The 57,465-nt window shown below is 63.3% G+C and carries 50 protein-coding genes and 1 pseudogene (2 of these 51 cut by a window edge); 35 read left to right on the top strand and 16 right to left on the bottom strand.

All coding sequences use genetic code 11. The annotated features are described in order from the left end of the window. The 7 genes from EOD29_RS07810 to EOD29_RS07780 all read left to right on the top strand — a co-directional run. Positions 1 to 1,661, top strand: the 3' portion of a protein-coding gene (locus EOD29_RS07810; protein WP_127246362.1) for a glycogen/starch/alpha-glucan phosphorylase. 802 nt of this gene lie to the left of the window's left edge; 1,661 of the gene's 2,463 nt are visible here — the last part of the coding sequence; the start codon falls outside the window, past its left edge; its stop codon occupies positions 1,659 to 1,661. Positions 1,662 to 1,776: 115 nt separating this feature from the next. Continuing rightward, positions 1,777 to 4,011: a 1,4-alpha-glucan branching protein GlgB gene (glgB, locus tag EOD29_RS07805; protein WP_127246361.1), complete on the top strand. Its 2,235-nt coding sequence runs from the start codon at positions 1,777 to 1,779 to the stop codon at positions 4,009 to 4,011. 14 nt (positions 4,012 to 4,025) lie between these two features. Next, entirely contained in the window at positions 4,026 to 5,291 is a 1,266-nt protein-coding gene (glgC, locus tag EOD29_RS07800; RefSeq protein ID WP_127246360.1) for a glucose-1-phosphate adenylyltransferase, read from the top strand. Between the two features lie 67 nt (positions 5,292 to 5,358). Next, a complete protein-coding gene (glgA, locus tag EOD29_RS07795; protein WP_127246359.1) occupies positions 5,359 to 6,804 on the top strand; it encodes a glycogen synthase GlgA in 1,446 nt (481 codons plus the stop codon). Between the two features lie 3 nt (positions 6,805 to 6,807). Continuing rightward, positions 6,808 to 8,436, top strand: coding sequence for an alpha-D-glucose phosphate-specific phosphoglucomutase (locus EOD29_RS07790; RefSeq protein WP_127246358.1), 1,629 nt, complete (start codon positions 6,808 to 6,810; stop codon positions 8,434 to 8,436). A gap of 196 nt (positions 8,437 to 8,632) precedes the next feature. Then, on the top strand, positions 8,633 to 10,633 hold the full coding sequence (gene glgX / locus EOD29_RS07785; protein WP_127246357.1) for a glycogen debranching protein GlgX: 2,001 nt from the start codon (positions 8,633 to 8,635) through the stop codon (positions 10,631 to 10,633). Further along, positions 10,633 to 12,276, top strand: coding sequence for an alpha-glucosidase family protein (locus EOD29_RS07780; protein WP_127246356.1), 1,644 nt, complete (start codon positions 10,633 to 10,635; stop codon positions 12,274 to 12,276). The genes glgX and EOD29_RS07780 overlap by 1 nt, the downstream gene beginning before the upstream one ends. Before the next feature lie 6 nt (positions 12,277 to 12,282). Here the strand turns inward: EOD29_RS07780 and EOD29_RS07775 are convergent, their stop codons facing one another. Next, a complete protein-coding gene (locus tag EOD29_RS07775) occupies positions 12,283 to 14,103 on the bottom strand; it encodes a pilus assembly protein TadG-related protein (protein ID WP_127246355.1) in 1,821 nt (606 codons plus the stop codon). Then, positions 14,100 to 14,546: a TadE/TadG family type IV pilus assembly protein gene (locus tag EOD29_RS07770; protein WP_127246354.1), complete on the bottom strand. Its 447-nt coding sequence runs from the start codon at positions 14,544 to 14,546 to the stop codon at positions 14,100 to 14,102. The genes EOD29_RS07775 and EOD29_RS07770 overlap by 4 nt, the downstream gene beginning before the upstream one ends. Before the next feature lie 290 nt (positions 14,547 to 14,836). On the opposite strand from EOD29_RS07770, the gene EOD29_RS07765 reads away from it, so the two are divergent. The 4 genes from EOD29_RS07765 (at position 14,837) to EOD29_RS07750 (ending at position 20,278) form a co-directional block, all read left to right on the top strand. Beyond that, positions 14,837 to 16,429 (top strand): peptide ABC transporter substrate-binding protein, encoded by a 1,593-nt coding sequence (locus tag EOD29_RS07765; protein WP_127240834.1) that lies wholly within the window; start codon positions 14,837 to 14,839, stop codon positions 16,427 to 16,429. 174 nt (positions 16,430 to 16,603) lie between these two features. After that, positions 16,604 to 17,527 (top strand): ABC transporter permease subunit, encoded by a 924-nt coding sequence (locus EOD29_RS07760; RefSeq protein WP_066997760.1) that lies wholly within the window; start codon positions 16,604 to 16,606, stop codon positions 17,525 to 17,527. Next, positions 17,520 to 18,644, top strand: coding sequence for an ABC transporter permease subunit (locus tag EOD29_RS07755; RefSeq protein WP_067327929.1), 1,125 nt, complete (start codon positions 17,520 to 17,522; stop codon positions 18,642 to 18,644). The genes EOD29_RS07760 and EOD29_RS07755 overlap by 8 nt, the downstream gene beginning before the upstream one ends. Before the next feature lie 17 nt (positions 18,645 to 18,661). After that, complete coding sequence (locus EOD29_RS07750; RefSeq protein ID WP_095800339.1) at positions 18,662 to 20,278, top strand: ABC transporter ATP-binding protein; 1,617 nt, start codon at positions 18,662 to 18,664, stop codon at positions 20,276 to 20,278. Positions 20,279 to 20,305: 27 nt separating this feature from the next. Here the strand turns inward: EOD29_RS07750 and EOD29_RS07745 are convergent, their stop codons facing one another. After that, a complete protein-coding gene (locus EOD29_RS07745; RefSeq protein WP_066997754.1) occupies positions 20,306 to 20,629 on the bottom strand; it encodes a hypothetical protein in 324 nt (107 codons plus the stop codon). 350 nt (positions 20,630 to 20,979) lie between these two features. On the opposite strand from EOD29_RS07745, the gene EOD29_RS07740 reads away from it, so the two are divergent. The 6 genes from EOD29_RS07740 (at position 20,980) to EOD29_RS07715 (ending at position 28,720) form a co-directional block, all read left to right on the top strand. Further along, the gene (locus tag EOD29_RS07740) at positions 20,980 to 21,225 is read left to right on the top strand and encodes an acyl carrier protein (RefSeq protein ID WP_066997751.1); all 246 of its coding nucleotides are present in this window, start codon (positions 20,980 to 20,982) and stop codon (positions 21,223 to 21,225) included. A 68-nt stretch (positions 21,226 to 21,293) separates the two neighbouring features. Beyond that, positions 21,294 to 22,433 (top strand): acyl-CoA dehydrogenase family protein, encoded by a 1,140-nt coding sequence (locus EOD29_RS07735; RefSeq protein ID WP_095800338.1) that lies wholly within the window; start codon positions 21,294 to 21,296, stop codon positions 22,431 to 22,433. 1 nt (position 22,434) lies between these two features. Then, the gene (locus EOD29_RS07730) at positions 22,435 to 23,358 is read left to right on the top strand and encodes an amino acid--[acyl-carrier-protein] ligase (RefSeq protein WP_127246353.1); all 924 of its coding nucleotides are present in this window, start codon (positions 22,435 to 22,437) and stop codon (positions 23,356 to 23,358) included. 1 nt (position 23,359) lies between these two features. Continuing rightward, the gene (locus EOD29_RS07725; RefSeq protein WP_127246352.1) at positions 23,360 to 24,358 is read left to right on the top strand and encodes a DUF1839 family protein; all 999 of its coding nucleotides are present in this window, start codon (positions 23,360 to 23,362) and stop codon (positions 24,356 to 24,358) included. 22 nt (positions 24,359 to 24,380) lie between these two features. Next, a complete protein-coding gene (locus EOD29_RS07720) occupies positions 24,381 to 26,933 on the top strand; it encodes a glycoside hydrolase family 2 protein (RefSeq protein WP_245475279.1) in 2,553 nt (850 codons plus the stop codon). Continuing rightward, positions 26,930 to 28,720 (top strand): alpha/beta fold hydrolase, encoded by a 1,791-nt coding sequence (locus EOD29_RS07715; RefSeq protein ID WP_127246351.1) that lies wholly within the window; start codon positions 26,930 to 26,932, stop codon positions 28,718 to 28,720. The genes EOD29_RS07720 and EOD29_RS07715 overlap by 4 nt, the downstream gene beginning before the upstream one ends. Before the next feature lie 280 nt (positions 28,721 to 29,000). Here EOD29_RS07715 and EOD29_RS07710 read toward each other — a convergent pair whose 3' ends face one another. From EOD29_RS07710 to EOD29_RS07700, 3 genes are all read right to left on the bottom strand, one after another. Further along, positions 29,001 to 30,230, bottom strand: coding sequence for a tyrosine-type recombinase/integrase (locus tag EOD29_RS07710; RefSeq protein ID WP_245475278.1), 1,230 nt, complete (start codon positions 30,228 to 30,230; stop codon positions 29,001 to 29,003). Between the two features lie 299 nt (positions 30,231 to 30,529). Continuing rightward, complete coding sequence (locus tag EOD29_RS07705) at positions 30,530 to 31,177, bottom strand: hypothetical protein (RefSeq protein WP_127246349.1); 648 nt, start codon at positions 31,175 to 31,177, stop codon at positions 30,530 to 30,532. Positions 31,178 to 31,212: 35 nt separating this feature from the next. Then, positions 31,213 to 31,632 carry a hypothetical protein gene (locus tag EOD29_RS07700; RefSeq protein WP_127246348.1) on the bottom strand — a complete coding sequence of 140 codons (420 nt, stop codon included), beginning with the start codon at positions 31,630 to 31,632 and terminating at the stop codon, positions 31,213 to 31,215. Positions 31,633 to 31,882: 250 nt separating this feature from the next. On the opposite strand from EOD29_RS07700, the gene EOD29_RS07695 reads away from it, so the two are divergent. Beyond that, the gene (locus EOD29_RS07695; protein WP_127246347.1) at positions 31,883 to 32,263 is read left to right on the top strand and encodes a hypothetical protein; all 381 of its coding nucleotides are present in this window, start codon (positions 31,883 to 31,885) and stop codon (positions 32,261 to 32,263) included. A 138-nt stretch (positions 32,264 to 32,401) separates the two neighbouring features. Next, positions 32,402 to 32,653 (top strand): hypothetical protein, encoded by a 252-nt coding sequence (locus EOD29_RS07690; protein ID WP_245459665.1) that lies wholly within the window; start codon positions 32,402 to 32,404, stop codon positions 32,651 to 32,653. Positions 32,654 to 32,664: 11 nt separating this feature from the next. Here EOD29_RS07690 and EOD29_RS07685 read toward each other — a convergent pair whose 3' ends face one another. The 7 genes and pseudogenes from EOD29_RS07685 to EOD29_RS07655 all read right to left on the bottom strand — a co-directional run. After that, positions 32,665 to 33,033: a response regulator gene (locus EOD29_RS07685; RefSeq protein WP_127246346.1), complete on the bottom strand. Its 369-nt coding sequence runs from the start codon at positions 33,031 to 33,033 to the stop codon at positions 32,665 to 32,667. Beyond that, a complete protein-coding gene (locus EOD29_RS07680) occupies positions 33,030 to 34,484 on the bottom strand; it encodes a PAS domain S-box protein (RefSeq protein ID WP_164757255.1) in 1,455 nt (484 codons plus the stop codon). Before EOD29_RS07680 ends, EOD29_RS07685 begins: the two co-directional genes overlap by 4 nt. A 1-nt stretch (position 34,485) precedes the next feature. Continuing rightward, positions 34,486 to 36,024, bottom strand: a complete 1,539-nt coding sequence (locus EOD29_RS07675; protein ID WP_127246618.1) for an ATPase domain-containing protein — start codon at positions 36,022 to 36,024, stop codon at positions 34,486 to 34,488. 581 nt (positions 36,025 to 36,605) lie between these two features. Continuing rightward, entirely contained in the window at positions 36,606 to 37,850 is a 1,245-nt protein-coding gene (locus EOD29_RS07670; RefSeq protein WP_127246617.1) for a diguanylate cyclase, read from the bottom strand. A 155-nt stretch (positions 37,851 to 38,005) separates the two neighbouring features. Next, on the bottom strand, positions 38,006 to 38,620 hold the full coding sequence (locus EOD29_RS07665; RefSeq protein ID WP_127246344.1) for a methyltransferase domain-containing protein: 615 nt from the start codon (positions 38,618 to 38,620) through the stop codon (positions 38,006 to 38,008). Between the two features lie 120 nt (positions 38,621 to 38,740). After that, positions 38,741 to 39,058: a YMGG-like glycine zipper-containing protein gene (locus tag EOD29_RS07660; protein ID WP_127246343.1), complete on the bottom strand. Its 318-nt coding sequence runs from the start codon at positions 39,056 to 39,058 to the stop codon at positions 38,741 to 38,743. A 182-nt stretch (positions 39,059 to 39,240) separates the two neighbouring features. Then, positions 39,241 to 39,495, bottom strand: a pseudogene (locus tag EOD29_RS07655) (type II toxin-antitoxin system HicB family antitoxin); the annotation flags it as partial. 61 nt (positions 39,496 to 39,556) lie between these two features. Here EOD29_RS07655 and EOD29_RS07650 point away from each other — a divergent pair. The 3 genes from EOD29_RS07650 to EOD29_RS07640 all read left to right on the top strand — a co-directional run bounded on the left by EOD29_RS07650 (position 39,557) and on the right by EOD29_RS07640 (position 42,904). Continuing rightward, positions 39,557 to 41,122: a recombinase family protein gene (locus EOD29_RS07650; RefSeq protein ID WP_245475277.1), complete on the top strand. Its 1,566-nt coding sequence runs from the start codon at positions 39,557 to 39,559 to the stop codon at positions 41,120 to 41,122. After that, the gene (locus EOD29_RS07645) at positions 41,119 to 41,973 is read left to right on the top strand and encodes a plasmid partitioning protein RepB C-terminal domain-containing protein (RefSeq protein ID WP_127246342.1); all 855 of its coding nucleotides are present in this window, start codon (positions 41,119 to 41,121) and stop codon (positions 41,971 to 41,973) included. Before EOD29_RS07650 ends, EOD29_RS07645 begins: the two co-directional genes overlap by 4 nt. 169 nt (positions 41,974 to 42,142) lie before the next feature. After that, entirely contained in the window at positions 42,143 to 42,904 is a 762-nt protein-coding gene (locus tag EOD29_RS07640) for a thermonuclease family protein (RefSeq protein WP_127246341.1), read from the top strand. On the opposite strand, the gene EOD29_RS07635 is transcribed toward EOD29_RS07640, so the two are convergent. The 3 genes from EOD29_RS07635 to EOD29_RS07625 form a co-directional block, all read right to left on the bottom strand. Next, on the bottom strand, positions 42,894 to 43,748 hold the full coding sequence (locus EOD29_RS07635; protein ID WP_127246340.1) for a HEPN domain-containing protein: 855 nt from the start codon (positions 43,746 to 43,748) through the stop codon (positions 42,894 to 42,896). The two genes, EOD29_RS07640 and EOD29_RS07635, sit on opposite strands and share 11 nt — an antisense overlap. A gap of 3 nt (positions 43,749 to 43,751) precedes the next feature. Continuing rightward, positions 43,752 to 44,939, bottom strand: a complete 1,188-nt coding sequence (locus tag EOD29_RS07630) for a DUF262 domain-containing protein (RefSeq protein ID WP_127246339.1) — start codon at positions 44,937 to 44,939, stop codon at positions 43,752 to 43,754. 122 nt (positions 44,940 to 45,061) lie between these two features. Further along, positions 45,062 to 45,766, bottom strand: a complete 705-nt coding sequence (locus tag EOD29_RS07625; RefSeq protein ID WP_127246338.1) for a helix-turn-helix domain-containing protein — start codon at positions 45,764 to 45,766, stop codon at positions 45,062 to 45,064. Between the two features lie 81 nt (positions 45,767 to 45,847). Here EOD29_RS07625 and EOD29_RS07620 point away from each other — a divergent pair, with 81 nt between their 5' ends. From EOD29_RS07620 to EOD29_RS07560, 13 genes are all read left to right on the top strand, one after another. Next, entirely contained in the window at positions 45,848 to 46,096 is a 249-nt protein-coding gene (locus tag EOD29_RS07620; RefSeq protein WP_127246337.1) for a Cro/CI family transcriptional regulator, read from the top strand. Further along, positions 46,093 to 46,383, top strand: a complete 291-nt coding sequence (locus EOD29_RS07615; RefSeq protein ID WP_127246336.1) for a hypothetical protein — start codon at positions 46,093 to 46,095, stop codon at positions 46,381 to 46,383. The genes EOD29_RS07620 and EOD29_RS07615 overlap by 4 nt, the downstream gene beginning before the upstream one ends. Beyond that, complete coding sequence (locus EOD29_RS07610; RefSeq protein WP_127246335.1) at positions 46,361 to 46,648, top strand: hypothetical protein; 288 nt, start codon at positions 46,361 to 46,363, stop codon at positions 46,646 to 46,648. Before EOD29_RS07615 ends, EOD29_RS07610 begins: the two co-directional genes overlap by 23 nt. Then, entirely contained in the window at positions 46,638 to 46,871 is a 234-nt protein-coding gene (locus tag EOD29_RS07605; protein WP_127246334.1) for a hypothetical protein, read from the top strand. Before EOD29_RS07610 ends, EOD29_RS07605 begins: the two co-directional genes overlap by 11 nt. 20 nt (positions 46,872 to 46,891) lie before the next feature. Beyond that, entirely contained in the window at positions 46,892 to 48,145 is a 1,254-nt protein-coding gene (locus EOD29_RS07600) for a P4 alpha zinc-binding domain-containing protein (protein ID WP_127246615.1), read from the top strand. After that, on the top strand, positions 48,142 to 49,953 hold the full coding sequence (locus tag EOD29_RS07595) for a phage/plasmid primase, P4 family (RefSeq protein WP_245475275.1): 1,812 nt from the start codon (positions 48,142 to 48,144) through the stop codon (positions 49,951 to 49,953). Before EOD29_RS07600 ends, EOD29_RS07595 begins: the two co-directional genes overlap by 4 nt. 342 nt (positions 49,954 to 50,295) lie before the next feature. Continuing rightward, entirely contained in the window at positions 50,296 to 51,132 is an 837-nt protein-coding gene (locus EOD29_RS07590) for a hypothetical protein (protein ID WP_127246333.1), read from the top strand. Between the two features lie 96 nt (positions 51,133 to 51,228). Beyond that, positions 51,229 to 51,825 (top strand): phage tail protein, encoded by a 597-nt coding sequence (locus tag EOD29_RS07585; RefSeq protein WP_127246332.1) that lies wholly within the window; start codon positions 51,229 to 51,231, stop codon positions 51,823 to 51,825. A 154-nt stretch (positions 51,826 to 51,979) separates the two neighbouring features. Further along, a complete protein-coding gene (locus EOD29_RS07580; RefSeq protein WP_127246331.1) occupies positions 51,980 to 52,567 on the top strand; it encodes a hypothetical protein in 588 nt (195 codons plus the stop codon). Further along, positions 52,564 to 54,564 carry a terminase gpA endonuclease subunit gene (locus EOD29_RS07575; RefSeq protein ID WP_245475274.1) on the top strand — a complete coding sequence of 667 codons (2,001 nt, stop codon included), beginning with the start codon at positions 52,564 to 52,566 and terminating at the stop codon, positions 54,562 to 54,564. The genes EOD29_RS07580 and EOD29_RS07575 overlap by 4 nt, the downstream gene beginning before the upstream one ends. Next, positions 54,561 to 56,165 (top strand): phage portal protein, encoded by a 1,605-nt coding sequence (locus tag EOD29_RS07570; protein ID WP_206520456.1) that lies wholly within the window; start codon positions 54,561 to 54,563, stop codon positions 56,163 to 56,165. The genes EOD29_RS07575 and EOD29_RS07570 overlap by 4 nt, the downstream gene beginning before the upstream one ends. Further along, positions 56,165 to 56,437, top strand: coding sequence for a hypothetical protein (locus tag EOD29_RS07565; RefSeq protein WP_127246329.1), 273 nt, complete (start codon positions 56,165 to 56,167; stop codon positions 56,435 to 56,437). The genes EOD29_RS07570 and EOD29_RS07565 overlap by 1 nt, the downstream gene beginning before the upstream one ends. Before the next feature lie 8 nt (positions 56,438 to 56,445). Further along, positions 56,446 to 57,465, top strand: the 5' portion of a protein-coding gene (locus EOD29_RS07560; protein WP_127246328.1) for a S49 family peptidase. 315 nt of this gene lie beyond the right edge of the window; 1,020 of the gene's 1,335 nt are visible here — the first part of the coding sequence; it begins with the start codon at positions 56,446 to 56,448; its stop codon lies beyond the right edge, outside the window.

The raw sequence follows: 57,465 nt of genomic DNA, 5'->3' as shown, positions 1-57,465 counted from the left end.
GCAACAAGGCCGACGCGCTGTCGCGCGTTCTCTATCCGGCCGACTCGCACATGGCCGGGCAGGAGCTCCGGCTGCGCCAGGAATATTTCTTCTCGACTGCTTCGCTGCAGGACATCGTCCAGCGGCATCTCAGCCAGTACGGCGACCTGAGATCGTTGCCCGACAAGGCCGCGATCCACCTGAACGACACCCATCCGGCCGTCGCCGTGCCGGAGCTGATGCGGCTTCTGATGGACGTTCACGGCATGGATTTCGACCTTGCCTGGGACATCACCAAGCGCACCTTCGCCTACACCAACCACACGCTGCTACCGGAGGCGTTGGAAAGCTGGCCGGTGCCGCTGTTCGAGCGTCTGTTGCCGCGCCACATGCAGATCGTCTACGCCATCAATGCCCAGGTTCTCCTGGAGGCGCGGGCCACCGGAAAATTCTCGGGCGAGCAGATCGCCCGCATCTCGCTGATCCAGGAAAATGGCGACCGCCGCGTGCGCATGGGCAATCTCGCTTTCGTCGGCTCGCATTCGATCAACGGCGTCTCGGCGCTGCACACCGATCTGATGAAGGAGACGGTATTTGCCGATCTCCACAAGCTCTATCCCGACCGCATCAACAACAAGACCAACGGCATCACGCCCAGGCGCTGGCTGATCCAGTGCAATCCGGGCCTGACCGCGCTTGCCCGCGAAGCGATCGGGAACCGCTTCATGGACGACATCGAAGCGATCAAGAACCTCGATCCTCTTGCCGGCGACTCCGCTTTCCGCGAGAAGTTTGCCGCCGTGAAGCGCCAGAACAAGGTGAGGCTTGCAAACCTAGTCGCCGACCGGCTCGGCATCAGGCTCGATCCTTCAGCGCTGTTCGACATCCAGGTCAAGCGCATCCACGAATACAAGCGCCAATTGCTCAACATTCTGGAGGCGATCGCGCTCTACGACCAGATCCGCTCGCATCCCGAGCGGGACTGGATGCCGCGGGTTAAATTCTTCGGCGGCAAGGCGGCGCCGAGCTACCACAACGCCAAGCTCATCATCAAACTGGCCAACGACGTCGCCCGGGTGATCAACGGCGATCCCTCGACGCGCGGCCTGCTCAAGGTTGTGTTTGTGCCGAACTACAATGTCAGCCTCGCCGAGGTGATGATGCCGGCGGCCGATCTTTCCGAGCAGATCTCGACCGCCGGTATGGAGGCTTCCGGCACCGGCAACATGAAGTTTGCCCTCAACGGCGCCTTGACCATCGGCACGCTCGATGGCGCCAATGTCGAGATCAAGGAGCGCGTCGGCGACGACAACATCTTCATCTTCGGCCTCACCACCGCCGAGGTCGCCGAACGCCGCGACAACGGCTACAATCCGCGCGGCGTGATCGCGTCCTCGCCGGAGTTGTCGCAGGCGGTGTCGGCGATCTCCTCCGGCGTCTTCTCGCCTGACGATCCCAACCGCTACCGCGACCTCATGAACGGCCTTTATCAGAGCGACTGGTTCATGGTGGCGGCCGATTTCGACTCCTACGCCGCCTGCCAGCGCGAGGTCGACGATGTCTGGCGCAACAGTCCCGACTGGTACGCGCGCGCCATCCGCAATGTCGCCCGCGTCGGCTGGTTCTCGTCCGATCGCACCATTCGCCAATACGCGAAAGAAATCTGGAACGTACCTGTCTGATGTGATTGCATGAGGCCGCCGACAACGTGGACGTGCATGTCGCCCAAAAGTGCCTAGCCGTTTGGGCCCAACATATGCACAAACCAGAATAGTTCCCAGGGAGGGACGCCGCCTGATGAGGAAGCCGCGCGCGACCGCTGCAACAAGCGGGCCGGACGGACTGGCGCCAGCCGGCGATGTCGCGGCCATTGTCGCCGGAACGCATGGCGATCCCTTTGCAATTCTGGGTGTGCACGCGGCCGGCAAGGGCTTTGTCGCCCGCTGCTTCGTACCCAATGCCGAATGCGTCACCGCCTATACGCTCACCGGCAAGGAAGCCGGGGAACTCGTGCGCAGCAACGATGCCGGCTTCTTCGAGGGCAAGCTTTCGATCCGCAAGCGTCAGCCGTTGCGCTATCACGCGAGGAATGCCGGCGGCGACTGGTGGCTGACCGACCCTTATTCCTTCGGCCCGGTGCTAGGCCCGATGGACGACTACTACATGGCGGAGGGCTCGCACCTGAGGCTCTTCGACAAGCTCGGCGCCCATATCATCGAGCATGAAAGCGCCACCGGCGTGCATTTCGCGGTATGGGCGCCCAATGCCCGGCGCGTCTCGGTGGTTGGCGCCTTCAACGACTGGGACGGCCGCCGGCACACCATGCGCGACCGCAAGGACACCGGCATCTGGGAGCTGTTCATTCCGGACCTCGGCGCCGGCCAACCTTACAAGTTCGAGATCATCGGTCCCGACGGCGTGCGCCTGCCCCTCAAGGCCGATCCGTTCGCCTTCGAGTCCGAGCTGCGCCCGGCGACCGCTTCGGTGACGGCGCCGCCGATGGCGCATCAATGGGGCGACGAGGCGCATCGCAGCTTCTGGCAAAAGGCCGATCCGCGGCGCGAGGCGATCTCGATCTACGAAGTCCATGCCGGCTCGTGGCAGCGGCGCGATGACGGCACCTTCCTCACCTGGGACGAGCTCGCCGCGCAGCTGATTCCCTACGTGGTCGAAACCGGCTTCACCCATATCGAGTTCCTTCCGATCTCGGAGCACCCCTACGATCCGTCCTGGGGCTACCAGACGACCGGCCTTTATGCGCCGACCGCGCGCTTCGGCGATCCCGACGGCTTCGCCCGCTTCGTCGACGGTGCGCATCGTGCCGGCGTCGGCGTCATCCTCGACTGGGTGCCGGCGCATTTCCCCGTCGACGAGCATGGGCTGGTGAAGTTCGACGGCACCGCGCTCTACGAGCATGCCGACCCGCGCCAGGGTTTTCACCCCGACTGGAATACCGCCATCTACAATTTCGGCCGCCGCGAGGTGGTGTCGTTCCTCGTCAACAACGCGCTGTTCTGGGCCGAAAAATACCATGTCGACGGTTTGCGCGTCGACGCTGTCGCCTCGATGCTCTACCTCGATTATTCGCGCAGGTCAGGCGAGTGGATCCCCAACGAGAAAGGCGGGCGCGAGAATTTGCAGGCGGTCAGCTTCCTGCAGAAGATGAACAAGGAGCTTTACGGCCATCATCCCGGGGTGATGACGATCGCCGAAGAATCGACCTCATGGCCGAAGGTATCGCAGCCGGTGCATGAAGGCGGGCTCGGCTTCGGCTTCAAATGGAACATGGGCTTCATGCACGACACGCTGGAGTATTTCTCCAAGGAGCCGATCTACCGCAAGCACCATCACAACGACATCACCTTCGGCCTTGTCTACGCTTTCTCCGAGAATTTCGTCCTGCCGCTCTCTCATGACGAGGTCGTGCACGGCAAGGGCACGCTGCTCCACAAGATGGCAGGCGACGACTGGCAGAAATTCGCCACGCTGCGCGCTTACTACGCCTTCATGTGGGGTTATCCCGGCAAGAAGCTCCTGTTCATGGGCCAGGAATTCGCCCAGCGCCGCGAGTGGAGCGAGGAACGCGCGCTCGACTGGAATCTGCTGGAGCACGCCCCGCACCGCGGCGTCCGGCAGGCGGTGCGGGACTTGAACTACCTCTATCGTTCGCGCCCGGCGCTGCATGCGCGCGACTGCGAGCCGGAAGGCTTCTCCTGGCTGATCGTCGACGATCGCGACAATTCGGTCTTTGCCTGGCTGCGCAGCGCGCCGGACGGCAACCCGATAGCCGTCATTTCCAACTTCACGCCGGTGCCGCGCGAGAACTATCGCGTGCCGCTGCCGAAGGCGGGCGAGTGGCGCGAGATCATCAACACTGACGCCGCCGAGTATGGCGGCTCCGGCATGGGCAATGGCGGCATGATCGTGGCGAGCGGGGAAGGGGGCGGCACGTCGGCGACGATGCTCTTGCCGCCGCTGTCGACGATCATGCTGGAATTCGTCGCGAACGAAGCAAAGGTCCGGACAGCTTAGGAGGGAGGCAAACGATGGCAGAGATCAAGAGAACCCAGCCGCTGGCGCGCGATGCCATGGCCTATGTGCTGGCCGGCGGCCGCGGCAGCCGCCTCAAGGAGCTGACCGACCGGCGCGCCAAGCCCGCCGTCTATTTCGGCGGCAAGACGCGCATCATCGATTTTGCGCTGTCCAATGCGCTCAACTCCGGCATTCGCCGTCTCGGCGTCGCCACCCAATACAAGGCGCACTCGCTGATCCGCCACCTGCAGCGTGGCTGGAACTTCCTGCGCCCCGAACGAAACGAGAGCTTCGACATCCTGCCCGCCTCGCAGCGCGTCTCGGAAACGCAGTGGTACGAGGGCACGGCGGATGCGGTCTACCAGAACATCGATATCATCGAGGCCTATGGCCCCGAATACATGGTCATCTTAGCCGGCGACCACATCTACAAGATGGATTACGAGCTGATGCTGCGCCAGCACGTCGATGCCGGCGCCGATGTCACCGTCGGCTGCCTCGAAGTGCCGCGCATGGAGGCGACCGGCTTCGGCGTCATGCATGTCGACAAGAAGGACACCATCATCTCCTTCATCGAGAAACCCGCCGACCCGCCCGGCATACCGGACAAGCCGGACCATGCGCTGGCCTCGATGGGCATCTATGTCTTCAAGACCAAGTTCCTGATGGAGCAGTTGCGCCGCGACGCGGCCGAGCCAGGATCCAGCCGCGACTTCGGCAAGGACATCATCCCCTACATCGTCCAGCACGGTAAGGCGATCGCCCACCGCTTCGCCAAATCCTGCGTCCGCTCCTCGCACGAGTCGGAGCCTTACTGGCGCGACGTCGGGACGGTGGACGCCTATTGGGAAGCCAATATCGACCTGACCGATGTCACGCCCGAACTCGATCTCTACGACCGGGATTGGCCGATCTGGACCTATGCCGAATTGAAGCCGCCGGCCAAATTCGTGCATGACGAGGACGGCCGTCGCGGCGAGGCGATCTCCTCGCTGGTGTCCGGCGACTGCATCGTTTCCGGCGCATCGCTGCGCCGCAGCCTGATCTTCACCGGCGCGCGCATCAATTCCTATTCGAAGCTCGAGGAAGTGGTGATGCTGCCCGACGTTCAGATTGGGCGCAACGCGCGCCTCAAGCGCGTCGTCATCGACCATGGCGTCCACATCCCGGAGGGGCTGGTGGTCGGCGAGGATGCGGCACTCGACGCCAAGCGCTTCCGCGTTTCGGAAAAGGGCATCTGCCTGATCACTCAGGATATGATCAACAAGCTGTCAACCTGATAGGGTTGATCGGCAAGTTGTCAGTCTGATCAACAAAGCTGTCACTTTAGCCGTGGATCTTAGGCGCATGCAGGTTCTGTCCGTCACGCCCGAAATCTTCCCGCTGATCAAGACCGGCGGGCTTGCCGACGTGACCGGTGCCCTGCCGATCGCGCTCGCCAGCAAGGGCGTGGCGATGCGCACGCTCATCCCCGGCTATCCGGTGGTGATGGACGCTTTCAAGAAAAAGAAGGCCGTCTATCAGTACCCGCTGCTGCAGGGCGGCAAGGCTTCGGTTCACGCCGTCAAGATCGGCGAGCTTGAGCTCTTCGTGCTCGACGCGCCGCATCTTTTCGACCGCCAGGGCGGGCCCTATGGTACCGCCTCTGGCTCCGACTGGCCCGACAACTGGCGGCGCTTCGCGGCGCTGAGCCAGGTCGGCGGCGACATCGCCGGCGGCGCGATCTCCGGCTACCAGCCAGACCTCGTGCATGCCCATGACTGGCAGTCGGCAATGACGCTCGCCTACATGCGCTACGGCAATGCGATCGGCGTGCCGTCGCTGATCACCGTGCATAATCTTGCTTTTCAGGGACAGTTCGGCTCCGGCATTTTCGGCGAGCTCGGCCTGCCGGGCGTGGCGATGCAGCTCGATGGCGTCGAATATTATGGCGGCGTCGGCTTCCTCAAGGCCGGCCTGCAGGCCGCCTGGGCGATCACCACGGTGAGCCCGACCTACGCGCAGGAAATCCGCTCGCCGGAATTCGGCATGGGCCTCGACGGCCTGATCAACATGCGCGCCGTCGACCTCTACGGCATCGTCAATGGCATCGATGTCGACATCTGGAACCCGGCGACCGATAAGCACCTGGTCGCCAACTATTCGGCCGAGACGCTGGAAGCGCGCGACCTGAACCGCAAGGCCGTGGAGGACCGCTTCAGCCTCGAGCCTGACGACAGCCCGATTGTCTGCGTGGTCAGCCGTCTGACCTGGCAGAAGGGCATGGACATTTTGGCTGCCGTGGTCGACGGCGTCGTTCAGCGTGGGGCACGACTGGCGGTTCTGGGCTCGGGCGATGCCGGCCTCGAAGGCTCGCTGCTCGCCGCGGCCGCGCGGCATCGCGGCCGCGTCGGCGTCGTCATCGGCTATGACGAGGCGCTCTCCCACATCATGCAGGGCGGTTGCGACGCCATCGTCATCCCTTCACGCTTCGAGCCCTGCGGCCTGACCCAGCTCTATGGATTGCGCTATGGCTGCGTGCCGGTCGTCGCCCGCACCGGCGGCCTCGCCGATACGATCATCGACGCCAACGAGGCGGCACTTTCGGTCGGCGTCGCCACCGGTTTTCAATTCGCGCCGAACAATGGCGGCGCCCTCCTGCACGCCATCCGTCGCCTGGTTGAGGCGCATGCCAGACCCGCCGCCTGGGCCTCGATCCAGCGCCAGGGCATGAAGGCCGACGTTTCCTGGGACAAGAGCGCCGAGAAATATGTCGAACTCTATCGCTTGCTGCTTTCAAAAAGGGCTGCCTGAGGCATGATCAAAACCGTCCCTACCAAACCCTATACCGACCAGAAGCCCGGCACCTCCGGCCTGCGCAAGAAGGTGCCTGTCTTCCAGCAGGAGCACTATGCCGAGAACTTCATCCAGTCGATCTTCGACGCGCTGGAAGGTTTTCAGGGCAAGACGCTGGTGATCGGCGGCGACGGCCGTTTCTACAACCGCGAGGTCATCCAGACGGCCATCGCCATGGCCGCTGCGAACGGCTTCGGCAAGGTGATGGTCGGGCAGGGCGGCATCCTGTCGACGCCGGCCGCGTCCAACATCATCCGCAAATACAAGACCTTTGGCGGCATCATCCTGTCGGCCAGCCACAATCCGGGAGGCCCGCACGAGGACTTCGGCATCAAATACAATGCCGGCAACGGCGGCCCTGCGCCGGAGAAGATCACCGACGCGATCTTCGAAAAGTCCAAGACGATCTCGAGCTTCAAGATCGCCGACATCGGCACCGTCGACATCGACACGATCGGCACCTTCCAAGCCGGCGGCATGGCGGTCGAGGTGTTCGACCCGGTCAAGGACTATGCCGAGCTGATGGAGAGCCTGTTCGACTTCGACGCCATCCGCGCGAATTTCAAATATGGCTTCCGCATGCGCTTCGACGCCATGCACGCGGTGACCGGCCCCTATGCCAAGGAGATCCTCGAGCGTAGGCTCGGCGCCCCGGCCGGGACCTGCCGCAATTTCAAGCCGCTGCCCGATTTCGGCGGCCATCACCCCGATCCGAACCTGGTCCATGCCAAACATCTCTATGACGAGATGATGGGGCCGGACGCGCCGGATTTCGGCGCCGCTTCCGACGGTGACGGCGACCGCAACCTGATCATCGGCAAGGGCATCTTCGTAACGCCCTCGGATTCTCTGGCGATGCTGGCCGCCAATGCGCATCTGGCGCCCGGCTACAAGGAAGGCCTGAAGGGCATCGCCCGCTCGATGCCGACCAGCGGAGCGGCCGATCGCGTCGCCGAGAAGCTCGGCGTCGGCATCTACGAGACGCCGACCGGCTGGAAGTTTTTCGGCAATCTGCTCGACGCCGGCATGGCGACGATCTGCGGCGAGGAAAGCGCCGGCACCGGTTCCAACCATGTGCGCGAGAAGGACGGGCTGTGGGCCGTGCTTCTGTGGCTCAACATCCTCGCCGTGCGCGGCGAGAGCTGCAAGGACATCGTCACCAAGCACTGGGAAACGTACGGCCGCAACTATTATTCGCGCCACGACTATGAGGAGGTCGAGACAGACCGCGCCAACGCACTGGTCGACGAATTGCGCGCCAAGCTCGGCTCGCTGCCCGGCACCAGCGTGCGCGGCATGAAGATCGCCAGTGCCGACGACTTCGCCTATCATGACCCGGTCGATAGCTCGGTCAGCAAGAACCAGGGCATCAGGATCCTGTTCGAGGGTGGCTCGCGCGTCGTCTTCCGCCTCTCCGGCACCGGCACTTCCGGCGCCACGCTGCGCGTCTATATCGAGCGTTACGAGCCCGACAAGGCGAGGCATGACCTCGACACGCAGGAAGCGCTCGCCGACCTCATCGCCGCCGCCGACGACATCGCCGGCATCAAGAGCCACACCGGTCGCAACAAGCCGAGCGTGATTACTTGAAAGTGGTGAGGATTTCCCCTTCTCCCCTTGTGGGAGAAGGTGGCCGAGCGAAGTTCGGACGGTTGAGGGGTGCTCCAGCTTGGCGCAAACCCGTGTCCAGAACATCGACGCCTCATTCCTTCCAACGCCCCTCATCCGTCTCGGCGCTGCGCGCCGATCCACCTTCTCCCACAAGGGGAGAAGGGGAGAGGCCCGCATGACCCTCGGCGCCAGCATCACTCCCGAAGGCATCCGCTTTGCCGTTTGCTCCTCATCGGCCAGACGTCTTTGGGTCTCGCTCTTCGACGACAGCGGCGCGCGCGAGATCGACCGGCTGGAACTCAACCCGGAAGGCGAGGGCGTGCATGCACTCCTTGTCCCCGGCCTTGGGAACGGCACGCGTTACGGTTTTCGCGCCGACGGTGACTACGTGCCGGAGCGCGGCTTATGGTTCGATCCGAACAAGCTTCTCGCCGACCCCTACGCCGTCGAGGTCGATCGTCCATACCAATATCACTGGAGGCTGGCCGCCAAACGCAATGAAGGCGCCGACACGTCCTCGCTCATGCCAAAGGCAATTGCGCATTCCCTGCCCAAACCGCAGCCGCCCCAGCCGCCGCTGTTCCGGCCCGGCGGCCTGATTTACGAACTCAACGTCCGCTCCTTCAGCAGGCTGCATCCGGACGTCCCCGAGGCCCAGCGCGGCACCATCGCCGCGCTTGCCCATCCGGCTGTCGTCGAGCATCTGAAGCGTCTCGGCGTCTCCGCCGTCGAGTTGATGCCGATCCCGGCCTCGATCGACGAGCGCCATCTGCCGCCGTTGGGGCTGAACAATGCCTGGGGCTACAACCCCGTCACCTTCATGGCGCTCGATCCGCGCCTGGCACCGGGCGGCCTGAGCGAATTGCGCGATACCGTCGCGGCGCTGCGTGAAGCGGGTATCGGCACGATCCTCGACCTCGTCTTCAACCACACCGGCGAAAGCGACCGGCTCGGGCCGACACTGTCGCTGCGCGGCCTCGACGCCCGGACCTATTACCGGCACATGCCGGACGGCCGACTGGCCAATGACACCGGCACCGGCAACACCGTCGCCTGCGACCACCCGGTCGTGCAGAGGATGGTGCTCGACACGCTGCGCCATTTCGTCCGCCATGCCGGCGTCGACGGCTTCCGCTTCGATCTGGCGCCGGTGCTCGGCCGCGTTGACGGCACGTTCGATCCGGAGGCGCCGCTTCTCGAAGCCATCGCCGGCGACCCCGTGCTCGCCGACCGCGTGCTGATCGCCGAGCCATGGGATATTGGCGCGACCGGCTACCAGCTCGGCAATTTCCGGCCGCCATACCTTGAATGGAACGACCGCTATCGCGATGACGTCCGGCGCTTTTGGCGCGGCGACGCGGGCGCGATCGGCGCTTTAGCCACGCGGCTTGCCGGTTCCTCCGATGTCTTCGGCAGGGCGGGCCAGCCGGTGAGCCGCAGCGTCAATTTCATCGCCGCGCATGACGGCATGACGCTGGCCGACATCGTTGCCTATGAGAAGAAGCACAATGCGGCCAACGGCGAGCACAATCGCGACGGCCACAATGACAATCTGTCGTGGAACAACGGTGTCGAGGGCGAGACCGATGACGCCGAAATCGCCAAGGCCCGCTTCGGTGACCAGCGCGCGCTGCTTGCGACGCTCTTTGCCTCGCGCGGCACCATCATGCTGACCGCCGGCGACGAGTTCGGCCGCACACAGAAGGGCAACAACAACGCCTATGCGCAGGACAACGCCATCACCTGGCTCGACTGGGCCGGCCGCGACCGGGCGCTGGAGCGGTACACAGCAGCGCTTGCGCAACTGCGCCGTGCCTTTCCGCCGTTATCCGACACGAATTTCCTGACCGGCAAAGCTGCAGACGGAATGGAAATCCCGGACGTCGAGTGGTTGACCGAAACCGGCGTGCCGCTCGGCGAGGCCGACTGGAACGACCCCGGCCGACACCGCCTCGTCATGATCCTCGGCGATAGCCAGCGCGGTCGCCTTGCCGTCATGGTCAATGGCGACCGCCGCCAATGCGTCTTCACCTTGCCGCTGCGAGATGGCTACGAGTGGCGTTCGGCGATCGACACGCAGGCGATCGACCTGGCGCGGCCGCTGCCCGGCCGCACCGTCAATTTCATGATCGAGCGCAGGGCGGCCGGAAACGCCCACGCCGGGAAGGGTCCGTAATGGCTGGTGGGAATGCCGAATGGTGGCGCGGCTGCGTGGTCTACCAGATCTATCCGCGCTCCTTCCAGGATACGACCGGCGACGGCAGCGGCGATCTCAAGGGGGTAACGTCGCGTCTTGCCCATGTCGCTTCGCTCGGCGTCGACGCCGTCTGGCTCTCGCCCTTCTTCAAGTCGCCGATGGCCGACATGGGCTATGACGTGTCGGACTATCGCGATGTCGATCCGATGTTCGGCACACTGGAGGATTTCGACGCGCTGGTCGCCGAGGCGCACCGGCTCGGCCTCAAGCTCATCATCGACCAGGTGATCTCGCATTCGTCCGACAAGCACGAATGGTTTGTCGAGAGCCGCGCCAGCCGTGACAACGCCAAGGCGGACTGGTATGTCTGGGCCGACGCCAAGCCGGATGGCAGTGCGCCCAACAACTGGCAATCGCTGTTCGGCGGGCCGGCCTGGGAGTGGGACGCCACCCGCCGGCAATACTACATGCACAATTTTCTCACCGCGCAGCCGGATCTGAATTTCCACAATCCGGAGGTGCAGGATGCGGTGCTTGACACCGTGCGCTTCTGGCTGGAGCGCGGCGTTGACGGGTTCCGGCTGGATACCGTGAACTACTATGTCCACGACCGCTGGCTGCGCGACAACCCGCCGCTGGCTTCAAGCGTCGCCGGCACCAACGCCGCCACCACCACCTACGCCTTCCAGGAGCATCTCTTCGACAAGACGCGCCCCGAGAATCTCGATTTCCTGAAGCGCTTGCGCGCGTTGCTCGACGAATATCCGGACCGTGCCGCCGTCGGCGAAGTGGGCGACGAGGAGCGCTCGCTGCAGACGCTCGCCGCCTACACCTCCGGCCGCGACAAATTGCAGATGTGCTACACTTTCGACCTGCTCGGCCCGCAATTTTCGGCCGCTCATGTGCGCGGCTGCGTCGAGGCGTTCGAGAACGCGGTTGCCGACGGCTGGGTCTGCTGGGCCTTCTCCAACCACGACGTCATGCGCCATGTCAGCCGCTGGACGCAGCCGGGCGAAAATCCTGATGCGGTAGCGAAATTCGCGATCGCGCTGCTGTCCTGCCTGCGCGGCTCGATCTGCCTCTACCAGGGCGAGGAGCTTGGGCTGGAGGAAGCCGAGCTTGCCTATGAGGACCTGCGCGATCCGCTGGGCGTCCGTTTTTGGCCGGGCGTGAAGGGCAGGGACGGCTGCCGCACCCCGATGGTGTGGGAGGCCGGGACCGAAATTGGTGGCTTCTCCGCGGGCAAGCCCTGGCTGCCGGTACCGCCGTCGCATCGCGCCCGCGCGGTCGATGTGCAGGAGGGCGAGGACGGTTCTGTCCTTGCCGCCTATCGCTCGATGCTGGCCTTGCGCAAGCGCCATCCGGCGCTGATCGCCGGCTCGATCCGGTTCCTAGGGGCGGAGGGCGATGTGCTTGCTTTCATCCGTCAGCGCGAAAACGAGAACTTGCTATGCGTCTTCAACTTCGCCGGTGAGCCGGCGAACTGGACGCTGCCGGCCGAGATCAGCGATGTCGAGATAACGGTTCTTGCCGTAGACGTCGCCGGCGTTCTTGGCGGTGTTCTCGGAGAAACTGCGCTGGCGCTGCCGCCTGTAGGGTACTTCGTCGGGAGAATTGGCTGACGGTCGCTACTGCACCAGCACCGAGCGTCCGCAAGTCGCGCCGGTGACCCGCACATAGGCCTCGCCGACATGCACGCCAAGCACCGCAAGCACATTGTAGACGAGGTTGTCGACCGGCGCGGTGACGCCGTTGAGCAGCGTCGTCACCGCCGGCTTCACCGTGCCGAGCAGGGTGGTCGCGTCGAGACCGAGGCCGAGCGCGTTGACCGTCAGCGACAGGTTGTTCACCAGCGAGGTGGTGAGCGACTGCGTCAGGTTCTTGGTCGACACTGTCTTGATCGCCTTGTTGGCGATCTCGGTGGCGCTGAAGGTCAGGTTCGTCGGCGCCATGCTGGTGACCGAGAAGGCCGACGATCCCTTGATCTGCAGGAGATTGAGGTTGGCCAGCAGCATCTTGAGGCTGACGTCGGCGATGTCGGCGTCGCTGAAGGATTGCGGCTTGCCGAAGTCTGCGAAGCCGCTGGCGTTGCTGTCGGCGAGATGGGCCGCGACGACGCCCGGCTGCGCGGCGATGGAGACCTTGATGCTGGAGGGCCCGGTCGGGCAGCTGATGTCGGTCAGCTTGGCTTCGGCATAGGCGACCTCGATATTGAGCGGCAAGTTGACGGCAAGCAGCTTGACGCCGCCCCCCAAATTCATTCCGGCTGTGCCATTTCCGGTGCCGTTGCCAAAGCCATTGCCGTTGTTCCCGTTTCCAATCCCGACGCTGGGATTGAGCTTGATGCGCGTCTGCGCCGTGCGCACCACTGTGCCCAATTCTCCCACCGCCAGCCATGGCGAGGACTGCATGGGTTCGCCGATGGCGACCTGGAGCGTAGTCGATGTCAGTCCCGGTATCGTCGCCCCGAGGTCGACCGTAACCTGGTTCGTGCCGTTGGCGAGCGCCGCGGCTGCGCTCACCATGCTCATGGCGCTGGCGCTGACCGAAAGCCCGGCGGGCTTCTGTCCGAGCCCCAGACTGCCCACCGAACCGAGGTCGACGAGATGGCCAAGCGGGATCTTGACCGAGTTGGTGGCGCTCGAGGCCATGGTCTGCAGCGCGAGCTTGGCGGTGCGGTCGAGCCCGGGCACGTTGGCCATCGCGGTGGTGATCTGGCCGACCGTTGCCTTCGAGCCGAGCACATCCGAATAGGTACCGCCGGTCAGACGCAGCTGCGTCGCCAGCGCATCGGTGAAGGAGAGCACGTCGACATCGGCCGAGATCAGCGAATTGTAGTCCATCACGCTGAGTGAGAGGTTGCCGCCCAGAAGCGCGCCGAGCAGCGCATTGAGGATGCCGCCATTGACGCTGGCGAGCCGCGATCCGACCGAGAATGCTGCTGCGGGCTGGGCGCTTGCGGTGGCTGTCGTGCCGATCACCGGCGGGGCCATCACCGAAGCGGCGAAATAGAGCGTGCCGAGCTTCTTCATCGACACCTGGACGGCATTATAGGGCAGCTTGCCCGCTTCGAAGCGGCTGCCGGCCGCGATGGAACTGACCCCCGAATAGCGTCCGGGCACGACCTCGACGACCGCCTTGCTGCCGGTCGGCTCGATTTTGGTGCCCTGCTGCTGCACGGCGACGGACGTGATTCCGTTGTCCCTCAGCGTCGTCAGCACGGCTTGCTGGGCTTTGTTGATGTTGGCGGCGGCGGTGATCGCGGCGAGGTCGACGATCGACTGCGCGGCGCGGCGTTCGTTATAAAGCGAGCCCTCATCGATCGCGAACGCGGTCAGCGTCAGCGCCACTGGCGTGCAGAGCGCGGTCATAACCGCGAAATTGGCGCGCCGGTCGGCGATCAGCCGTCGCGCAGCGTCCATCACTCTCCCCGCGGAGTAGCGCATCATATGCCTCCGACCCGGATCGTCGACTGGCGCTGGATCGTGGTGCCCGGCAACGGCAGCGTCCGGAACAGGCTCCAGATCGGCAGGTCGCGCGCGTCATAGCTGACTGAGACGATGAACTGGCTGCCGTCGACGGTACTGTCCTTGGCGTCGACCGTCAGCTTTTTCGGGTCGACAAAAGCATAGCCGGCGACGTCATGGCTGATGAAATCGGTGACCAGCGCCTGGCGCTCCGTCTGGTTGAGGCCGGCGATCGCCGTTCGCGCCGCGTCGGCGGCGATCTGCTGGACCGAATGGCTGGCGCCGAAATAGATTCCGTATGCAATCATTCCGAGCAATAGCAGGATGAAGATCGGCGCCAGCATGGCGAATTCGACCGCAGACGTGCCCGCGGCGTCAGCCCGGAAACGGAACCAAGGAGCAAGGAAATTTCGGTTCTTCAGCATGGGCCGGAGAATGCCAAAACCTGCTTGCAAAAACAGAAAACGGCTGGGACAACCGAAAGGTGCACACAGTTGAACGGGACGCCTAAGCTTTAGATATCGCTGTTTTAGCGAAACGCTGCTCACTCAACGTCAAGCAGCGGGCAGTTGAAATAAGATATTCCTCTGTCTAGTCTCCCGCCACCAGCCGCCGGAAGGGAACCGGGGCGCGCTCAAAAGGGACCCGTTGACGGTTCCGGGGCGTCAACACTCAAGGCGTGGTTGAGGGGCCGCGCCAACAAGGGAGAGACTTCATGCTCAAAAACCTGCTGAAGGCGACCGTGTTCGCCACCACGATGGCCTTGGCGACCGGTGCTTTCTACACGCCCGCCTTTGCCGAGACCGTCTACAATCGCGGATCCGCTGCCGAGGCGGAGACGGTCGATCCGCACAAGACGTCGACGGTCTACGAGGCCGATATTATACGCGACCTGTTCCAGGGCCTCGTCATGCATGACCCGAAGACGAACCTCATTCCGGGCGCCGCCGAAAGCTGGACGGTGTCCGACGACGGCACTGTCTACACCTTCAAGCTGCGCAAGGACGGCCTGTGGTCGGATGGCAGCCCGGTGACGGCGGACGACTTCGTCTACTCGTTCCATCGGCTGGAAGACCCGGCCACCGCTGCAGAATACGCCTCAATGCTGTATCCGGTGAAAGGCGCCGAGGACTTCAATACCAAGAAAGGCAAGGCTGAGGATATGGGCGTGAAGGCGATCGACGCCAACACTCTGCAAGTCACGCTGAAGGCTCCGACGCCCTACTTCCTGGAGATGCTGACCCACCAGGCGACCTATCCGGTCAACAAGGCTTCGATCGACAAGCTCGGCGCGGACTGGATCAAACCGGGCAAGCTGGTCTCCAACGGCGCCTATACGCTGGCGGAGTGGATTCCCAACGACCACATGAAACTGGTCAAGAACCCGAAGTTCTGGGACGCCGCGAGCGTCAAGCTCGACGTGGTCAACTACATCCCGACCGAGGATCGCTCGTCCGCGATGAAGCGCTTCGAGGCCGGCGAACTCGATAGCTATGGCGACCTGCCGACCGAACAGCTCGCCGATCTCAAAACCAAATTCGGTGACCAGATCCGTGTGGGGCCATATCTCGGCACCTATTATTATGCGGTCAAGACCGACAAGGCGCCTTGGGACAACGTCGAGCTGCGCAACGCCATCTCGATGGCGATCGATCGCGACTTCCTCGCCGAGAAGGTCTGGCAGAACTCTATGCTGCCCGGCTATTCGATGGTGCCTCCGGGCATCGACGGCTACACGCCGGCACTGGCCAAATACGCCGACATGTCTCAGATCGACCGCGAGGATGCGGCCAAGAAAGTGCTGGAAAAGCTTGGCTATACACCCGAGCATCCGTTGAAGATGGAGATCCGCTACAACACCTCGGAGAACCACAAGAACACCGCGGTCGCCATCCAGGAACAGCTGAAGCCGCTCGGCATCGAGGTGACGCTGCTCAACACCGACACCAAGACCCACTATGGCTTCCTCGAGCAGAAGGGCAACTACGACGTCGCCCGCGCCGCCTGGATCGCCGACTACAAGGATCCGGAGACCTTCCTCGGCATCTCGCGCAAGGCGAGCGGCAACAACTACTCGAACTATAACAGCCCTGCCTATGAAGCCGCCATGGACAAGGCGGCCGCCGCCGGCGGCAAGCCTGAGGAGCGCATGAAGGACCTCGCCGCAGCGGAGCGCATCCTCGTCGACGATGTCGGCCAAATCCCGCTGCTCTACTACAGCTACCACGACATCGTTTCCTCCAAGCTGCATGGCTTCGAGGACAATGTGATGGACATTCATCCGTCTCGCTTCATCTCCAAGGACTGACAAGGAACCTTGGCCGTGCCGCCGCTCTCTTTTAGGGAGCGGCGGCCGCGGTCTGTCGTCGTGCCGGGCCGAAAGTCGCATTGGATTTTCGGCGATCGCGGTGCGAAGATCAGAGATGCCAGCGCGCCACGATCTCGTCTGGAGAGCCGTCGCCCTGGCTGAAGCGGGGCGCCGATGCTGCGTTATGTCTTCCGGCGGCTATTGACCGCCATCCCGACGCTGTTCGTCATCGTGACGGTGGCGTTCTTCCTGATCCGCGTCGCGCCAGGCGGCCCGTTCAACCAGGAGCGGGGCTTGAGCCCCGAGATCAGGGCCAATCTCGAAGCCCAGTTCGGCCTCGACGATCCGCTCTGGCTGCAATATCTCCACTATCTCGGCAATCTTTTGCGCGGCAGTTTCGGACCGAGCTACAACCTGCCGGATTTCACCGTCACCGAACTCTTCGCCAAGGGCCTGCCGATCTCGGTGCAGATCGGTACCTCGGCGCTGGTGCTGGCGCTGCTGCTCGGCTCGATCCTCGGCACGATCGCGGCGCTCAACCAGAATAAAATAGCCGACTATTCGGTGATCGCCTTAGCCACCGCCGGCAGCACCATCCCCACCTTCGTCACCGCGCCGGTGATCCAGCTCGTCTTCGGCCTTTCCTGGAAGCTGTTGCCGATCGGCGGCTGGGGCGACGGCGCCTTAATCAACAAGGTCGGGCCGGTGCTGACGCTTGCCCTGCCGCAGATCGCCATCGTCGCCCGCCTGATGCGCGGCTCGATGATCGAGAGCCTGCGCTCGCACCACATCCGCACCGCCCGCGCGCTCGGCCTCTCCGACTGGTCGGTGGTGGTCAAGCACGCGCTGCGCGGCGCCGTGCTGCCGATCGTCTCCTTCACCGGTCCGGCGGCGGCGGCGCTGCTCACCGGCTCGATCATCGTCGAGACCATCTTCTCCATTCCAGGTGTCGGCCGCTACTTCGTCGACGCCGCGCTCAACCGCGACTACACGCTGGTCATGGGAACTGTGGTGGTGATCGCGCTCTTCACCATCGTTTTCAACCTGATCGTCGATCTTCTCTATGCGGTCGTCGATCCGAGGGTGCGCTATGACTGAGCTTGCCGTAGCCGCTCCGGAGCCGATCGTCGGCCGCTCGCTCTGGGGCAATGCTTGGGCGCGGCTGAAGCGCAACCGCGCCGCCATGTTCAGCCTCTACTATCTGGCATTCATTGCCGTCATCAGCGTATTCGGCCCTATGGTCGTGCCGCATGAATACACGACCATCTACGGCGACTATGTGCGCACGCCGCCGAGCCTGTCGGCCTATCCGAAGCCCGACATGATCCAGGGTGCGCTGAGCGACGCGATCAAACGCATGCGCGTCGACATCAAGGAGTGGCACCAAGACGGCAGCCGCGTCGTCGTCACCGTCACCTCCAAGAAGCCGATCGACGACCGCAATATCCGCTATCTCGACCGCTCCGACGCCTTCGACGACACGAAGATCGAGAGCAAGTCGCCCGATGGGCTCGAAATGACCATGAGCTCGGCCGTCAAGCAGCAGTATTTCTTCTTCGGCACCGACAACACCGGGCGCGATCTCTTGTCTCGCACGCTGATGGCCGGGCGCATTTCGCTCGCGATCGGCCTGCTTGCCGGTGTCGTCGCCGGCGTCATCGGCGTGATCTACGGCGCGACGGCCGGCTTTGCCGGCGGCAGGGTCGACGAGGTGATGATGCGCATCGTCGACGTGCTTTACTCGCTGCCCTTCATCTTCTTCGTCATCATGCTGGTGGTGTTCTTCGGCCGCAACTTCGTGCTGATGTTCCTGGCGGTGGGGGCGGTGCTGTGGCTCGACATGGCGCGCATCGTGCGCGGCCAGGCGCTGTCGATCCGCAGGCAAGAATACGTTCAGGCGGCGGAAGCGATGGGCGTCGGCCAGCGCGGCATCCTCGTGCGCCACGTCATCCCCAACCTGCTCGGGCCGGTGGTGATCTACATGACGCTGCTGGTGCCGCAGGTCATCATCCTGGAAAGCTTCCTGTCCTTCCTCGGGCTTGGCGTGCAGGAGCCGATGACCAGTTGGGGCGTGCTGATTTCGGTCGGTGCCAAGAACATCGGCTATGCCAACTGGCTGCTGTTGTTCCCGGCCTTCTTCCTCGTTTCGACGCTGTTCGCGCTGAACTTTGTCGGCGACGGCCTGCGCGACGCGCTCGACCCCAAAGATCGATAAGGATGGGGATCGCTGACATGGCTTCCGAAACGATCCTCAGCGTCAAGGACCTGCGCGTCCGCTTCCAGACCCTCGACGGCACGGTCGAGGCGGTGAAGGGCATCAGCATAAAGGTCAATGCCGGCGAGACCGTCGCCGTCGTCGGCGAATCCGGATCCGGCAAGAGCCAGACGATGATGGCCGCGATGAGCCTGCTTTCCTCCAATGGCGAAGCGACCGGCCAGGTCGACTACCGCGGCCGCAACCTCCTGGAGATGACCAAGAGCGAGCTCAACAAGGTTCGCGGCCGCAAGATCAGCATGATCTTCCAGGAGCCGATGACCTCGCTCGATCCGCTCTACACCATCGGCAACCAGCTCATCGAGCCGATCCGCCGCCATCGCGGCCTGAGCGCCCAGGCCGCACGTGAAGAGGCGCTGAAGCTGTTGAGACTGGTGCACATCCCCGATCCCGAGCGGCGGATGAAATCCTATCCGCACGAAATGTCGGGCGGCCAGCGCCAGCGCGTCATGATCGCGATGGCTTTGGCGAACGATCCCGATATTCTGATCGCCGACGAGCCGACGACGGCGCTGGACGTCACCATTCAGGCGCAGATCCTGATGCTGCTTGCCGAACTGCAGCGCAAGCTCGGCATGGCGATCGTCTTCATCACCCATGATCTCGGCATCGTCCGCCGTTTCGCCGACCGCGTCTATGTCATGCGCCAGGGCGAGGTGGTGGAAGAGGGCGAGGCGGAAGCGCTTTTCGCCAATCCGCAGCACGCCTACACCAAGATGCTGCTCGCCGCCGAGCCGACCGGCACCAAGGCGGCCGCGCCCGCCAATTCGCCCGTGCTGCTCGAAGGCCGCAACGTCGAGGTCGTCTTCAAGATCGGCGGTGGTTTTCTCGGCGGCGAGCCGCTGATGTTGCGGGCCGTCGACAAGATATCGATCCGGCTGAAGCGCAACCAGACGATCGGCATCGTCGGCGAGTCCGGCTCCGGCAAATCGACGCTCGGCCGCGCGCTGCTGCGGCTGCTCCCCAGCGACGGCGTCATCCGCTTTGGCGACCGCGACATCTCAGAGGCCGACCGCCACGCGATGCGGCCGCTGCGGCGCGAATTGCAGCTCGTCTTCCAGGATCCGTTTGGCTCGCTGTCGCCGCGCATGACGGTTGGCCAGGTCATCACCGAAGGGCTTTTGGTGCACGAGCCTTCGCTGACGGGCAAACAGCGCGACCAGCGTGCCGTCGAGGCGTTGCGCGAGGTCGGCCTCGACCCCAACGCGCGCAACCGCTACCCGCATGAGTTCTCCGGCGGCCAGCGCCAGCGCATCGCCATTGCCCGCGCTATGATCCTGAAGCCGAAAGTGGTGGTGCTTGATGAGCCGACCTCGGCGCTCGACCGCTCGGTGCAGAAGCAGATCGTCGAGCTATTGCGCAAGCTGCAGTCGGACCACGGACTGTCCTACCTCTTCATCAGCCACGACCTCGCAGTGGTGCGCGCCATGGCCGACTACATCATCGTCATGAAGCAGGGAAAGATCGTCGAGGAAGGGCCGGCCGAGGAGATCTTCGGCAATCCGCGGGAAGCCTACACGCAGACACTGATGAAGGCGGCGATCGATACGACCAGGTTCCGCATCAGCGCTTGAGACTTCCGCTGCTCGGCGACGCCCTAGTCACTGCGAGGACGGGCAGCGGCTCTTCCTGGCCGCGATGATCGCCTGCTGCTGTTGCTGCAGCCGCTCGATCCTGGCGGTATCGCGATTGGCCACGACCGTCTTCACGCGCTCGCCGCCGAGCAGCCAAGTCGGCACGCTGGTATTGGCGACCTTGCCGCGGCTGATCGCCGTCCGCGAAATATCGGTGGCGGTGTCGCCGAGCGCGCTGTTGAGCTCGGCGCAGCTCATCCCGTCGTATTTCGCCGGATTGATCGACGCAACACTCGACGAGCAGCCTGCGATCAAGGTCAACGGCAAGAGAGCCCGCAGCGTGAACTTCATACTCTTACCCCGGTCTCGCCGTTCCAAAAATCGTCCAGCAGCTCTCGAATGGGATAGCGGCAACCATTAGGCCAAAGTGAGGGCCTATTGTCGACCATTTATCTGATTGATTGATTGACGGCAGGCTTTTGCGGAAGGCTGGCGGCGGCGAAAGCGCGTGGCTTGATATCGATGCGGATACAGAGCCACAAGAAACGCCGGACAGAGGTCCGTCCGAATCGAGAGCCGTAAAATTGTATTGCGGTCCGTTACCGATCCTTAGGCATGGTTGAAACTGCTCTGCGGCATTAACGCCACGGTTGCGTTGCGTCTGCGATATTGCCGGCTGCACAACGCAAGGTGGGGCCTCCATGATTGACCAGATACGCTCGCTGCTCGAGCAGCATCCGATGATTCCGCTGAATTTCGGCGCGCTCGCCGACGACGCCAATCTCTATGACGCGGGGCTGACCTCCTTCGCCTCAGTGCAGATGATGCTGGCGCTCGAAGAGGAGTTCGACATCGAATTCCCCGAGACGATGCTGACGCGGCGCACCTTCTCTTCGCTGGCCAGCATCGCGGATGCGGTTTCGCAGTTGACGCGCAAGGCGGCGTAGCCATGAACGTGTTGAGAAAGATAGAGGCGGCCTCGCTCGCGGAGGCGCCCGAAGCCGCGACCGAGCGCATGCGCCGCGTCGCCGAGATCGCCGCCGGCCATGCCGACCCCGTCGACAAGGAGGGGCGTTTCCCGGCGGAGACGATCGAGGCGCTGAAGCGCGAGCGCCTGCTCGGCGTGGCGATCCCGATCGAGCATGGCGGCGAGGGGCTCGGCACGATGCAGATCGCCGACCTCATCGTGCAGCTCGGCCAGGCCTGCGGCTCGAGCGCGATGATCTATGCCATGCATCAGATCAAGACGTCGAGCTTTGTCACTCACGGAGGCGCCAGCGATTGGCACCGCGCTTATATGCGGCGCATCGCCGACGAGCAGCTTCTGATGGCTTCGGCGACTACGGAGGCCGGCATCGGCGGCAATTTGCGCAACTCGATCTGTGCGGTCGAGGTCGCCGGCGGGCGCTTCGCGTTGACCAAGGAAGCCACCGTCATCTCCTATGGCAACTATGCCGACGCCATCCTCGCCACGGCGCGTCGCGCCCCCGATGCGGCCAGCTCCGATCAGGTGATGGTGGTGATCCCGGCCGACGGCAACCGCACGCTTGAGCGCACGTCGGTGTGGGACACGCTCGGCATGCGCGGCACCTGCTCCGACGGCTTTCATCTGGTCGCCACGGGTGACGCGGCGCAGATATTCCCGAAGCCGTTCTCCGAGATCGCGGCGCAGTCGATGCTGGCCAGCTCGCACATCTTCTGGGCGGCGACCTGGTTCGGCATCACCGCCGACGCCTTCAATCGGGCGCAGGCCTTCGTCAAGGCGGCGGCGCGCAAGCAGCCCGACTCCATGCCGCCGGGCGCGCTGAGGCTTGCCGAAGCGGCCGCCCTTTTGCAGGAGATGAAAGGCCACCTTGCGGCCGCCATCCACCGCTTCGAAGCGGCCGCGGGCGACGACGACGCGCTGTCTTCGATCGGCTTCGCCGCCGAGATCAACGCGCTGAAGGTCGCGGCCAGCGAGAAGGCCGGCGCCGTGGTGCGTCTCGCCATGCTGGTCAACGGCATTCTTGGCTACAAGAACGGTACCCCGTTCAGCGTCGGCCGGCACCTGCGCGACGTGACCTCGGCGCCGGTGATGATCTCCAACGACCGCATCCTTTCCAATACCGCGACGCTCATGCTGATGAGCCGCTTCGACACCGGCCTGGGGAGCTGAGATGGACGCCAAGACATTCGACTCCAAGTCGCTGCTCGACAGCCTGTTCGAGAACGGCATCCTGTTCGAATCCGGCGTCGACGGCCTTTATGGCCGTTCGGGCGCATTCGAGGACGTGATCGAGCGGTTCGAGCGTCTCGTCACCCGCCACGGCGCGCCCGACAAGGCCACCCGCATCCATTTTCCGCCGGGCATGAGCCGCGCGACGCTGGAGAAGAGCGGCTACATGAAGAGCTTCCCGCAGCTTGCCGGCTGCGTGCATTCCTTCATGGGCGGCGAGCGGGAGCATGCGCAACTGCTCGGCATGATGGCTGACGGCGGAGACTGGACGGAGCTGCAGAAGGCGACGGACCTCGCGCTGACGCCTGCCGCCTGCTATCCGCTCTATCCCACCATCGCCGCGCGCGGCCCGGTGCCAGCGCAGGGCCTGCTTTTCGAACTCTCCTCCTACTGCTTCCGCCACGAGCCGTCGAAAGATCCGGCGCGCATGCAGCTTTTCCGCATGCGCGAGTTCGTCAAGATCGGCACGGCCGAGCAGGTGCGCTCGTTCCGCGAAAGCTGGCTGAAGCGCGGCAGGGCCATGATCGAGTCGCTCGACCTGCCTTGCGAGGTCGATCTTGCCAACGATCCGTTCTTCGGCCGTGGCGGCAGGATGATGGCCAACAACCAGCGCGATCAGGGCTTGAAGTTCGAGCTGCTGATTCCGGTGACCAGCATCGAGAAGCCGACCGCCTGCTTGAGCTTCAATTATCACCAGGACCATTTTGGCCAGACCTGGGGCCTGAAGTTCGCCGACGGGGAGTTCTGCCATTCGGCCTGCGTCGGCTTCGGGCTGGAGCGCGTGGCGCTGGCGCTGTTCCGCCACCATGGGCCGGACACGGAAGCCTGGCCGGCGGCGGTCCGCGACGTGCTCTGGAGCGTGTGAGATGCTGAGGGCTATCGCCGGCCTCGATCCGGCCAGCTACCGGCCGCACTGGCTGCATGATCCGCAAAGGCGGTGGCCGCAGACCAACTGCTATGTCGACCTTCTGATCGAGGTTCTGCACGCGACCGGGCACGATCCGGTCGCGGCGCTCGGTTTCACCGCGGCGCAGGATTTCGAAGGTGATCAGTTCACGTTCTTCAAGTTCCCGACCGCCGACCTGCAGAGGCTGGCGGGGCTGGACATCCAAGAGCTGGCGGTCTTCGACCGGCTGGAGACGCATGTGCTGACGCAAGTCGAGCTCGGCCGGCTGCCGCTGGTCGAGGTTGATGCCTTCTACCTGCCCGACACCAAAGGCCTCACCTACCGCAGCGGCCATTCCAAGACCACGGTCGGCATCAATGCGCTCGATCCCGAGTCGCGGCAGATGCGCTACTTCCACAATGACGGCTACTTCGCGCTCGAGGGCCAAGACTATGACGGCATCTTCGGCCAATGGGATGGTGTGTCGGCGGGCGACCTGCCGCTGTTTCCTTACGCGGAATTCGTGAAGCTCGACGCCACGCGCCCGGCCCGCGACGCGGTCGGGACCGCAGCGGCGCTGCTCGCGCATCACCTGAAGCGGCGGCCGAAGCGCAATCCGCTCGACGCCTATGCGGCCGCGTTCGGCCGCCACGCTGAAAGGCTGGCGACGAAGTCGCCTGCCTATTTCCACACCTATGCCTTCAACACGCTGCGGCAGGTCGGCGCGAATTTCGAACTTCTTGGCAGTCATCTCGAATGGCTGGGGCAGCACGGCGAAACCTGTCTGGCAGAGGCGGTGCAAGCCGCCGGTAACATTGCCGAGGGCGCCAAGGTCATGCAGTTCAAGCTCGCCCGCGCGATGGCGCGGCAGCGCTTCGACGGCTTGACCGAAGCAATCGCGCCGATGGCGCAGGCCTACGAAACGGTGATGGACGTGCTGGACGCCCGCATGGCCGGTGTCGCCTCCAAGGCGGCCTAGCGGGCCGGCCGAGGCGCATTTGATGATGGGTGGGGGAATGGACGCCACGGTGTCGATCGCCGGCACTGCCGGATTGCTGGATCGGGGTTGGCGGATGGCCATCTCGGCGGCAGGTGCCTGGGCTTCGCCGAATGACATCGACGCAAATGCCGAATGGCTGGACGCGGCCTGTCCCGGCACGGCGGCCGCCACGCTGGAAAAGCATGGCTGCTGGGACCGCAAGCAGCCAACCCGACTGCACGACCGCGATGTCTGGTACAGCCGCAGGCTCGACGCGACCGGTCCGGTGCGGCTGGTGTTCGAGGGGCTGGCGACTGTCGCCGAGGTCTGGCTTGGCGAGCGGCTGCTGCTCACCTCGACCTCGATGTTCGAGCGCCATGAGGCTGCGGTAAGCCTTTCAGGGGGCGAGCAGCTCGCCATCGTCTTTCGCAGTCTCGACCGCCATCTGGAAACGGCGATCGGTCCGCGCGCCCGCTGGCGCCCTCGCATGATCGACGATCAGCGGCTGCGGCTGGTGCGCACGACCCTGATCGGCCATATGCCGGGCTGGTGCCCGAGCTTCGATGTCGTCGGGCCGTGGCGTCCCGTCAAGCTGATCCACGAAAATGGCGGGCAGCGCATCCTCGATGCCGACATGCGCGCCAGGCTCGACGGCACGACCGGGCATCTTGCCGTTGCGATAACCCTCGCCGAACCCTTCGTCAATGCGCAAACGGCGCATGTCAGCTGTGCCGGAGTGCGCGCGCCCCTCAAGTTCGAGACACCCACCCGGCTGACGGCGGAATTGGCCATTGCCGATGTCGCCCCATGGTGGCCGAACAGACATGGCGAGCCGGCGCTGCACGAAGTGATGGCGACGCTGGGCACGGTGCGCAGCCGGCTGGGCCGGGTCGGATTCCGCCGCATTGAGATCGATCGCGGTGCCGACGGAGGCGATTTTCGCCTGGTCGTCAACGGCGTGCCGGTGTTCTGCCGCGGCGCGGTCTGGACGCCCTCCGATCCCGTGCGACTGCCCTGCGAGCGAGCCGAAATCGAGCCCGACCTCGATCTCGCGCGCCAAGCCGGCGTCAACATGCTGCGGGTCGGCGGCACCTTCGCCTATGAAAGCGATGCCTTCCACGAGCTGTGCGATGAGATGGGCATTCTGGTCTGGCAGGACCTCATGCTCGCCAATTTCGACTATCCGGCGAAGAACGAGGCTTGGCGGGCGGCGCTGTCGCGCGAGGTGGAGAACCTGTTGGGGCGGCTTCGGCATTCGCCGTCGCTGGCGGTGCTGTGTGGCGGCAGCGAGGTGGCGCAGCAGGCCGCGATGCTCGGCATGCCGGTGGCGATGGATCCGACACCCTGGTTCGACGATGTCGTGCGTCCGGCCGCGCAGGCGATCCTGCCCGATCTGGCGCTCGTGTCCTCCTCGCCCTCCGGCGGCAGCCTGCCCTTCGCCGCGGATGGCGGCCCGACGCACTACTATGGCGTCGGCGCCTATTGCCGGCCGCTGGAGGACGCGCGCCGCGCGGAGGTGCGTTTCGCCAGCGAATGCCTCGCCTTCGCCAACGTGCCGGAACAGGCGACGCTCGATGAGCATCTGCCCGTTCCGCCCGGCCACGATCCGCGCTGGAAGGCCGGCGTGCCGCGCGATGCAGGTGCGTCGTGGGATTTCGAGGACGTGCGCGAGCATTATCTGGAGACGCTGTTCGGCGTCGACGCTCGCCGGCTGCGCATGGAGGATCCAGCGCGCTACCTCGACCTCTCGCGCGCTGTCATTGCCGAGGTGGTTGAGCGCACGATCGATGAATGGCGCAGACCGGCCTCCCCGACGGCGGGCGCGCTGGTGTTCTTCTGGAAGGATCTGCTCCCGGGAGCAGGGTGGGGCGTCGTCGATTCTGCCGGTCGGCCGAAATCGGTCTGGCATGCGCTGAGACGCGCCTTCGCGCCGCTCCGGCTGACGCTGAGCGATGAGGGCGTCAACGGGCTGAGCGTCCATCTCGTCAATGACACGGCAAGGGCAGTCGAGGCGACGCTATCGCTTGCCTGCCTGCGCGACGGCGTCACCCCGGTGGTGGCGGCGCGCCGGCCGGTCACTCTGCAGGCGCGCGGGACGCAGTCGCTTGCGGCATTCTCGCTGCTCGGCGCCTTCTTTGATCTGTCTTATGCCTATCGCTTCGGCCCAGCGGGGCACGAGGTAACCGTGGCAAGGCTGGAAGACCGCGACGGCGAGATCCTGGCCGAAGCCTTTCATGTGCTTCCCGGCGTCATGACCGCGCGACGCGATGTCGGCCTGTCGGCAGGGCTGATGTGCGGCAGAGACGGCTGGCGCCTGCGGCTCGCTTGCAAGCGCGCCGCCTATCACGTCGCCATCAAGGATGGGCTGTTCTTCCCGCGCGAGAACGGCTTCCACCTGATGCCGGGCGCGGTGAAGGAAATTGGCCTGGATGGGCCGGCCTCTGCCACTCCGGCCGGCGTCGTGACGGCGCTGAATGGCGATCGCGAGGTGGCCTACGATGCGCCGCAAGCCGACAATGTAGAGACCAGGGCGGAGATCATGCGTTCGTTGCGGCCTGCCGGGAGCGTGGCATGAAGGGGGTCGTCTTCGCCGACACGATCGGCTGGCTTCATGAAGGCAGGGGAACCGGGCGACGCGGCCGGGGTGTCGTGATCGCCGGGGCGCATGGCCACGAGGACCTGTGCAGCCGGCGTTTCCTGCGGCTTCTGGCTGACAAGGTGGCCGAAAACGGTCTGCCGGCGCTGCAATTCGACTATCCCGGCTGCGGCAATGCCGCCGGGGATCATTCAACGCCCGGTCAGGTGCAACGGTGGACGGCGAGCATAGGCGCGGCGATCGATCGGCTGAAGCAGGATTGCGGCGTGGCGGACGTCATTTTGGTCGGCTTCCGGCTTGGTGCCCTGCTGGCCCCGCTGGCGGCGGCCGGACGCGACGACGTGGCGGGTCTCGTGCTGCTCGCGCCGCCGTCCTCCGGCAAGGCCTATGTTCGCGAGGTCACAGCCATGTCGCGCATGATCGACGCGCCGCTGGCCAGCCGTTCGGCGGGCGAAGGGGTTTTCACCGAGGGGCGCGAGGCCGCCGGGTTCCGAATTTCGCATGAAACGCTGGCCGATCTCTCGGCGCTCGATTGGCGGCATGCCGCGGCTGGCCTTCCATCCCTGCCGATGCTGGTGCTTACAAACGGCAAGCCGCTGGCTGCCGAAGAGGTCGGCGGCGACACGGCGGGCGCTGCGGAGATCGCGACGGCCGAGTTCGATGGCTATCCTCTCTTGATGTGCGACCCGACCGCCAACCGGATTCCGGCCGCCGCTCTCGATCGCTGCGCCGCCTGGATCGCCGACCAGCCCGGCGAAGCGGCAGCGGGAAAGGCCATGCCGCGCGATGTGTCGCAGATCCTGGACGGTCCGCATTACACGGAAAGCCCGGTGCTGATCGGACCGGCGCCGATGATCTGCGGTGTGCTTTGCCGACCGCGCGAACGCCAGACCGAGGCCGAGCCGGTGATCTTCCTCAATGCCGGTGGCGTGCCGCATGTCGGCTGGGCGCGCGGCACGGTGGAAGCGGCGCGAGCCCTGGCGGCGGAAGGCGTAGCCTCGCTGCGCGTCGACCTGCCCGGACTTGGCCTCAGCGATCCGACCGAGGAAGGGCGCCTGTTCCTTTATGACCGGCGCACGCGCCATGATGTAAGTCGTGCGATCAACTGGATGGAGCGAGCCGGCTACCCCGGGGTCGGCCTGGTCGGCACCTGCGCCGGCGCGTTTCAGGCTTTTCACGCCGCGCGGGCCGATCGGCGGGTACGGATGCTGACCATGATCAACCCGCTCTGCTTCGCCTGGAACAGTTCCTACGCGCTGGAGATGGCGGTCTGGAAGACTTACGAGACCTCCAAGGCCGTGCTCGGGCAGAACGCTGGCGCCATGCAGGAGAGCCGCGAGCCGGCCGCCCCCGCATGGCGCGGGATCGTTTCGCGATGCGCCCGGCTGATCATCCGGCGCGGGCTGGAGGCGATCAAGTCCACATTGTCGATGCTGCATCCGGCCGCGCTGCTTGGACAGCGGCGGGTGGAACGCTGGATGCGCGACCTATGCGGCCGCGGCGTGCGGGTCCTCCTCGTAACCTCGGAAGGCGATCTGAGCCTCAAGGAGATCGCCCGCCATTTTGGCTCGGAGGAAGAGCGGCTCGATAGCATTCGCGGCGTGACCAGGGTCTCGCTGCCGAATGCCGACCACACGCTGACGCCGTATCACGCACGGCGCGCCGTGATCGCTCGCCTGATCGACCATGGCGGCATCAGGCGTGACGGTTATGCTCGTTCCGAGCCGGTGCGCGCGACGGCAAGCCCTTCCTTCCTGGCGCCGTAGGCGATCATCAGTTCGGCTTGAGCATTGATATGCGGCAAGCGCGTCGCGTCTTGAAGCATCACGCAGCGATACGGTTCTCTGCGCGAAGCCGAAAGGTTTGAATAATCAGGGAAACTAAAGACTTTCGGGAGATTTCGTTCTGGTCGGAGTGGCAGGATTTGAACCTGCGACCCCATCGTCCCGAACAAGCTGTCTTGCCAGAAAAAGCCCGGAATTCCGGGCTTTTGCGATTAATGATCGGCCGCTTTTGGGGCCTTTGTTCACGTTTGTTTCCGGGGTTTCAGGTGGGTTTCAGGTGGGAGACGCCCGATCGCACGATGTTGCTCTTCTGGCGCGGCGCCGGCGCCTTGGCCGTGATCGCCGCTGCGGCGTCGGCCTGGAAATCGGGGTGATGGTGGTAGTAGTGCTTGCGCAGCACGGCTTCCGTCATGCCGCAGAAGTCGGCGGCCTTGGAAAGCTCGACGCCGTTCTGCATCAGCCACGTCGCAGCAGTGTGACGCAGCGTGTGCGGGGTGACGTCGGTGACGAACACTTGCGTCTCGACGCCCTTGACGATCCGCGCCTCGTACCAGCCGAGGCCAGCGCTCTCGCAGGCCGACTTGAACGCCTTGCGCACCGATCGAACCGGCCCGCCTTCCCATTCGACGATGAAATCGTGCGCGATCATGCGGCCGATCGTGCGGCTTTTGCCGCGTCCCTTGGTCTTGATGTCAACCGGGGTGCGCGCCCAGCGGCGCATGTGCGCCAGCAGCCGGTCCGGCAGCCTGACCGGCGGCTGTCGCTTCCTGGTCTCGACCATGTCGGCGGCTCGCCTGAAGAAGACGCCGCGCTCAAGGTCGACGAAGCCGCGCCCCACTGTCGGCCGTGTCGCGGCCCCGCAGATGGCGGCGGATCGCGTGCCGGTGTAGAGCCCGGTCAGGATGAAGCGCGCCACGTGCCGGCCGGTCCGGCGATCGCTCTCTTGCCCCTTCCAGGTCTGCCGCATCTGCCAGGCTGCCCAGAGCAGCCTCGCCGCCTCAGATCGCGTCAGCGCGCGCTTGGCCTTTTCCGATCGCGCCGGCAACACGATCTTCGGCACGGCCGTGATGTATTTTTCGGCGTGATAGTGGTTGATCGCCGCGCGCAGATCCTCGAGCTGCCGACGTGCCATCGCCGGCGTCGGCAGGATCCGGCCGTTCTTGGCCGGGCCGTTGACATATTCGCGGCAGAGTGCGCCCGAGATGTCGGCGACCGTGCCGGTGAAGAAAGTCAGAATGGCGAGCAGCCGCGCGGCCGTTTCCTTGCGATAGCTCTGCGACGGATTGAGCGCGACGACGTCCTCGGCATAGACGTTGATGACGTCCGCGATCTTTACTTGGTCCGGGTCGCGGTTGCGCTGGCGCGTTGGCTGATGTTTTTCGCCGATGTATTCGGCGAGCTGCCTTTGAGCTTCAACAAGCTCGCTCTTGCCGCAGCCAGTTGGATGTCGTCGTCCGGCGTCCTCGATGTACCAGCCGGCCTTGCTGCGCAAGCTGCCGTCGGCCTTTCGGCTCTCGGACCGCCAGACGAGTCGAATTCCCTTGCTTGGACGCGGCATAGCTTCCTCATTCTCCCGATTGCTGCGAGTGTGGTGTATTCCTTGCCGGCGATGATTTCCGTCTCTAACCGCCCGCGGTCGCGCTCCTTGCGCAAGCCGGCTGGGCCCATCGAGCCATCAGGGAAAGCAATCCGGGCCGCGATGTCCAGCCGCAGCGGCGCGTTTTCCGTGTACTCATCGGACCCGTTCATGGAGTGCCGTTGCCGCTGGTGTTCATGGCGAAAATTGCACGTTCAGCACGTCCGCGCCGCGATACCGAGATAGCGCTGCAGGCGGTCGATGAAGGCAAGCTCTGCTTTCATCGCGCCCCACGGTTCGATCGCGCCGACAAGCTTTGGCGGAGGCAGCGAAACGCGCGGCAGACAAGCGCTGTTCGGCCTGGCTCCGAACAGGGCCGCGGCCTCGGCAACCAGCATGCGATTATCCATGTCGCGGATCTGACGGCCATAGGCCGGCACGGTGTCGATATCGGGCAATTCAGCCGCCTGGTAGATCGCAAGGTCGATGCTGCGCTTGGCCGACGCGATCGCGCGGTGGGCGAGCTGGTCGATGAAATCTGCAGCCAATCCCGCGTCGCTCGCCAGTCGGCACATGTGATGCTGGATCAGATCGACTGCCGGCCTGGTGATGTCGCCGAGCGCGTATTCATGCCCGTCATGAAGAAGGAAATAGCCGGCGGCCAAGCCGTCGCCGGTTTCGCGGAACAGCGCGTCGGCACCCATCACGCAATGCTGCGCCACGGAGTAGGCCGGGCAGCGATAGAGACCATTGAACCGCGCGAGCTTGGACAGTGTGTTGGCCATATCGGCGAAGCTGATGTCGGACGCCTTCGGTTCGAGGAGGTCGAAGGCCGACCCATCCGGCTTGAACGTTGGGATCATGGCGGGTCTCCCGCCAAGCGCCTTGCTTGCGGGCCTCATTGGTGCACCTGCGGCATGGCTGCTTCGACGGCGTTGATAACGCTCGAGCGAACGGCCGGGAAGATCGGCAGCCGGTCGAGGTAGCCCGACAGCACCGAAATGCAGCGTTCGCGTTGACCCGACCAGGGGTCGAGCAGCAGCGCGCCGCGGGCCGCACAATACTGGCCCCAGGCCAGGATGAGGCTCTGTGTAGGCTGCGCGTCGCCGGGCAGCGGTGGCCGATTGGGCGCGGCGTGCCGGGCCTTCTCAATCATGTCCGCAAGCAGATCCGGGCGGATGGTGATCTGCTTGGTGCTGGCGAGCAAAGCCAGACGTGCGGCGCTGTCCTGAAACTCGATGATTTCGGCGCTTGTGAAGCCGGCGCCGACCAGGTCTTCAAGCCGAACGCCGCCGCCGACAGCGAACAGATCGCGCATAGCCTCGGCCATTTCGAGGCAGCGTGGATGGAGCTCGACCGCGGCTTCCGGAAATTCGCGGCGGGTTTGCGATGAACGTTGGACTTGATCCAGCAATACGGGTCTCCTCGAATGGAAATCAGAGCGCGCCGACCGTGACAGCGGCGCAGAACAGGGTGGCGGCAATGAAGGCAATAGCAGCGAGCCGCTTCGCGACGGCTTCATCCTTGTGATAGCGTTCAAACCGTGCGCTACGGGCAGGGGGGATTGGATGAAAAATCTGGTGCGGGCTGCTGCGTTGCTGTTCGTCATGCCCGGTCCGGCCTTTGCCTACAGCGATGCGCAAATGGCGGTTATATCTCATGTCGGCCAGGCGATCGCCGGCACCAAGATCTGTCCGAAGTTGGAAATCAACGAAGGCGCTATGGCCCTGATGCTCGCCGCCGAGGACGTCAAGCTCGACGACCCGATGGTTCGCGCGGGCATTCGGAGCAAGGTCGAGGAAACCGTCCGGGCCTGGCAGGGCAAAAGCGAAGACCTCGCCTGCGCGGCAGTGCTGATGCTCTACGGGCCGAGCGGAAGGATCGCGGGACTGCTGCGCTTCAGAGATCGATTTCACCGCCCGGCTCCAATTGGTAATTTCCAAGAGTAGGTATTACCTACCTACCTTGTCAAGGCCGGGTAGGTTTGTTTGCAGCCTTGGGCTGTGGATTTGTCGCACTGGCTCGCTCAGTTTGTACTTGTTTTGTTCTCAAGGCCGAGTCAGATTGACGCGGCTAAGGAGGCGGCATTGCTGACGTATTTTGTGGTTCAGAGTTTCAGGCTGACGCCTAAAGGGGCAATCACGCCCGGAGAAGCGGTGGAGGTCCAGGACGTCGAGCATGCTCTGCGCCTGGCACAAAAGCTTGCGGCGAGCTCTGCAGGCGTGGTTGCGTTCAGCCGGACCGGCGATCCTTCCACCGGAGAGTTCGAGGATGCCGTTGTCCTGTACGCCAACGGGGCAGTGCCGCTCCTCGAGCCTGAACTCCCCATTGCGTGTTGAAGCGCGGGGGGCTATTCAGAGCCGAGAGCAGCAACAGCAGCAAGAAGCTTCGCGGGCTCAACCGGCTTCTGCAGGCATGGAATGCTTGCGAACTCTTCCGGAATCATCTCCGCGTCGTAACCGGTCAGGAAGACAAAAGGTATGTTCCTCGCTTTCAAAGCGAAGGCCAATTCGAAGCTGGGTCCGCTGCCGAGGTTCACATCCAGCAGTGCACAGTCAGGTCGCTTTTCTTCCAAGAGTGCACGGGCGTCCTGGGCGGTGCTAACGGGACCGGAGACGCACGCCCCGGCATTCTCGAGGATCTGCTGTGCATCGTCGGCCAAGTAAAAATCATCCTCGACGATCAGCACTGTACGGCCGGCGAGAAGTTCGACGATCATGGACTCTTCCCGCTGGCGCTGAGGAGGTCGGCCGGCACGTCAGTTTGCAGGACGCTTTCGCTCGGCTTGAGCGGGAGGGCAATGCGGCAATGAAGACCGCCGGCGGTCAGGCGCATCTCGCCCGTGCCCTTCAACTCAAACGGGACCCGACGCGTGATCAGCTCTGTTCCGAATCCCTTTCGGATGTTTCCACGCGTTGAGATCTCCAAACCGCTTTCTTTCCAGTGGAACTGCAGCCAGTCCTGGCCTTTTCGCTCTCTGCGCTCCCAACGCACGTCGATTTGGCCACCGGGTGCGCCAATAGCGCCATATTTCGCAGCATTTGTGGCGAGTTCGTGGATTGCCAATGTCAGCACTTCAGCGGCTTTGGGCATGAGCAGGACGTGCGGCCCCTCGATCGAAATTCGCGAGGAATCGGCGGCTTGTGCCAGCAGTTCGTCGCGCACGATGCTATCCAGAACGACACCTTCTCCGGCCCAGCGTGTAAGCAGGGTCTGAGTGCGCGCTAACGCGGCAATCCGACCGCTTAACCGCTCTCGAAACTCCTGCGTTGTCCCCCCGGTGTCGCCCCTCTTCACGAGGGAGGCGACCGTCGCCAGAACATTGCGGACGCGATGTTGTAGCTCGGCGGTCAGCACGGCCTGGCGCTCCTCGTTGCGCTTGCGCTCGGTTATATCCTTTCCGATCTTCAGAAACCCTCGGATGGTCCCGTCCTCATTGCGAAGGGCTACCGTCTGGCCGTCAAGAAAAACGCGCCCCCCACTCTTGCTCTTATGCCAACGGATATTGGGAGCGACGCCCTCGGAGCGAGCGCGGCTGAGTTCATGCTCCGGCACGCCATTTGCCTGGTCCTCGGGCGTAAAGATGGAGGAGGTTGGCCTGCCAATCATTTCTTCTGCGCTCCAGCCGAACACGGCCGCCGCGCCCGGCAGCCAGTCGGTGATGGTGTCGTCCGGATCGCTGAGAATGATCGCATAGTCGCGGGCGTTTTCCACGATCAACCGGAAGCGTTCATTTCCATGCTCCAGTTCGCTTAGCAGCCTTCGAAGGTCATACTGGCGCTGACGCCCGCGCAGCGCTGCTCGCGTGGAACTCGTGAGAGTAATCGTCTCGACAGGGCGTTCCAGCAGCGTAACATTGCCGAGCGATGAAACAAGTTCGGCTCGCCAAGTGGCGGCCCGTTGGTGAGCCAGGTGGCTCGTGAGAATGATGAAAGGCAGGTCTGACCAGACAGGCTGGTTCTTTGTCCAGCTGATCAACTTGGCAATGTCCCGGCCAAACAGGCCTTCCTCTGTGGCGATCACGGCAAGGCATTGCGGTCCTAAACGTGTGACCAACGAGGTAAAGTCGGCACACACGATCGCTGCAATTCCGATGCGCGATAGAATTTCGACTGCTGCAGGGCCATCTCGCCCGATCGGAGCCAGCACAAGCACGACGCTGCCCTCCATACTAGGCGTCATCCCTGGCAGCGCGCACCGTTGGCAGCTCCTGATCGCTATTGTAGATCGGTGTGCCCGAGAAAATACCGGAGAATTGCGTCAGCGGCGGACCGAGCGCAATGCCCGCCGGAGTCAGCTGGAACTCACGGATGGTATGCTCGTGATTGCCGCTCCGCTTTTTGACCACCGAAAGTGCCCGCCGGACCGACCCGCCGAATTCGAAATAGCGCAGCATGAGCACCGCGTCGCTGAGATAGCTAATGTCGAGGGGAGTATCCATCGGGCCAACCAGGCCATGCTGAGCAAGTATCAAGATGGTCGTTACCCCCTGCTGTCCGAGATAGGTCAGCAACTCGTGCATCTGCAGGATCAAGAACCGCTCATCGGGCATCGCATTGAGATAGCCGTTCAAGCTGTCGATCACGATTATCCGGGCACCGTCGCGCTCGACGCTCGCCCGTACGCCCGCGGCGAATTCGCCCGGGGACAGCTCAGCCGGGTCGATCTGTTGGAGCCGTATATTTCCGGCGGCCAGAGCCTCATCCAGCGGCATCCCCAACGTTTGCGCTCGCGCCTCTATTGTGCCCCGGCCCTCATCAAAAGCAAAGTAGACCGCGTGCTCGCCACGGCCCGCCGCAGCCAGCGCGAATGTCAAAGCCAGTGACGATTTCCCCACCCCGGCGGCGCCGATGAACAGGGCATTGGTTCCCCGCTCAATTCCACCGCCAAGCAGGTTGTCGAGTTCGGCGTTGCCGCTCGGAGTAGCATCTCCCGCAAACTTGCTGTGGTGCTCGGCTGCAATGAGCCGCGGGAAGATTCTGAGTCCGCCCTTGACGATCGTGAAGTCATGGAAGCCGCCGCGGAACTGAATACCGCGCATTTTCATAACGCGGATGCGACGGCGCTCGGCCCCATAATCCAAGGCGAGCTGCTCAAGGTTGATCACGCCATGGCAGATCGAGTGAAGCTGCAGATCGGTGTCCGCCGATGAAAGGTCGTCCAGCAGCACTACCGTGCAGCGTCGCGCGGTGAAAAAGTGTTTGAGGGCAAGAACCTGGCGTCGATACCGCAACGAGTTCTGTGCCAGCAGACGCAACTCCGAAAGGCTGTCAAAGACTACCCGCGAGGGATTCAGCGCCGCAACCTTCTCGAACACAAGGTTTGTCGTTTCGCTAAGCTCGACTTCGGCCGGATGGAGAATCGTCAGTTCCCGTTCGGGATCGAGAGACGTCTCGGGCGGGACCAGCTCGAAAACCTCGATTCCGTCCAGGTTCCAGCCATGCCTCTTGGCGACCAGCGCCAACTCGCGCCGCGTCTCTGACAGGGTGACGTAGAGGACGCGCTCGCCAAGCCGTACGCCCTGGAGAAGGAATTGTAGCGCGATTGTCGTTTTGCCGGTGCCGGGGCGGCCTTCGTAGAGATACATCCTATCGGGATCGAGTCCGCCCCCTAAGATGTCGTCGAGGCCTTCGCTGCCCGTGGATACCCGCTCGGTGCCTGTCTCCTCCGCCCGGAAGAAGTCCCCCTCAGCTAAATCCTTGTCCGCCACGACTTCGTCCCTCAATGCAAGCGGGAAAAGCTGGCCCGCCGAACCGGAAATAACGGCAAAACGGAGCTCGGGTTCCCGACGCTCCTCTGTCCACCGCCCGGGCGAAAGAGCGGCCGGGTCCGCCAAGTGGTCGCGTCAGCCAATGAAGCTTATCTTGGGACATTGGCGGCTGACCAGCTCAAGAACAGACATTGGCGGCTGACCAGCTCAAGAACAGCGGCTTGGCCCGAGCCGGATGAGCCCAAAATCACGTCGTTCCTGGAGGCGCGAACCTCAAAGGTAAATGCAGCCGTGTTTTTTGCCGCTCACAATGCAGAAGGCAAAGGTCCGTTCTTCTCGAGATGATGTCGACCCCGGATGACCAGGAAGGGAAACCGACAAGGGAAGACAATGAAGGGGAACGATACCCGGCGTTCGCTGAAGCGCCATAGGGAGGTGCGCAACGGAGATCTTATCGACCGAACGCGGGCACTATTGCCAACAGCGCCAGACAAATCGAGCGATCCAGAAAGCTGCTGTCGCTAACGCCAGCAGCCTCAGTACTGCCCTACGGCACTTGGGCGACCGTGGCGGGCAGCCAATTAGCGTGCGACCCGAATGGTATGGTGCCCGGTTGACTCCGTCGTGTGGAGTTGCACCTGGTTACGGCCCGCTTGCTTGGCCAGATAGAGCGCTGCGTCGGCGTGACGCTGTAGCTGCTCCGGTGAGATGGCCTGGTCCGCGCTCTGAACCGCTACTCCAATGCTGAGGGTAACGCGGCGAACGCGAGAGCCTGGGTTAGGAATGGCTGCGGCCTCAATGCTCTTTCGAATGCGATCGGCCACCGAGGTCGCCTCTTCCTCGGTCACCCCGGGCAAAAGCACGAGGAACTCTTCGCCGCCGTAGCGGGCCAGGAGATCGTGATCGCGCCTGACGTTTTCCTGGATAATGCGGGCGACCTCGACCAGACAGCGGTCGCCTTCTGCATGGCCGAGGTGATCGTTGAGTTTCTTGAAGTGGTCGATGTCGCACATGAGCATTGCGGCACCGTCCAGGCAGCGTTTGTCGCTTCCCCAGATGCGGCCGAGCGTTTCCGTCATCCAGCGCCGGTTGGCGATGCCGGTGAGCGGATCGGTCCTTGCCAGCATTTCCAACCGATGGTTCGCTTTGGCCAGTTCGGCGACCCGGCGCCGATCGCGAAGTTCAAACAGGAAGGTCTTCTGAGCCAGAATTGTCATGATGCGTCGCGCGGCGACGGTTGCGAAGATACCACTGGCGAAGAACAGTGTCGCAGCGACGGCGCTCCCCAAGCCGATGGCCGGGTTCTGCAGCTGAAACACAAGATACAGCCCGAGCGCCAGCCCGGCGACGGCAACCGTCCAGGCCAGCGGGATACCGAAGATGATGATGGCGGTAATGGCAACGAACAGCATGACATTCAATTGCCGTTCATAGAACTCGCCACCAGCGCTTACGCCGACCAATGCGACGGACAGCAGGATGAGGAACATGCCCGCAATCAGGGAGGTTCCTTGCAGCCAGGCCGACTGCGGTTTTCGCCACGCGAAAACAACCGCCACTGCCACGGGCGGGACGATGGCGCCCGGCAGCAGCATGGAGTGCGCGACAGACCTAGGCAGCATCAGCATGTTGAGTGCCAGGGTTAGCACGTCCAGCAAGGCGACCCAGATCATCCAAGCGCGAATGATTTTCGCCGTTTGCGGCCAGACACGTGCCCGAAAGCGGTTCCTTATCTCCCCGTTTAGGCGGATGTCGCGCGTGCGGCGTGCCAGAAGCCGGTCGACTTCGGCGGCGAGGGCAGGGTTTTCAAGTCCCTCGAGGTGCATCGGATCTGACACGGTCGCTATGCTCTAGACAGCCTTCCTCGTCGAACTCGTCTGACCCATTGGGTCGCTAAGAACCCGTTAGCATGCCTGGTTAAGATGAAGATTTGATTTCCAGCGGCGATAGCACTGCGATCAGCTCCTGAGCCGCGATCTGCTCATGCCTTCTTCGCGAATGCCCACACCATCAGCGGGTATTCCTCGTCGTTGCTGAGATCCCGCCACAGGCCGTAGGCCCGCACCGGCCCGCCGATATGCGCCCTCGCACAGGCCTTGTTGCCCCAGCCGAAGGCCTGCACGTCGTCTTCTGCGAAGCCGCCCTCGATCATGACCTGCTTCAATCCCGCCGGCGTCCAGCGGTTGTAGTCGTGCGGGCGGGCATGCACCCGGAACAGGAAAGGCGTCGCGACCATTGCCCAGCCGCCTTGTTTGGTCATTGCATGGATGTTGGCGGCGGCCGCGAGCGGCCGCTGCACGTGCTCGAGCACCTGGTCGGCAATGACAATCGAAAATTGCTCGTCGGTGCGGTCGCGGCAGATGTCGAACTCGGGGAAATCGACCGAGCGGTAGTTTGGGCACATCGCGCGCCAGTAGCGGTTCCAGCCGGGTGAGATTTCGATGACGTCGCGGGATTTGCGATTGGCTGCTTCGAGGAAGGCGGTGAAAGCCTCGATCTGGCGAATGCGCAGCCAGTTGCGGGAATCGTAGCCGATCAGCCGTTTCACCGCGCGCTTGCCACGGTCCTTCAGCGCGCCGGCAAGGGTCGTCGTCATCTCGACCTCCTCTGCAGCCCGCCGCAGAGACGATTTTACATCGAGAAGCGTACAAAAGGATGACGGAAGAGGGGAGCCGGCGCAGAAAACGCCGTCTCCCATAGCCAGTCACTCAAAGGATCAATAATCGCCGTTGTAATACCGGTCATCGCAGGGCGCGGTGTAGATTTGGCCGTAGCGATCCCGATAGCGGCAGAGCTGCTCGCCGCGGCGCTGCGGGGTCGTGGCGCTGCCGACGACGGCGCCGAGCAGCGCTCCGCTCGCCGCGCCGATCACCGTCGACTTGGTGTTGCCGCCGATTGCCTGGCCGACCAGTGCGCCGCCGGCGCCGCCGATAAGCGCGCCGGTGGTGGCACGCTGCTGGCCCTCCGTTTGGGTCTCGCATCCGGCAAGTGCCGCGGTCATCAGCACCGCCACAAAAACCTTCTTGATCATCATCTCCAGAACTCCTTCAAGCCCCAAAGACCAACTAAAACAGGGGCGTACCTGGCCGAAGTGGGCTCGCATTGCGGCGGAACGGCGGCGGAGCCTGCTCACGAAATGAGTCAGGGTTTCCCGGTGGTTGAAGGCCATGGTTGCCAAACGGCAAAGGCGACCCTCTCGGCAGTAACCCTTCAGCGGGTCCTCAATGGAACAATGATGGTCGCGAGCTCCTGATTGTCGGCGTCAGCCATGATCTGTTCAAGAGAGCTAGGTTCTGGGATCGCCTCGCCATCATCAATCAGACCCTCAACATGAAAGGCGAGAGCCTGTTCGGCTAAGTCGCGCGCTTCGCCGAGGCTTGCGCCGGCGGTAACGACGCCGGGGAAGTCAGGAAAGGACACTCCGTAATCGCTGGCGTCTTCTTTGTGGATCAACCCGATGTACTGGCGCATTCCTTCCTCTTGCCGCGCGGCGGCCGGCCCCTAGCTTAGAACACCCGCACGACGGTGCAAGATGGACAAGTCTGCAACGGCTCCCGCCGGCCCCCTCGGGAGGCCAAGGATCCGTGCGGCCGAGTATCTGCGCATGTCCACAGACAGGCAGATTTACTCGATCGACAACCAGAGAGATGCGATCCGCAATTATGCGAAGGTCATGCGTTATGACATTGTTGCGACCTATGAGGATCCCGGGCGAAGTGGCCTCAGCCTCGTGGGACGCCCAGGCTTGCAGCAGCTGTTGGAAGATGTGGAAAGCCGGCGAGCCGATTTCGAGACCGTCGTTGTCTACGATGTGAGCCGTTGGGGGCGCTTCCAGAATACCGATGAAAGCGCCACCTATGAATACCGGTGCCAGATGGCCGGAGTGCGGATCGAGTTCTGCGCCGAGCTGTTCGTCAACGATGGGAGCATCGGGTCCGACGTCCTGAAGGCAATCAAACGCAGCATGGCCGCGGAGTACAGCCGCATGCTCTCGAACAGGGTCTTCGCCGGTCAAAGCCGGATAGTCGCACTGGGTTTCAGCGGCGGTGGCCCCGCCGGCTATGGCTTCAGGCGCCTTCTTGTTGACGGCTCCGGAAATCCCAAGGCGATGCTTCATCGCAACGAGCGAAAAGGGCTGGCAAGCGATCGCGTCATTCTAGTGCCGGGGCCGAAAGAGGAGGTCTCCACCGTACGGTGGATGTTCAATCAATTCGTGACGAAGGGAAAAACGGAAGCCGAAATTGCGACCGCATTGAACGCTCGCGGCCTGGTTACTGAACGCGGCCGACCATGGACCAAAGCATGCGTGGGCACGATACTGACGAGCGAGAAGTACATCGGCAACAATGTCTGGAATCGAATATCCCATAGGCTTCTGCACGACCGGGTAAGAAATCCGCCAAGCGCATTTGTTCGCGCCGACGCTGTCATCGAGCCGCTCGTGACCCGGGCGCTTTTCGATCGTGCGCAAGCTATCAGGCGCGCGCGCGCTTACCTCAGGCCCGATGAGGAGCTGCTTGCCGATCTGACCAAGCTCCTGAAAGAGCGGGGGAAGCTGTCGAGCCCAATCATTGACGCCGCCCCCTTCTGTCATTCAGCCTCCATTTACGCGCACCGATTTGGAAGCATGAAGGCCGCCTACCAGTTGATCGGATACGACGCCTCGGCGAACTATCGGAAACTCGATGTCAGCAACCGGCTCAAACAGATCCGGCAGCAAGTCGTCGAGGAATTGATGTCGAACATTGACAAGGTCGGTGGTTCGGCACTGTACGATCCCAAAACAAAGCTTTTGTGCGTCAATGACGAATTCTCCATCGCGATATGGATCGCGCGCTATCGGATTATCGTCACCGGTTATCCACGCTGGATATTTTGGAACCGCGGTCTCGTTGGGCCAGATGTGACGATTTTGATCAGAATGGAGCCCGATCATCAAACTGTTCGTGACTTCCTCATTGCGCCCGCGCATCAAGCGCAATCCGCCCTTCGCATGCTCAACGCAAACAACGGCGTGCGCCTTGATGCCTTCCTCTTCGCTTCGCTCGATCCTGTCGTGGAGATGGGGAGACGAGAATCGGTTTCGGCGATCCCATGACAGTAACCAAGGCCGAGCTTCGTCGCTTCGTCGAGAACAACCGGCATGCCACCCGTCTGACGAGCAATTTGCAGGCGCCGCAGAATCCATTGCGTGGCCCGGCATTCTTGCGGACCTATAAACGCCAATTCGATCGGATGCAGGATTTCATCAGAGAAGCCGCCGCAGTGCGGCATCAACTGGAAGTCGTCGTCAATGCCACCGGTCAGATCCTGGCCAACGCGTCGTTCCGCGCCTTGCTGCAGGCGCATGGTCTCGGAACGCTGCCTTGGATCCTGGCGCAATCTTCGGCGAGAGGAACGGAATTCCACGAGGACCAGCAAGGCCCGCTCAGTGTCGCGGCCGAGCCGCAGCTTGTCGGCGGTGTCTGTCTCGAGGCTCTCGACCTCCTGAACGATTTCGGCGCCCCCTTGAAGATTTTCCCCTTATTGCGAGAGGTCGTGCCGAGCCGGCAGGTTGAAATCGTGCGTCTCATGATAGCGTTGGACCGGGTGCAATTTCGAGTGGCGAGAGTGTTGATCGCGCTCACACCACGATCGCAGCTCACCGACCCTTGTGCGCCCAGAAAGCAATATGAGGGCATCTCTCCGTCGCAGTTGGCTGCCATGGAAACCGACCTGGCCAAGGTCAGCCGTGAATATCTGAGCGCCGCCAGCACCCATGGCGCAACAGTGCTCAACCTGGTCGCCGTTACGAGTTATTTCGACAGGTTGTTGAACAATCCGAAGTTGGTGCGGTTTATGGCGCGCAATTTTGCCGGGCACCTTGAGGTGTATCAGGAATTGCTCGACTTTCGCGAAAGTGGGTTTCAGAAACGTGCACCGATCGCTGAACAAAGCGCGTGGATTTGAGCTCTCCCTCTTGCCGTCGAACCCGGGGCTCTTGCTTAACTGATTGTCTGGCCGCATCTTTCTCTTGGGGAGAGAGGGCTTGGACAAGGCTCGATATAACAATCGCTCTGACCGGTGGCGAGGGCGGCGCGCAGGCGCGAAACGCTCGCGCGCTAGGCGATGGGCAAGCGTGCCGCTTCGTCTTGTGCTCGTGACGGTGGCTGCGTTTTCTGCCTTGCTCACGCAGTTCGTCATGCACAACAGCGGATCGCTTCCGGAAATCAGCCTGCAGAACATCATCAAGCCGAGGCCGGCATCAATCGCCGGCGTCGCCTCGGTCATCGACGGTGACACAATCGAGATCCACGGCCAGCGCGTGCGCTTCAACGGCATCGACGCGCCGGAGAGCCGCCAATATTGCGACGATGCGAAGGGCTTCGAATATCCCTGCGGCCGCCGCTCCGCCGAAGTCCTGGACAAGTTCCTGGCGGCCTCGATGCCGGTGCAATGCTCGTTCGTGACATGGGACCGCTACGGCCGCTTTGTCGGCAACTGCACGCGCGCCGACGGGACCGACGTGGCCGCGTGGATGGTCGAGCACGGGCAAGCGCTGGACTGGCCGAAATACAGCAACGGCGCCTATTCAGCGCAACAGGCCAAGGCGCAGTCGGCGAAGCTCGGCCTATGGGTTGGCAACTTCCAGGCGCCCTGGGACTGGCGGGCGCAGCACAGCGACGACCTGGAGGCGGCGTCGACGCCAACCTTCGCGGTCGGCAGCGGCAGCCCCGGCTGCAACATCAAGGGCAACATTTCGGCCGAAGGCGAACGGATCTATCACGTGCCCGGGCAGAAATATTACAGCGTGACCATCATCAACCAGGCCAAGGGCGAGAGGTGGTTCTGTTCTGAGGCCGAGGCCGTCGCGGCAGGCTGGAGGAGGTCTAAGCGCTAATAGCCATGCTCCCTTGATAGCCGGTCAGATAAACTTTTGCTATATCCACGGCGTTGGACGCAAGAATTCTTAAAAACTCCGATGACTTCAATACCTTGTCTGCATCAGGGAAGCTTGTAGTTGAGGTAGGATGGGCAATCTGATTGCGTTCCTCCATAATCTCGCTCAATTTCGCCTGCGCTGCACTTGAAGCTTCTTGGTCGACGCTCTTTTGCAGAAATAGTTTTACGCTAGCCTGCTTGCCAACGTCACGCCAAAAATCTGTTAAGCCCAGAGTTTTTAGCAATTCCTGAAGCAATTCTGGCCGCATATTGGATCCTGTAATAGATAAAACTTCAGACTTTATCGAAAAACTCTGTGAGGACCCTCTACTATTAAGCACAAGACTTTCAAGCAAGGAGTCAGCCATGGCATCGGAATAGCCAAACTTTTTAGGATTCTGGGCTACCTCCAAGGTCTTGTACTTGAGTGACCGCTGAATCTGTTGCGGGAGGTTCTCGTATTTATCGGTCCTGCTCGAGATATCGTCGGCAATTGCCTCAACAACTTGCTTCATGCAATACTCGAATCGTCCGGTAATATAAAGCAAAAGTGAACCCGAAAATATCGGCAGGTCAGTGCGTCTAGCTTTTGATTCGGTGTGGAGAGCCAAAGCCTCAGCCCAAACCGGTATGGCCACTGGTTGCCTGCCGCAGGAATCGGTTGAATGCTCGTCATTGCCGGATGGGGATGGAGCCTCGCTGGCGCCGAAATCGCGGAAAAGTTTGGTGAGATTGAGCAGGCTGTCAACCCTCTCCAAATCATTTTTAAAGTCAGTCAGGACAATGTCCAGCGAATGCGGCATCGGTTAGCCCCTAAGAATACTTGCGGCCACACTCACGCGATCGCGGATTGATTCCACGGTATTCCCGCGCCCAACCAGTACATCGTAGGTGTCCCTGTCAGAGAGAAAGTCACTTAACTTTGAACGAATATTCGAGCTATTTCCTTCAACGTCGAGTTCAGGAGATCTACTTAGAGCTATCATCATTGCGTCATATAGGGGCCTGCTCGGACGGTTAGTTTTGGGTAGTCGGAACGGTCTCCCTTCAAAAGTGTTTGAAAGGCGGGTTAAAAGGACTAGAAATTCTTGTTCCATGTAAGCAAGGTCGCGGCTATCCAGCGCGGCATTCCTAGCCATGAATCTGTCCAGTATCCGCCGAAGCGACCCGCTTCGACCGTTTTCAATTGCGTCCCGAAGCGCATAGAACCGAAGCACGAGTTCCGCGTCAGCGAGAGATGCATACAATGGATTCTTGAGCAGCGCCTCGGAAGGCTCACGATCCTCGTTCGGCCGGTAAGGAGGTATATCCCAAATCCGAGTGAAAACGTCCGCGCGCGCAAGGCGGATTAACAGTGCGTTCAATGGCCCCGGATATAAGGAGTTTCTGAGTTCTTGCGGGTTTAGCCGGATACCTCCGGTGTTCAAGCGGTCGAAGAGCACACGCCGCACATCCAGTCCGTCGTCATCCACGACCTTAGTTTCAGCGAGGAGAACGACCGCAGATATGCTGCGGCGCAGCAGCCCCCTTTGCAACACGAGCGGCAGGTCGTTGAACCGCATTCGGTTTAGCTCCGCCCAATATTCCAGGCCCGTAAGCGCAAAATTGTTTGCGAGAAACGAATTTATAGTCTCAAGTCGTTGGCGACCATCGATGACCTCATAACGGTTGTAGTCGGTTTCAAACAAAAATACTGACGGAATAGGAATATTGAGAAGAAGAGACTCGATTAGTAATGATCTTTTCTTATTACTCCAGCGAAGGCGTCTTTGATATGCGGGATCGGTATCGATTAGCTCATTGTCGGGTCGAAGTGCATGAGCTAGATAGTCGAGTTGATAGTCTTTTGTTTCACGAACTACACGAAGCTGGCTCTTTGCGTACTTCTCGGCAGGATCTGTGATATCACCGAAAACATCGCTTACATCGGAAGCTTCTTCCTCGGCGAACCAATCATCTATATCATCGCGTGTTACGCTTGAACGTCTATTCATGGCATTCCTGTTAAGGCGGCGTGACTTGGGAAGAGGAATCAAGAAGTGGTAAGTTCTCCAGAGAATCCCTAACCCAAAAGCAGCTAAATGGGAAAATCATTGCTTTGCGAAACTCCTCTCGGTTATCGCGCGTTGTACTTTCCCACCACCCGATGGCAGATGGGCCAGTCGACGCGACTCTCGGTGAATGTCTTCGCCGGCCGGTACTGCTCCAACGTCCACTCCCGGTCGTTCATGCCGACCAGGCGCTTGATGATCGCTTCCTCGTCGCCGCGCTCCTTGGGCGGCGTGTGGAAGAACACGGCATCGGAGTCGCGCGCCGGCTGCAGATGCGGGTTCACCAGCGCGGTGTCGCCTGGCCAGTAGGCCGGGATCATCGATTCCCCACGCACCAGGATGCCGTAGCCGCCGCGGACATTCTGCAGCACCGCCGGGCGCTTTACCCAGTCGATCGCCTCGAAGGTGACGATCATGTGGCCTTCGCCTCCCATGGCGGCGGCATAGATCGGCAGGTCGCGGCCGCCGACCAGCTCGTCGCCGGGGATGATCGGCGTGCGCGATGCTCTCGGCTTCGGCTCGCGCACGATCGGTACAGGTGCTGCGCCTGAGGCGTCGAGCAGCCAGGCGACATCGGTCTTGAGCAGCGCGGCAAGTTCGGGCAGTCGCTCCATCGAGGGGCGGGTGGTGTCCGCCTCCCATTGCGTGACCGACACGCGCTTGATGCCAAAGTGATCGGCGACGTAGTTCTGCGTCAGGCCGGCAGCTTCGCGCGCTTGGCGCAGGCGCTGGCCGAGTGTCGTCGAGTCGGTGCGTATCGTCGCGATCATGCCAGCATAGTAATTATTGCTTACTTTTTTGCAAGCAATTGCGTGTTGACATAGTAGGTAGGTAATACCTACCATTAGGCCATGATCGAAATCGTCAGAATCGCAGCCGCCAAGGTTGGCGGATTGGGTGCGCTCGCCTCGCATCTGGGCATCCGCCACCAGGCTTTCTATTCCTGGAAGCGGGTGCCGGCCGAACGCGTGCTGGACATCGAGCGCGCCACCGGCATCTCGCGCCATGCGCAGCGGCCGGACCTCTTCGGTCCCGAGATCCTTGCCGGTCCCGCATCCTCCCAAGCCCTGACCGGCAGCGGCGAGGAGGCGCCGCGATGAGCCGCGCCTCCTCGATCAAAGTACCGGAAAACGGCGGAGAAGGCCAGAAAACATCGGTCGATTTCACGCTCTTTGCGCTCTTCCTCGAAGCCCGGCGCATTCATCGCGGTAAGTCGCCGACGCGTGTTGCGAGGGAAGCCGACGTCGAGGTCGACGCTGTCTTTCGTGCCGCGCGCGGCCGCGATCCTGGCGCCGATCAGTTCCTCGCGCTCTGCGCCTGGATCGGCGAGGAGCCGGCGCTGTTTTTCAAAAAGGAGGCCAGGCATGGTCAGGCTCGCTGCCTATGACTATCGCGAATTGGGCAAGCTCTTGCGGGCGAAGCTCGAGGAAGACGGCCGCGGCTGGCGGGCATGCGCCGGCCACATCGGGGTAAGCGCTTCCGACCTTTCGCGCATCTGCAACGGCCAGAGCGTCTCGGCGCCCAAGGTCATCGCCGTCTGCGACTGGCTGAAGCTTTCCTTCCGCGCCTTCTACCTGCCGCCGCCGCATGACACCGGCGCGATGTTTCACGGGACGAGCACTGAAACAGGGAGCACCTGCGATGCTTGCTAGAACTCCAAAAGCAATCTTCGGAACACCCGGCAGCATCGACGCGGCGACGCTGTTCAAGCTCCCTTTGCCGATGCAGGCCGAGGGCGTGCGGCTGCTGTTCGAAATGGGCCAGAGCCTCGAGCAGGTGCGGGCGCGGCTGGGGCTATCCACCCGGCAGGTGCGGGCGCTTGCCGCGGAGGAAGGCACGTTCTCGCGTGGCGGCGAGGGGATCGGAAAAGAGTAACAGGAGCCGCTGTTTTGAGCATGCAGTCTGGTGGCTTCGTCATTGAACAGTTCGTCGAGGAGGCGCGCGCCGTCTCGATCGACGCCGCCGCCAAACGGCTCGGCCTGAAATTCACCGGCCGCCGGCACGAGCACCCGCAGCCTTGCCCGTATTGCGGCGGCACGGACACCTTTGCGTTCAACACCGCCAAGAACAAATGGAACTGCCGGGCCGGTGGCGCCGGCGGAAATGACGGCATCGGCATGGCTGCCCACTGCGAAGGCCTCGACCTGCATCGTCGCGCGGCCTTGCTGGAGGCGTGCTCCATTTTGCTCGACCGACCGGTTCCTAGCCAGGCGGGAACCGAAAATGCCGACGCGGCGAACGCTCGACGCAGGCGTCTCGAAGAACGCCGGCGGCTGAATGAAGCTCGGGCGGCTGAACGCGCCGAACGGCGGGTCGACTATCGCGAGCGCGAACGGCAAAAGGCCAGGTCTATTTACGAAGCCGCGGCACGCGTCGGCCGGTTCGGGCGGCTGGTCCCCGAATATCTCGAGGCACGCGGCTGCGGGCGCATTGGCGCCTCGCAATGGCTGCGCTACGCATCGGAGCTGGCCTACTGGCACGGCAGCGATGAGCGCGGTCGGCCGAGTGAGCTCCATTCTGGGCCGGCGATGGTCGCGCCCTTCCTCAAAGCCGACCTGGATGCGATCGGCTGCCACATCAGCTGGATCGATCTGGCGCGGCCGCCGAAGTTCCGGCCGCTGCTCACCGATCCGGCGACCGGCGAGCCCCTGCCGACCAAGAAAATGCGCGGCTCGAAGAAGGGAGGGCTGATCCCGCTTTTCGGCGATCCTTCCGCGGCACGCTGGGTCGGCGGGGAGGGGATCGAGAACGGCGCGGCCTTTGCCTGTTGGGAGAGCTGGCGCGAGGACACGTTCTATTTCGCCGCCGGCGATCTCGGCAATCTTGCCGGCCCGGCCGATCCCGCCTCGCGGTTCGCCCATCCAGAATTGAAGAAGCCAGATTCGAAAGGCGTGCCGCGACCGGTGATGATTGCCGGCCCGATTCCTCGACCTGGTCAGGACCCCGAGGACGCCATGTGGGTGGGCGAACAGGTCACCGAGCTCGTGCTGCTCGCCGATGGCGACTCCGAGCGCGTTGTGACCGCGGCGGCGATGGCGCGCGCCCGTGCCCGGCATGCGCGGCCGGGAAGGGCGATCCCGATCGTCTGGCCGCGGCCTGGCTGCGATTTCGCCTCCATGGCTGCCGAAGCCGCGAAGAGGGTGGCGTGAGCAGCAAGAAGCCCGCCATGCCGGACCAGGTGGCCGCCGTGCTCGAGGAAGCTCAGCGCCAGGCGGCCGCCTATGCCAATGAGCCCCGATCCCCCTTGCCTGGCGCGGGTGAAACGCGGCGGCAGCTTCCCGAACAGCCCGACGAGCAGTCGGTGCTGAGCGACTGCGCCTCGGAGCCCGAGACGGATATCGGGAACGGCCGGCGTTTCCTGATCCGCTACGGCTCGCGCGTGCTGCATGTGGCGCGCGTCGGCTGGCATGGCTTCGACGGCACGCGTTGGAAAGAGGATGAAGACGGTTCGGTGGTTCGGCCCCTGGCGCAGAAAACCGCGGAATTGATCTCGGCCGAGGCCGCGCTGCTGACCGCGACCGAAGATGAAGAAAGGGCCCTGGAGGCCGGCCGGAACGCCCGCCTGGAGCGCAAGCGCTTGGGACCGCCAAGGAAGGACTGGGACGCCGAAAGGCTCGGCCGGCTGATGGAACTGGAAGAGATCATCGACGCGGCCAGCGAGGCGCAGAAGAGCGCCAATGCCAGGAAATCGTCACGGCATCGTCATGCGAAAAGCTCGGCCGGTTCATCGAAGCTGGACAACATGATGAAGGAGGCGCTGCCGCATGTCGCGAGGATAGTGGGCGACCTTAACAAGGACATCTATGCCTTCAACTGCCGCTCCGGCACGCTTCGCTTCGTGCGGATGGAGCACGAGGAATCCGACCCGCAGGATCCCGTCTATGAATGGCAACCGCGCCTCGACCTTCACAACCCGGTCGACCTGATCTCGAAGAGCGGCGAAGCCGAGTATCGGCCGGGTGCCGCGGCGCCGGTGTTCGACGCCTTCCTGAAGGAAGTGCAGCCCGATCCGGAGATTAGGGGCTTCCTGCAACGCTTTGCCGGCTATTGCCTTCTCGGCCTCACCGTCGAGCAATGCCTGGTCTTCTTCTACGGCGCCGGTTCGAACGGCAAGTCGACCTTCGTCGACCTGCTCTGCTCGATCTTCGGCGACTTTGCGGTGACGCTGTCGATCGACAGTTTCGCCGGCGATACCAGGCGAGGGGGCAATGAGGCGACGCCGGATCTCGCGCGCCTGCTTGGGGCGCGGCTGGTCGCGGCATCGGAACCCGAAATGGGCGTGAAGCTGAAGGACGCGCTGATCAAGACGCTGACCGGCGGCGAGAAGATCGCGGTGCGGCGGCTGCACCAGGATTTCTTCGAAGTGCTGCCGCAGTTCAAGATCCTGCTTTCGGGCAACCACAAGCCGCGCATCGATGACACTTCCGACGGCATCTGGCGCCGCGTCTATCTCGTACCTTGGGAAGTCCAGATCTCGAAGGACAGGATCGATCGGGACCTGCCTAAGAAGCTGCGCGCCGAAGCCGACGGCGTCTTCGCCTGGCTGGTGCGGGGAACGCTCGACTACCTGAACTATGGGTTGCGACCGCCGGAAAGCGTGCTTGCCGCGACCCGCGAATACCGGGAAGAGAGCGATCCGATCGGCGCCTTCCTGCGCAACGCCTGCATCGTGACCGGCAAGGAGGATGACGAGACTTCGCCCGGTGACCTGCACCTCGGCTATGCCAACTGGGCAGCCCGCGAGGGTGCGGCGGAGTTCAAGTCGTCGACCTTCTCGCGCAAGCTTCCCGATTACACGCGGCTGACATGGCGATCGTCTGAGGGCGCAATGAAGCGCTTCTGGAAGGCGAAAAGCGGCACGACGATTTACCGAGGCATCAAGGTCAAGGACGAGTTCGTGCGGCCGCCCGGCCGCGATCCAGGCCCTTCGCCGGAGGCATACGGCTTTGAGGGCTGACCCTTTCCCCACTTTGGCGCCAAGGCCGCGAGGGACGGTAGATTGCGAGTTGGGGAAGGGAGCCGGACTGAAAGGGTTTGGGAAAGCACCAGGTTAGGAAGCAAGGGACGCTGGGGTCGATTTTTCTCGATTTGCCCGTGCGCGAATGAGATCAAACAAAGGGCAAAGAGGGATGGCGGGTGTTTCATGTATGGCGCGGATTTCATCGTCCCTTGCGCCCCTTCCATCCCGGCATCCCGCTTATCCGGCTGACTTTGTTCGCCTTCATGTTTTTTCGATTTGGGACGAAGAGCAGCGAGTTGGGTCGATAAGAGAAAAATTGGGACGAAGGAGTGAAAGCACATGAAGACGGTGAACATAGAAGAGCTGTTGACCTGGGCCTTCGTCCATGAGCTGCCGAAGGGCGGTGGCGTGGAAGGTCTGGAAAATCCGCATTCGGCCTGGCGCATGTTGCAGGCTTCCTCATGGGGCAAGATCACCAGCTTTGGCGAGCTTGGCGCGCTGATAGACGCCGGCCGCAAAGACTATGACAATTTCTGGATCGAGCAGGGCGAGCCGCATGAGGATGCGGTGACCGTTGGCCGGGCGGTGGCCGCGCTGGCCGCTTGCGAGGTCATCAAACCGCAGGGCTGGAATGGCTTGGCCGATTGGCCGGATACGCACGGTTTGGCCGAGCTGTACGTTGCGCGGGCGGTTGAGCGCTATAGCGCCCGCTCGCAAGCGCAGCGGGGCGAAGGCGTTGTCAGCCTGGTCGTCGGAACCGCGATCCTCGGGCGGGAGCCGGACTGGACCGCGAAGCCTGCCAGGGTTCGGCTGGCGGAGCGCGGCGGCAAGCCGGCCTGGTTCGTCATGAAGCACGTCATCGACGACAACGGCCAGGCCTACGACATCGAGGTGCATGGCTATGACGAGCGCCTCAAGCGGCCGGCGAAGGGCGCTTACCGAAAGTACGAGTTCGCGACCGATCCGAGCGGCGACATCATGGGCCGGCTCGACTACCAGATCTGGGTCGCGGCGCTGCGCAGGCTCGAGGCCGAGCTCGGCCCGCAGCTGATCGCGCATCGGCTGGTGTCTTCCGATCGCACGATGACGCCCTGGCTTGAAGAGGACAGACCGGGTATTTGGCTCGCCGAGAGCACGGCTGACCAGCGCGCGAAAAAAACTGCCTCCGTCCGTTGACGCGCGGCAGAAACTTGACATAGACCTGATCACGGTAAGAAAGAACTCGCCCCGGCGCTCCTCGCGACCGGGGCTTTTCATTTTCGGAGTGCGAGCGTGAACGGCCTGCTGACGATCAGGTGGGCCGATCTGTCTGGTCTCAAGCGGCTGGACAACGCGCTGGGCCGCTTGAGCCAGATGCAGCGCAGCTTGGTGCTGGCGCGAGCCGTAAATCATGTCGGCGATCGGTTGCGCACCAAGCTGACGCGGACGCTCGCGAACCAGACGGGCCTGCCGTACCGGACGATCCGCAGGGCGATCAAGGCCGAGCGGGCCAACTATGGCGAGCTCGCCTACGTCATGCGCACGCAGGGCGGCGACATCTCGCTCAAATACTTCAAGCCGCGCGAGACGCGGGCAGGCGTGACCGCTTCGCCTTTCGGCACGCGCCGGCTGTTTGCCGGAGATTTCAGCAAGGCAGGCCGGTTTCCAAATCGCGTCACCGCCAAGCGCTTGGGCGGCCACGTCTACGCGCCGGACCGCTCCTCGACCAGGTGGGGCAGGCCGGTATCCTTCGTGGACTCGGGTGTCATCATTCCCGCCGAGATGGTCAAGGGCGACACGGCGCAAGCGTTCACGGCCTTCGCCAACCGCGAGCTGCCGCCGAGGGTCATGCACGAGATCAGCTTCATGCTCCCCGGCTTCTTCGACTGACCGGGCAAGGCAGCCGCGCCGCCTCCCAAGGTATAGGGACCGTATCCCACTCCTCGACCTAGGACGGGCAGACCGGCCCCTGGATTTCTGCCAGTCGCACCATCGAAAAAGTTGGGTTGTCAGGGTTGTCAGCGGCTCGAAGGAAGTTGTCTGGATGCCGTCTGAAGAAACCGTGATGGCGACGCCCGCCGAGATCGCGGCGCGCGACGGCGTTACAAAGCAGGCCGTCACCAAACTGGTGCGGCGACTGGTCGAGGAGCATGACCTTCCGGTCGAGCGCGACGCTCGCGACCGGATCATGCGGTTTTCGCTGGCGCATTACGACTACTACCGCGGCGAGTTCGCTAGCTCCGAGAAGATTGCGGCAGCTCGCAAGGACGCGCCGTCAGCTCCGTCGGCCAACTCCAGCACGTCGCGCGACGAAGCGCTTCGGCAAGAAGCCTGGCTCAAAGTCGGACGCGAGAAGCTGCGTCGGCAGGAGCATATCGGCCAGCTGGTCCGCGCCGACCGGATGCGTGAAGCCCTGACGGTCTGCGGCCGGGAGATCCAGTCGAGCATCGCCCGCCTGCAGAACAAAGCCGACGACATGGCTTTGGCAGTTTCGCGAGAAGGCGCTCATGGCCTGCGCGTGCTGTTGCGGAGCATCGCTTTCGAGTTGAACACCGAAATCGCCGATCGGCTCGGCGCCATCGTCGAGAAAGCTGCCGAGCATGACGACGTGCTCGAGGACGAAGAGATTTGAGCATCCATGTCGGGCCTGGCCATCCGGGGGCGCTCCGCCTGGCCGGCGTAGCACTGGCGGAGGCGATCAGGCCGCGCCCGCCGGCGCGCTTTCGTGACTGGCTGCCCGACAACATCGTGCTTGTCGACGGGCCTAAGAAGGGAGAACTCTGGGCGCTTGAAGATGCGCCATATCTCGGCGAGATCGCCGACTGCCTGTCGCTCGAGCATCCCTGCAATCTGGTGACGGTGCGCAAATCGCAACAGACCGGCGTCTCGATCCTCGCCCTTGCCTGGTCGCTCTACATCGCCGACACGGCGCCGGACAACACCATCTATGGCCTGCCGTCGATCGACTTCCTGCAGGACATGAACAGCCAGAAGCTGCAGCCGCTTATCGAGGCGTGGCAGGCGAAGACTGGCAAGCAGGTGATCTTCCCGGCCGTGAGCCGGTCCGGCTCGGGCTCTACCATCTACGAGAAGCGGTTCGCCGGCGGATCCCTGATGCTGGCCAACGCCAACGTCGCGACCGATCTCTCGGGCAAGACCACGCGCTACGGCGTCAAGGACGAGGTCTCCAAGTGGCAGACCCATGTCAGCGGCGACGATCCGGAAACGCTCTTTTTCGGTCGCTTTACCGCCTTCCGGCGCACAAAGGCCTTCAAGATCTTCGAGCTGTCGACCCCCGAGATCGACACCGGCGACGAACTCGGCGATCTGCCCGGGCACTGCCGGATCGACCGTTCCTTCAAGCGCTCGGACCAGCGTTTCTGGAACATTGCCTGCGTTGAATGTGGCGAAGAGTTCGTCCAAGCCCACGAGGGCTTTCATCTCGATCGACTGCATCCGCACAAGAGCTTCTATGTCTGCCCGCATTGCGGGCACATCATCAGCGAAACCGAGCGGGTCATCGGCGTCCGCAATGGCCGCTACATCGCCACCCTGACCGGTCCTGACCGGCACCCCGGGTTCCATGTCGATGCCTTCATCTCGCTGATGATGAGCTACGAAGCGATCGCCGAGGACATTCTCAACCACTCGAAGCCCGGCGGTCTCGGCGACAAGGGCATCTTCAATCTGGTGTACGGCCTTCCCGCAAAGGTGAAAGGCAACGCGCCGGAATACGAGCGGCTGATGGAGCGCCGCGAACCCTTCGCGGAAATGGAGATCCCTGCCGAGGGGCTTATTCTCGTCGCCGGCGCCGACGTGCAGCACAATGGCATCTGGACCGTCGTCGTCGCCTTTGGCGAAGACCGGCAGTGCTGGGTGCTGGGGGTCCGCTTCTTCGAGGGCGCGACGGACAACGCCGGCGAAGGCGCCTGGACGAAGCTCGGTGAGTTCCTCGCCAAGCCGCTCGACGACGCTTTCGGCGGCTGGCGCCGTATCGAGGCGATGTCGGTGGACGGCGGCGACGGCGGCCGCACCAACCAGGTTCTCGAATGGTGCCGGCGGCGCCCCAATGCCTATGCCGTCAAGGGTGTCGGCGGGCGCGGTGTGCCGGCAATCAGCGTCCCGGCCAAGAAGTCGGTCACGAAGCGCGGCAAGCGCAAGCGTTTCGGCAGCGCGATGCTATGGCCGGTCGGCACATGGGGCCTCAAGTCGGAACTGTTCGCCAATCTGCACAAGCCCGGCCTGCGTTCCGGCGAGCCGGCCGATCCGCCGGGCTATGTGCATTTCGGCGACTTCCTGCCGAAGGAATATTTCCTGCAGCTCACGGCGGAGGCCTTCGTCGCCGAGGTGGTGCGCGGCAAGTTCCACGAGGAATGGAAACGCCTGCGGCCGGACAATCACTGCCTCGACGCGCAGGTCTACGCCATGGCGATGGCGGAAATGCTCGGGCTGTCGACCAACAGGGCAGACGACTGGGCGGCGCTGCGCGAGCGGCTGAGACCGGCTTCGGAGCCGGATCTGCTTCACGGCCTGCGCCATGCCCCGAGGCAGGAGCCCACGGACCCGACAGAACCGACGACGGACGAGGCCTCGCAAGCCCGTCGCGAGAAATGGAAAAGGCGCGCATGAAGTTGCTGGAGCGGATATTCGGCAGGGAAGGCGCGTCCGCTCCTCGTCCGTCCGCAAATGCCGGGTATCTGCGCGACAGCCATTCCCGGATCCTATCGACGCGCGGCACCGCGCTGCGCGATCATCGCGACCAGGTCCGCACCGCCTGGCGCCGCGCGGCCGGCCTTGCCATGGACATCATCCAGAATTCCGGCCGCCTGAGAGGTGCGGTCGACCAGGTCATCGCGGACACCGTCGGGGTCGAGCTGATCCTCAATCCGATGCCGGACCTGGCAAAGCTTGGTTACGACAGGAAGGAGACGGACGATTTCATCAAGCTGTTGAAGGCCGAGTGGAAGCGCTGGGCGTGGAACGCGCGCGAATGCGACCTCAAGGGCAAATTCATCGTGCCGCAAAAGGTGGACATCGCTCTGCGCCATGACGTCGTCTTTGGCGAGGCGCTGATGCTGATGGACTATATGTCCGCCGGCAATCGCCGCCGCTATGGCATCACGTCCGGCACCAAGATGTGCCTTACGACGCCTACCGCTTTGGTGCAGGACACCAGTGAATTCGAGGGGCTGTATCAGGGCGTTATCCACGATCCGAACGGCCGTCCTGTCGCCTACCGTCTCGCCGAGAAAGAAACCGGCATCGTCGTCAAGCGCGACCATCGGGCCTTTGACGCGCAAGGGCGCCAGATGGTCGCTCATGTGTTCGACCCGGTGGACGGCAACGACGTGCGCGGCATTTCTCGGCTCGTCGCGGCCTTTCGCGAATACCTGCAATGGGAGACGCTGGTCGACGTGACGATCCAGACCGGTATCCTGCAGACCGTCTTTGCCCAGGTGCTGACCAGCGAAAAGCCTTCGGCAGAGGCCTTCGAGGCTCTTGAAGCGCTCGGCGAGAGCCAGGACGGCAAGGAGCTGCGCGCCCAGTTCCGCGACTATTTCCTTGCCGTCATGGACAAGGCGGCCGAAAGCGAAATCTCGGTCGGCAGCGATCCGAAAATCTCGCATCTGGCGCCGGGAGAGAAACTCGACCTGATGTCGACCGGCATTCCGGGGCCGCAATTCCTGCCCGTGTCCAACGAGCTGCAGCGTGGCATGGCGCGCGCGATCGGCATCAGCGTTGCCAGCTACACGATGAACTACGAGGGCGCGACCTATTCCTCGACCCGGATGGAAGGGGCGTCCCTGCACCCGGTTGTCACCCGCCGTCGCGATCGCATCGCTTCGCCGATCTGCCAGATCGGCTTCGAGCATCTGGTGGACGAGCTGATCGGCACCGGCCGGCTGCCGTTCAAGGGTGGCTACGCGGCTTTCTCCGCAAACCGGGACAGGGTGCTTTGGGCAATGTGGCAAGGCCCGGCCAAGGCCACTGCCGACGACCAGAAGAGCGCCAAGGCGGCGAGTGAACGGTTGCTCAACGGGACCTCGACGCTTGACATGGAATGCGCGGAGATCGGGGCCGACGCGGAGGAGGTCTTCGAGCGCCGGCTCTACTGGCACAAGCGCTATGTCGAGGCGGGCATGCCGTCGCCGTTCGGTCAGGGGCCGGGCGACGCGAAGGACGACGTCATCCAGGACCAGAAGGCATCGAAGAAAAAGGAAGATGCCTGATGCCGGCCCTCGTCACCATCAACGGCGTTGCCGTCGACCAGGATGACCCCTGCGCCCTCTATCAGGCGCTCTATGCGGTCAAGCTGCGCGCGCTCGCCGGCGAGCATGTCGAGGAACTTTCCATCCAGTCCCCGGTGACCCGGGAGCAGCTTCGTTTTTCCGGCGCCGACATCATGGCGCTCGACGCCGAACTTTTGCGCCTTGCGGCGGCCTGCTCGGCAAAGAACGGAAAGCGTTCGCGCTACGCCAAGACCATGCGGTTCATCCGCTAGGAGCTTCCATGACATCGCTGATCCATATCGCCGACCGGGTGCTGAACCGGCCGCTGCTGATCACGCGTGACAAGGCCGAGGTGGTGCTTTCCGTCCTTGCCGGCAGGCTCGGCGTCAATGCGCCCGAGAGTTCGCGATTCGAGGGGGGATCGGTCGTCGAGGACGAGAACGGCGCCCGTCGCGCCGTGCCTTATCGCGTCACCGGCGACGGGGTTGGCATCATCACGGTCACCGGCTCCCTGGTCAACCGCGGCGCCTGGGTCGGTGCCAGCTCCGGTCTGACCTCCTACGAAGGGATCGGCTTCCAGCTGAAGTCGGCAGCTGCCGACCCGGCTGTCAGGTCTGTCATTCTTGACATGCATTCGCCAGGCGGCGAAGCCGTGGGCGCCTTCGAAACCGCGGCCCTCGTGCGCGATCTTGCCGCAAGGAAGCGGACCGTCGCGGTCGTCAACGGCATGGCGGCTTCGGCCATGTACGCCATCGCGTCCGGCGCGAACGAGATCGTCACCACGGAAACCGGCATAGCGGGCTCGATCGGCGTCGTTCTTCTGCACGCCGACTTCAGCCGGCAGCTGGACCGCGACGGCATCACGCCGACGCTCATCCACGCCGGCGCCCACAAGGTCGACGCCAACCCTTTCGAGCCGCTTTCCGACGCCGTCCGCGACGACCTGCAGGCCGAAGTTGACGCCTTCTACGGCGCCTTCCTCGGCACGGTGGCCAAAGGCCGGGGCACCAGGCTCACCGCGGCAGCGGCGCGCAAGACGGAAGCGCGCACGTTCATTGGCAAGGCTGCGGTCGACGCCGGTATCGCCGACCGGGTCGGTTCGTTCGAAAGCGTACTTGCCGAACTTTCCCGCGCCTCCACGCCGAACGGCGGGCGCTCAACCCCGCAGAAAGGGAGCACATCCATGAGCGAGACCACCGGCGCGGCCGCCGCCATTGAACTTGCCGGCATTCCGAAAGCCGATCACGACGCGGCCGTTGCGGCTGCCGAGACCAAAGGTCATGCCACCGGCGTGGCGCAT

It is taken from the genome of Mesorhizobium sp. M1A.T.Ca.IN.004.03.1.1 (assembly GCF_003997555.1).
GTDB lineage: Bacteria > Pseudomonadota > Alphaproteobacteria > Rhizobiales > Rhizobiaceae > Mesorhizobium.
This window is presented reverse-complemented; position numbering and strand designations above follow the sequence as displayed.

What these genes read in the sequence shown, in the direction of transcription:
- EOD29_RS07720 (WP_245475279.1), top strand. Translation starts at nt 24,381, where the DNA reads ATGATGGGTGGGGGAATGGACGCCACGGTGTCGATCGCCGGCACTGCC.
- EOD29_RS07605 (WP_127246334.1), top strand. Translation starts at nt 46,638, where the DNA reads ATGCTTGCTAGAACTCCAAAAGCAATCTTCGGAACACCCGGCAGCATC.
- EOD29_RS07750 (WP_095800339.1), top strand. Translation starts at nt 18,662, where the DNA reads ATGGCTTCCGAAACGATCCTCAGCGTCAAGGACCTGCGCGTCCGCTTC.
- EOD29_RS07740 (WP_066997751.1), top strand. Translation starts at nt 20,980, where the DNA reads ATGATTGACCAGATACGCTCGCTGCTCGAGCAGCATCCGATGATTCCG.
- EOD29_RS07600 (WP_127246615.1), top strand. Translation starts at nt 46,892, where the DNA reads ATGCAGTCTGGTGGCTTCGTCATTGAACAGTTCGTCGAGGAGGCGCGC.
- EOD29_RS07685 (WP_127246346.1), bottom strand. Translation starts at nt 33,033, where the DNA reads ATGATCGTCGAACTTCTCGCCGGCCGTACAGTGCTGATCGTCGAGGAT.
- EOD29_RS07790 (WP_127246358.1), top strand. Translation starts at nt 6,808, where the DNA reads ATGATCAAAACCGTCCCTACCAAACCCTATACCGACCAGAAGCCCGGC.
- EOD29_RS07615 (WP_127246336.1), top strand. Translation starts at nt 46,093, where the DNA reads ATGAGCCGCGCCTCCTCGATCAAAGTACCGGAAAACGGCGGAGAAGGC.
- EOD29_RS07650 (WP_245475277.1), top strand. Translation starts at nt 39,557, where the DNA reads ATGGACAAGTCTGCAACGGCTCCCGCCGGCCCCCTCGGGAGGCCAAGG.
- EOD29_RS07680 (WP_164757255.1), bottom strand. Translation starts at nt 34,484, where the DNA reads ATGGAGGGCAGCGTCGTGCTTGTGCTGGCTCCGATCGGGCGAGATGGC.
- EOD29_RS07580 (WP_127246331.1), top strand. Translation starts at nt 51,980, where the DNA reads ATGCCGTCTGAAGAAACCGTGATGGCGACGCCCGCCGAGATCGCGGCG.
- glgA (WP_127246359.1), top strand. Translation starts at nt 5,359, where the DNA reads ATGCAGGTTCTGTCCGTCACGCCCGAAATCTTCCCGCTGATCAAGACC.
- EOD29_RS07745 (WP_066997754.1), bottom strand. Translation starts at nt 20,629, where the DNA reads ATGAAGTTCACGCTGCGGGCTCTCTTGCCGTTGACCTTGATCGCAGGC.
- EOD29_RS07665 (WP_127246344.1), bottom strand. Translation starts at nt 38,620, where the DNA reads ATGACGACGACCCTTGCCGGCGCGCTGAAGGACCGTGGCAAGCGCGCG.
- EOD29_RS07705 (WP_127246349.1), bottom strand. Translation starts at nt 31,177, where the DNA reads ATGATCCCAACGTTCAAGCCGGATGGGTCGGCCTTCGACCTCCTCGAA.
- EOD29_RS07590 (WP_127246333.1), top strand. Translation starts at nt 50,296, where the DNA reads ATGAAGACGGTGAACATAGAAGAGCTGTTGACCTGGGCCTTCGTCCAT.
- EOD29_RS07765 (WP_127240834.1), top strand. Translation starts at nt 14,837, where the DNA reads ATGCTCAAAAACCTGCTGAAGGCGACCGTGTTCGCCACCACGATGGCC.
- glgB (WP_127246361.1), top strand. Translation starts at nt 1,777, where the DNA reads ATGAGGAAGCCGCGCGCGACCGCTGCAACAAGCGGGCCGGACGGACTG.
- EOD29_RS07635 (WP_127246340.1), bottom strand. Translation starts at nt 43,748, where the DNA reads ATGCCGCATTCGCTGGACATTGTCCTGACTGACTTTAAAAATGATTTG.
- EOD29_RS07645 (WP_127246342.1), top strand. Translation starts at nt 41,119, where the DNA reads ATGACAGTAACCAAGGCCGAGCTTCGTCGCTTCGTCGAGAACAACCGG.
- EOD29_RS07695 (WP_127246347.1), top strand. Translation starts at nt 31,883, where the DNA reads ATGAAAAATCTGGTGCGGGCTGCTGCGTTGCTGTTCGTCATGCCCGGT.
- EOD29_RS07760 (WP_066997760.1), top strand. Translation starts at nt 16,604, where the DNA reads ATGCTGCGTTATGTCTTCCGGCGGCTATTGACCGCCATCCCGACGCTG.
- EOD29_RS07725 (WP_127246352.1), top strand. Translation starts at nt 23,360, where the DNA reads ATGCTGAGGGCTATCGCCGGCCTCGATCCGGCCAGCTACCGGCCGCAC.
- EOD29_RS07735 (WP_095800338.1), top strand. Translation starts at nt 21,294, where the DNA reads ATGCGCCGCGTCGCCGAGATCGCCGCCGGCCATGCCGACCCCGTCGAC.
- EOD29_RS07565 (WP_127246329.1), top strand. Translation starts at nt 56,165, where the DNA reads ATGCCGGCCCTCGTCACCATCAACGGCGTTGCCGTCGACCAGGATGAC.
- EOD29_RS07730 (WP_127246353.1), top strand. Translation starts at nt 22,435, where the DNA reads ATGGACGCCAAGACATTCGACTCCAAGTCGCTGCTCGACAGCCTGTTC.
- EOD29_RS07620 (WP_127246337.1), top strand. Translation starts at nt 45,848, where the DNA reads ATGATCGAAATCGTCAGAATCGCAGCCGCCAAGGTTGGCGGATTGGGT.
- EOD29_RS07775 (WP_127246355.1), bottom strand. Translation starts at nt 14,103, where the DNA reads ATGATGCGCTACTCCGCGGGGAGAGTGATGGACGCTGCGCGACGGCTG.
- EOD29_RS07660 (WP_127246343.1), bottom strand. Translation starts at nt 39,058, where the DNA reads ATGATGATCAAGAAGGTTTTTGTGGCGGTGCTGATGACCGCGGCACTT.
- EOD29_RS07630 (WP_127246339.1), bottom strand. Translation starts at nt 44,939, where the DNA reads ATGAATAGACGTTCAAGCGTAACACGCGATGATATAGATGATTGGTTC.
- EOD29_RS07610 (WP_127246335.1), top strand. Translation starts at nt 46,361, where the DNA reads ATGGTCAGGCTCGCTGCCTATGACTATCGCGAATTGGGCAAGCTCTTG.
- EOD29_RS07670 (WP_127246617.1), bottom strand. Translation starts at nt 37,850, where the DNA reads ATGCACCTCGAGGGACTTGAAAACCCTGCCCTCGCCGCCGAAGTCGAC.
- EOD29_RS07625 (WP_127246338.1), bottom strand. Translation starts at nt 45,766, where the DNA reads ATGATCGCGACGATACGCACCGACTCGACGACACTCGGCCAGCGCCTG.
- EOD29_RS07570 (WP_206520456.1), top strand. Translation starts at nt 54,561, where the DNA reads ATGAAGTTGCTGGAGCGGATATTCGGCAGGGAAGGCGCGTCCGCTCCT.
- EOD29_RS07780 (WP_127246356.1), top strand. Translation starts at nt 10,633, where the DNA reads ATGGCTGGTGGGAATGCCGAATGGTGGCGCGGCTGCGTGGTCTACCAG.
- EOD29_RS07755 (WP_067327929.1), top strand. Translation starts at nt 17,520, where the DNA reads ATGACTGAGCTTGCCGTAGCCGCTCCGGAGCCGATCGTCGGCCGCTCG.
- EOD29_RS07715 (WP_127246351.1), top strand. Translation starts at nt 26,930, where the DNA reads ATGAAGGGGGTCGTCTTCGCCGACACGATCGGCTGGCTTCATGAAGGC.
- EOD29_RS07700 (WP_127246348.1), bottom strand. Translation starts at nt 31,632, where the DNA reads ATGCGCGATCTGTTCGCTGTCGGCGGCGGCGTTCGGCTTGAAGACCTG.
- glgC (WP_127246360.1), top strand. Translation starts at nt 4,026, where the DNA reads ATGGCAGAGATCAAGAGAACCCAGCCGCTGGCGCGCGATGCCATGGCC.
- EOD29_RS07770 (WP_127246354.1), bottom strand. Translation starts at nt 14,546, where the DNA reads ATGCTGAAGAACCGAAATTTCCTTGCTCCTTGGTTCCGTTTCCGGGCT.
- glgX (WP_127246357.1), top strand. Translation starts at nt 8,633, where the DNA reads ATGACCCTCGGCGCCAGCATCACTCCCGAAGGCATCCGCTTTGCCGTT.